This is a genomic window from Nocardia sp. NBC_00508, assembly GCF_036346875.1.
Classification (GTDB): Bacteria; Actinomycetota; Actinomycetes; order Mycobacteriales; family Mycobacteriaceae; genus Nocardia.
Genome location: NZ_CP107852.1, coordinates 5,044,629 through 5,102,299, shown reverse-complemented (window position 1 = coordinate 5,102,299; position 57,671 = coordinate 5,044,629). Strand labels below are relative to the sequence as shown.

Here is a 57,671-nt window from a genome sequence, read left to right as displayed (position 1 = left end):
GAGACTCTCCGACCGGAACTCTGTCGTGTACTGATGCCGCAATGGATAGGGCAGCACGTCCCGGCCGGTGGAATCCCACAGCGTCCGGAATTCGAGCGCGGTGAACCGCCAGCTCCGCACTTCAGGCATGGGAAAGGTCCTTACGGCGTTTGGTTGTCACCGATGACAGGCGGCACCGTCCTGGGCAGGTCGTCCAGCCCGGTGAGCTCGTTGCCGTGTTCCTGAGTGATCAGGTAGTCCGGAATGCCCTTGCTGGATTCGTCATCCGACTTGCCGCCGCGCGCACCGGGCGCCATCCCGCCCGGCATGCCACCCATGCCGGGGCGGCCGGACGGGCTTCCCGATCGGGCGGCCGGGTTCGCTCCGGGAGTGTTCGTGGTGCCCGGAGTCGGACGCCCCTGGGGCGGCACCGAGACTCCCGGCGACCCGGGACCGGTGGGACTTCCCGGATTTCCGGGGCTGCCGGGCGTGCTGACATTCGGGCTGCCGGGTGTGCCGGGCGTAGTGGTCGAGGCGGGTGTGGTCGAAGCCGGTGTCGTGGACGTCGGATCGGTGCTGGTCGACTGCGGTGTCCCGGCGGAATCGTCGGTGGACTGGGTGCTCGAGGGAGTGGCCGGATTGTCGGCGGGGTTGGTGCCGGGAGGATTGGAACCGGGAGATGGTGTGCCCGAAGGGTTTCCATTGCCGGTGTTCGTGATACCGGGGTTGGGACCGCTAGGGTTGGGGCCGCCGGGGTCCGTGACAGGCACCGGACGGGGGATCACCGGCACATTGGTATCGGACTCCATCACGACCGGCGCGTAGACGGTGCGCAGCACGCGCAACGCCTCGGCCTTCGCATTGTGCTCGGCGACATCGTCATTGCGCCAGCCACGCCCCGCCACCCAGGACCGGGCGTTGTCCACGCCGCTGCGATGTTCCGGCGCGTGCGGGACCAACTGCACGGTGGGCTCCAGCCCGGTCCGCAATTCGGCCAGCTTGCCGCTGGTCAGACGGGCCGCATTCGTGACCTGCGCACCCTGGGCGGTGTAGTCGCGGACCGCGATCGCCGCCGCGTCACGGGCCGCGCCCCGCCAGACGCTCTCGTCGGTTCCGCGCGCCATTTCGTTCGTGAAGTCGGTAAGAGAAGCGTTGTTGCGGTCAGCGATGTTGTTCCAGCTGGCAATCAGGTCATTGACTGCGGCCAAACCTATTTGATCGACCTTCTGGCGCAAGGTGGCTACGTCGTGCTTTTCGAACTCGTCCGCATCGAGCACTTCCCTGGGCCGGAACTCGCCTTGGAAGCCGAGGCCAGCGGCCTGACTGCGCACGCTGTCGCGCTGTCGGTTGTATCTGTCCTGCACAGCGGATGGATCGACATCGGGCCGCAACTCTTCACCGGAAATCCAATTGGTGACGTTGCGGAGCACCGTCGAACCCAGATCGGAGTTGAAGACCTGCAGGCTACTGAATGGGTGGCCCATCAGCGCACCTGCTCAGTGGCGTTCGCGATCGGGGCAGCGTTCTCGACATCCTGGCCCGTGATCCGCTCGAGGGAGATCGCCATGACCTCGCGCAGACTCTTCACTAAGCCGAGCAGCATCAACGTGATTCGACGGCCCATCCCCACCCTCTCGACCCGTAACGACTCAAGTTGCGCCAACAGTAGCAGACGACCATGAGGGTCTCACCGGCATCGCCCCACGCCCGGCCGAGTGGCCATGGCGGATAACTCGAATGGACGCAGAAAGCTTGTGACAATCACCAGTTTTGCACAATGCACAAGGCTATTCCCAAGTCAAGCCTGTATATTTCGGACTCCCGTCAGCGACGACGGCTGCGTAATTTCGATTCGCACCGACACCAGACAGCAGCCACGCGGCGTCACCACCTAGCAGACCGCATAATCGGCATGTTGCTCTGATGTCTTCCCGGCACACCTGGAGCTTTACGCCGATGAGCAATTCCCCCGCGCCGCCAGCCTTATCCGTCGTGATCCCCGCGTTGAACGAAGCGGCGAGCATCGTCCGCACCCTGGACCGCCTTGCCGCACAGGACGCGATCGACGAGATCATCGTGGTCGACAACGGCAGTACCGATGACACCCGCCGAATCGTCGCCGAATACGCGATCAATCAGCCAAAGGTCGTCCTCATCGAGGAGCCGCAGCGTGGTGTCGCCCGCGCACGCAGCACCGGATTCGACAGGGCCCGAGGCGATTTCATCGGAAGAACCGACGCGGACACCCTGGTCGCGCCGGATTGGGGCGATGTCATCGCGCGTCATCTGACCGAGCACCCCGACACCGCAGCGGTCACCGGCATCACGACCTTTCCGTTGCTCGCTTTCGTGAGCGAGAAGCTGCCGGTGCAAGCCGGATCACGTAGGCGCCGTTGATGTTCCGCAACCCAGGTCGAATTCCTTCTCTGATACGAGAATAGCGATCGAGTATGTGTATGGGCCGCGTAAGCTAGCGTCTCGGCAACCGCGTTGATCGTTGATCCGGGCTGATCGTCCTGAAGAGTGGACGCGACCCGGGCCGGGGAGGAAGTCGATGGATATGCGTTCTGTTGCTATCACGACAACTATGGCTGGCGTCCTTGCGGTGGGCTCGGCAGTGGCTGGCGCCGGTCCGGCATCGGCGGCACCGTTGCCGCCGGAATGCACCATGCAGGGGAATCACGTCACCTGCACCTACACCGCCAACCGGCCGCTGCCGGTCGGCTTCGGCAGCGGTACATTTCTGCCGCTGCCGAGATCTGTCGCCAATGTGCGCATCGATGCCGTCGGCGCATCGGGCCAGGACAGCTGCTGCCACACCATCGCGCCCGGCGGACGCGCCGCCCGCGTCGCGGGCGATGTCTGGGTCCCGCCCGGTGCGCGACTGATCATCCGGGTTGCCGAGCCCGCGGGCGGCAGCCGTGGTGGGCGCACACGCCCGTATCCTGGCGCGGATCCGGCCGCCTACCCGAATGTTCAGGGCGGCAATGGAGGTGGCGCGTCGTCGGTGCGGCTGGACCTCGGTGTCGCCCTCCCGCCCGCCACCGTCCCCAGCACCGTCGAACTCGGCACTGCCGCTGGTGGCGGCGGCGGCGCGGCGACCTGGGACGGGCGGCTGTCCCCGGGTGGTGACGCGGATATGCCAGGTGCCGGTGCCCGCGGTGGCGCGGCGGGCGGTCCGAATACTCCGCTGGCACCGGGCGGCGGCGAGGACGTGTTCGGTCCCGATTCGCATGCGGGCGGCGACGGTGGCCCCGGATACGGAGGCTCCGGCGGCGGCGGGGTGGCGGGCACCGGCAGCGGGATCGGTGGCGGCGGTGGGGGCGGCGCTGGTTGGCGCGGGGGCGGCGGGGGCGGAGTCGGCGGGCAGAGCGACGACGGTCGCGGCGACCCGGACACCCCACCCGGCGCAGGCGGTGGCGGCGCATCACTGATTCCGCCCGGCGGCGCGGTCACGCTCGCCGAGCACAACGAACAACCGCGGGTCGTGATCAGTTTCGACGTGCTGCCGATCCCGGGCAGCTAGCGGCTGGTCACTCTAGTCTGCGACTACACCACTGCCGACGGTAAGCAGATCCACACCGACACGGACGGCTTCCTGCACATTCGCCTCTTGACGTCGGCCCGTTTCCTCCAGTCACCGTCGCCAGAACAAGTGATGCGCTACCCCGATCGAACTCGGGATCCGCTCCAGATGAAAGCGGTCGACGAGTTCGTCGGGGCTTGCCCACAACCGTTCGCCACGGCCGAGTTCGAGCGGCGCGACGGCGACATGCATCGTGTCGATGAGGTCGGCATCCAGGCACCGCCGATCAGACCGTGCAGGCGGTCACCGAGGTGGCGCTTGCGGCCCTCGCCGGTGTGGGGTAGCCGCGCACCGGAGCGAAGGCTCTGTGCGAGCCGGAGTTGTACGCGCCCGAGTAGGGCTCGGGTCAACCAGGCTGGTCAATCCTCTGCGTCGCGGACCAAGAGTGCGATCTGCACTCGGTTCTCGACCGCCAGCTTGGTGAACAGGTTGCCGGTGTGCGCCTTGACGGTTGCGATGCTGATGCGCAGCCGCTCGGCGATCTCCGGGTTTCCCAGCCCGTCGGCGATGGCCCGAGCAGTTTCGAGTTCCCGTTCGGTCAGTGTCGACAGCTGTCTTCGCGCGGCATCGCGGGACGAGCGGCGAGCGGCGCGGGACTGTGGTCCGGTAGCGGCGGCGATCACTCGTGCCGTGGCTTCCGGAGACAGTATGGGGTTGCCATCGGCCACTGTCGGCCCGCGTCTACGATCCGCGCCGGCGAAGTGTCCTTGAGGATGAACCCGAGTGCTCCGGCGTGCAGCGCGCCGAGCACCAGATCGTCGGAGTCGAACGTGGTCAGCATGAGCACCCGCGGCGGCGCCGGTCGGCTGAGAATTTCCCGGGTCGCGCTGAGACCGTCACGGCCGGGCATCCGCACATCCATCAGCACGACGTCCGGCCGTTGCTCGTCCACGATTCCGATCGCGGCGTCCCCGGTGGCCGCCTCTGCGACGACGGTCAGGTCCGGTTCGCCGTCGATGATGAGCCGCAGCGCCATCCGCACCAGCTGATCGTCGTCGACGATAAGAACATGTATCGGCTCCCTCTCGCTATCCACTCACATTCCCCTGTGGCGATTATGGTTCGGCCAGGGTAGTTGTGCGGTGAGGATATATCCGTTGTCGGGTGTCGGATGGTGGTCGAGCTTTCCGCCGACGATGCCGATTCGTTCGGTGAGTCCGAGCAGGCCGAACCCGGACGTCGGTGTTCGAGCGGGTATTGCGCTGGTAGCCGGGGAATTTCGGACGCTGATGTGCAGTTCGTCGCCGGCTGTTCCGCTGAGCAGGATGTCTACCCGTGCGCCCGGGGCGTGCTTGGCGACATTGGTCAGCCCCTCTTGGACGATCCGGTAGCACGTTCGTCCGACCGCGTCGGACGGGGTTCCCGTCACGGTGGTGGCGAGTGTGACGTCCAGTCCCGATGTGCGGGCCTCGGCCACCAGTTCGGGGATTCGGTCGAGCGAGGGTTGCGGTGGCTCCGGCGGATTCGGGTCGGCACGGAGCACGCCGAGGACGTCTCGTAGTTCCTCCAGCGCCTGCCGGGAGCCATCGGCGATGCCGCGGATCAGCACGCGACTGTCCTCAGCCGGGAGGTCACCGCGGTGGTCCAGCACTCCAGCTTGCATTGCGACGAGGGAGATTCGGTGCGCGAGCACATCGTGCATCTCGCGAGCGATCCGATTTCGTTCCAGGGCGCGGGCCTGCGCCGCCCGCGCGGCCTGTTCCCGCTCCGCGCTTTCCGCCCGGTCCCGCAAGGACCGCACTTCGACGCGTCGTGCTCCGATTGCCATGCCCACGGCCACCGCGACGCCCGCGCTCAGTGCCGGAAGCGCGAATTGGAGCGACCTCGCGGTGGGGCTGCTCTCGACCGGGTAGAGCCCGAGCGCGAATTGCGACGCGGTCACATAGGCCAGCACGACGACCCCGATCTCCACCGGACGTCGACGAGTGGAAATCGAGCACAGCGCCAGCAGCGCGGCGCCGGTGGCGAGTATCGACGCCGTCGACGCGATCGTGACGGTCAGGGCGACCGCAAGCGGAAACCGGCGCCGCCACAGCAGCGCAATCAAGCAGCCCACAGCAATCAGCGGATCACCGGTGACAAACCAGGAATCCGGTTCGGCCGCGTGCCCCGGCGGCAGCAGCACACCGGCATTGACCCAGACGGCTATGCCCAGCGCCGCCGCAGCCGCCGACCGCCAGGTCTGCTGCCACCCTCCGAGCCGTGGCGCGACGTCAGTGTTCATCGTGGCCATTATCGCGAAGCCGTGCGGGACAGTGCATCGGTCCCGGGTCTACCGGATCCTCGACCAGGGTCGTATCACCGCCTCGACTTTGGTCGAGGACGGTTCGAACCCCGTGGCCGATGTGGCGGCCACAACGAATGCGCAGACTTGTCCAGATACTCGAGAGCAACCGCATCCGAGCGCCCTTCAGTCGGGAGAACGTTGTATGCGCAAAACCTTGTTACGCCTGCTCGCCGCCACCGCGGTCGCGGCGACCGCGATTCCGTTCGCATCGGTGGCGGCGCAGCCGTCCACCGTGAAGTGGGGGCGGTGCCCGGAGGATGTCGCCGGACCCGTACTGCAGTGCGCCACGGTCGAAGTCCCACTGGACTACCGGAATCCGGACGGACAGCACATCGAGATCATGATTTCCAAGCTGGAGAGCAAGAATCCCGCGAAGCGCCGCGGCGTGCTGATGACCAACGCGGGCGGCCCCGGCATCGCGGCACTCGGCTTCGGGGCCGTTCTCGCCGCCTCGGGGCTGCCGCCACAGCTGCTGGACTCCTACGACGTGATCAGCTTCGACCCGCGCGGTGTCGGCCACAGCACGCCGGTGACCTGCAACTTTACCCCGGAGCAGCAGAAACGCGGCATTATCCCGGCGTACGCGCACACCGCGGCCGATGTCGAGCGGGAGGCCGTGTTCGCGCGGACCGTCGCCGAACAGTGCGCCAACTCGCCGACGGCATGGATGCTGCCGCACACCACCACCGCGAACACCGCGCGCGATATGGACCGGATCCGCGCGGCGCTGGGCCAGGAGAAGGTCTCCTATCTCGCTCCGTCTTACGGCACCTACCTCGGTGCGGTGTACACGACGATGTTCCCGGAGCGCACCGATCGGGTGGTGCTCGACAGCAGCCTGCCCGCCGCCGGTTACGACGTCACGTTCATGCGGGGGTTCGGTCGTGGAACGCAGGACCGGTTCCCGGACTTCGCGGCGTTCGCGGCCGCGCATCCCGAGTACGGATTGGGCACCACGAGCGAGCAAGTCAGGGCGAAGTACTTCGACCTGGCGGCGCGGTTGGAGGCCGAACCGGTCCAGGGCATCGGCGCGACGGCGTTCCGCGACACCATGCTCCAACTTCTCTACGACGATTCGTCGTTGCCCCTGCTGGCCGAGTTCATGCAAGCGCTCGACACCGACCAGCCGCTACCACCCATCCCGGCGATTGCGGGCCTGGAAAACGCCATGTCCGCTCGTCTTGCGGTGATCTGCGATGATCGGAGCTGGCCGGAAACGGTCCAGGAGTATCAGCGGAATGCTGAAGTCGACCGAGTGCGGTACCCGCTGCTCGGCGGGGCAACGGCCAATATCGGACCGTGCGCGTTCTGGCCGACCGAGCCGATCGAGCCGCCGGTACAGATCGGTGACCAGGGTCCGTCGAACGTGCTCATCGTGCAGTACCAGCGCGATCCGGGGACGCCGCTGGTCGGCGCCGAGGACATGCGGCGGGCATTCGGCGGGCGGGCCACGATGATCGTGGTCGACCAGGGCGGGCACGTGGTCATTCCCTTCAGCCGCAACAAGTGCGCGATCGACACGACAACGGCATTCCTGACCACTGGGCAGCGCCCCGCCCAGGACCTCGCCTGCGCGGCGGAGCCGAGCAAGTAACGGGTGTCCCTCCACCGGAAGCGTCAGCATCGGTCTCGATCCGGAAACGTCCTGAGCTGCTCGTCGGCAGTACGGTGGTCACACCACGACCGGAGATAGCGATGGAATCCGAGGATGTCGTCGAAGTTGCTGACCGGGCCGAGTGAGACTCGCAATGCACCGCCGGTGGGTAAACCGATGGCCGCTCGGTAGTCCTCGATCGTATGTAGCCCAGCCGACATCGTGCCGACTCGAATCAGATCTGCGGGCTCGAGTTCGAATATCGTCTCGCCGACGCCCGGGTTGCAGAAACAGCCTGCGCGCAACGCGATCCCACACTCTACTGCGCGGTCTTCGGCCACCCGCTCATCGACGATGTTGCCGTCCATATCGAGCAGGTTGAACGCGATCGTCGGGCCTCTTCCTCGGGTGTCGGTGGGGCCGTACAGCGCGCAGACGGGCGCGCCATTCGAATGGCGGAGCTTCGACATCTCAACTAGCAGGAATTCCGTCAGACACCGTACTCGTGCTCTGACCGAATCGCGATCGAGAGTCTGTCGCACGTAGTCCAAGCCGATCGACACACCGAGTGCGCCCAGGAAGTCGGGTGTCCCGTCCTCGAAATTATCGGGAGGGCCTGCGCTGGCGTGCCAGCCGCCCAGCGCACTCGAGGCGACGACGGTGCCGCCGGAGAACCAGGGACGTCGCAGCTGCGCGAGCGCGTCGTTCCTGGCGATCAGACATCCCAGCCCGGTCGGCCAGCCGAAGATCTTGTAGTAGGACAGCGGTACGAAGTCGGGCTTGTACCTGCTGAGATCCACATCGGATATCGCCGCGTACGCGGCAGCGTCGAGGAGTACCCGCCAGCCGCGGGAGTGGGCTTCGTGTATCCATTCGAGCGGATGTTGCACACCGGAGAAGTTGCTTTGTGCTGGATACGCGAACAAGGACGGCGCTGTCTCGGCGCGGTCCAACGCGTCTACCACGGCGGAGAGATCGGTGCGGAGATCTGGCCGCAGAGCGATTGTTTCCGTTGTCGCTCCACGTGCGCGGGCGTATTCGCGGATGCCGAGCACGGAGTTGTGATTGTCGCGCAGCAGCGCCAGCCGGGCTCCCGGCTGGAACGGAAACGACTCGCCGACGAGCCGAAGAGCGCCCGTGGCATTCGCTGTGAAGATCACCGAGTACTCGTCGGGATCGGCGTTCACGAATCGCAGTGTCGCCTGGCGAGCGTGCCGGATCGCCTCGGTGGATCGACGGGACGGGACGCTCGCGGAATGCGGATTTCCCCAGATGTCGTCGCCGATGACGCGCTGATACGCGCGAAGCTGTGATCGGCTGGGGAGGCCACTTCCCGTGTAGTCCAGATAGATCAGGCCCTGCTCATCGAGTCGAGGGAAGTCGTCGGCGCGGACGCGATCGAGGTGTCGCGTCCCGTGATAGGCGGGGTATGAGCGCAAGAACGTTTCGAGGCTCATATCCCCAGGTTGTGCAGCGGTCATACTCGGTCCACATCGGGCATCGTCGAAATCGATTGCTTACGATCATGATCGAGCACTCGATGCCCGGCGGACAAGTCGGCCGGAGCAACCGCTGCATCCCATCCGGGCTCATCGGCGTGGTCGACACCATTGTCGCCGTCCTCCTGACCACATTCCGTGTGAAGGTGATTCCCGAGGAGACTCTAGGCCAGGCGGTCGGCATGCTCTTGCTGGTCACCGACGGATTGGCAGCCATCGGTACGCTACTCGGGGGCTACCTCCTGAGCTGGTTCGGCACCACCAGCACTGGCATGCTGCTGACGGGCGGCATGTTCATGCTCGCGGTCGCTGTGAGCCGCGTGACCACACCCGCGCAACGACAGCCCCACGATCGGGCCAACTAGCACGACTACTCATCAGCCTGGCTCTTCGGTGGTATTCGTCATCTGGGTCGCGTTCTCGATGTCTTGGCCGGTGATGCGCTTGAAGGAGATCGCCATGACCTCGCGCATGTTCTTCACTGTCTCGATGTGTTCAAGGATGACCTTGTCGATCGAATTATCTTCGCCGGTGGCCTGTTTCAGGAACTTCATTTCCAGGTCGCGGGCCATCTCGAAATCGCCGAAACCGGAGACGCGCTGAGTTCTGCGAGCATCGGTGAGTATTTCTTCCAGATCGGCGATGCGCTGGTCACATGCCTTCGCGCAGTGATATGCGGCGTTCTCGTCGTCCAGGTACAGTTCTCCGGCCCGAGCCTGGCTGGCGAGCCGACTCCACAACGATGCGTTGTCCTCGTTCACACGATCCTCCCCTGATCAACGCGGAAGCACAGGCACAATCGACTCGCCAGCGCGGTGTAGGACTGTGCACGGGTCTTCGAGATCGTCCTGGCCAGCCCGGTTCGTTACGCCCAACTGCAATACGCCTTGGGAGGCGGGGAACACGACATCGCACTCCAGATACTTCGCTGCGCCCTCGACTCTGAACTGCCGACCTTCACGGCCCGCGACCGCGACGTCCTTGAACTCGACATTGCCCGGCTTGCTCTCGACCTCCGAGACCGTGCGACCGGTTGAATACACCGTAATGAAATACTTAGATCCCTTCCAGCCACAGATCTCCCAGCCGGACTGGTGCACTCCGGCGATACCAGGCTCCTCGGTTGCCGGATTGACCCCCGCCGCCCGCAACGCGTCGTCAGGAATCCCGGTGCACGGGTCGAACAGGGCTTTCGCAGCTGTGGTGCTTATGGTCGGCGTGCCGCTAGTGGTGTCTCCACACGCAACGGCCCCTGAGGCCACTAGGGAAGTGAGCAGCACCAATGTGATTCGACGGCCCATCCCCACCCTCTCGACCCGTGACAACGCAGGTTGCGCCCACAGTAGCAGACGACGGGCCCCAGCCCATGGGACCGCGGCATCGGGCCCGCCCTGCTCATGACGCGTCTAACCGGTCAGGCAGGCCGGGCGAATTCGTTCTCCTTCAGATCAGCGGCGAAGGCATCCCACGCGCCGGGCGTGAAGACCAGCGCCGGGCCGGTCGGGTTCTTCGAATCACGAACACCGACGTGACCAGCGTCTAGCCATGCGACTTCGACACACGCATCGGCCTCGCCACTGCGGACAGACTTGAACCACTTCGCTCCGGATAGGTCGATGATCATTGTTCGTATCTCCTTGCCATGTTCCTGAGCAGGTCTCTCGATGGTTGTTCTTCCAGTGCAGCACCACTGATGGATTCGTGAATGTCCCGAAAGCGGTTTACGTCGTCGCTCTCCTCGAAAATGATTGTCCCTATTGCGCCTTCGGTGTAGACGACGGACGGCTCGTCATTCGGAAAATCGATGATGATGTACGGCGGTATCGCCAGCCCTCCGGGGAAACCAGCAATAAACGGAACTACTCGGATCGAGACGTTATCCCGCGTGCCCATGTCGGCGAGATGACGACATTGCGAAGACATGATTCGACCGGAACAGACCACGGTACGCAACGCCGACTCATGCAACAGGAACTCGGCTCGTATCGGCTTGTGCCTTCGGGTAAGGATTGCTGATCGTTGTATTCTCCGTTCCACGAGCCGATCAGCGTCTTCCGAGCTGCCCATCGACGCAGACGCTCCCACACTGCGGGCGTAGTCGGGGGTCTGCAATAGCCCCGGTATGACGAGTGATTGGAAGAAGTGTAGTTCGGTTGCCGCAGCTTCCAATTGGAGATACGTGTTGAATCCCGGTCGGATCAGGTTCTGGAAGTCTTCCCACCAGACCCTCGAGGCAGATTGTGTCACAAGCAGTTTCAGATACTCGATTCGGTCCTCCGGTAGGCCGTAGAACCGGCAGATGTAGTCGACATCCCGAACCTTGACCTTCTCGTTCTGGCCGAGTTCGAGTCGGCTGAGCGTGGACCGGCTGATCTCCAGGACTTCGGCTACCTGCTCGAGGGTGTAGCCGTTGGCCTGGCGCGCGTCGCGCAGTGCTCGGCCCAGCTGCCGATGCGGCAGCGTCGTCCTGCTGAGGTCTGGCTTGGTACCCACCATTCCGCTGTTCCTCCCCTGCTTCCCATGGTGTGGCCGGTGATTTCCCACGGCGAGAGTCATCGTGCGCCGAACTCAGGAAGCTCCCAGGGCATACACGCCGATTGCCGCGCACCGGCTGTTTCGAGCCTCGCTTCGTGAGTACGCCCCGCAGCATATGCGCATGCCCGAGCAACACGGAAGAAAACTCGACAGCATGACGAATTCCCGAGTGGCAGAACGGACTACGTCTGGCAACCGGGCCCGGCCGAAGGTGGTGGGGTTCGTGCGGGGTGAGGTGTCGGGGTTGGATGCGCCCCGGCACGCGGTCGCCGTGGCTCGGCATGCCCGCCTGATGGGCTATGAGTACGTGTACACCGTCCGGCCCCCGCGCGATAGTGCCGATCCGGTCGGCTTCGCGCTGGGTATCGCGGCCGGGTTGGATGTGGCGGCGATCGTGGTCTTCGACCTGGCGCATGTCGATGACCGGCCCGCGCTGGTGTGTGAGGACTTCGACCTGGAAACGGTGTGCCCGCCGGTCACGTGGGCACGCGTCGCCGCACGGAGCATACCGCTTCCGCCCCGCGACGCGTCCGATGTTGCCGACCCGAGACCGGCGGCGGGAACGCTGCGGGAGGTGCTGGACGGGTTGTCGGAGCCGACGACCTCACCGGAACCGTTGCAGGGGTGACAGGCGATTGCATCGAACCACTGTCGGCGATGCCCACGCCGGATGGCGGTTGGTGGGCCATCGCATCGAGATCCTGTTCCTGCGCGACGAGCGCGACGCCACACCGGCCTACCGGCTGCGCAACGACGGCGGGACGGTCCCGATTCCGCTGGGGCAGTGCGGGCTGATCGCGTTCGACGAGCGCGCACTACCGGATCTGGCACAAGTACGGGAATGGTTCCCGCGCCACTTCCGGCTGTGGGACGCCGTCCGCAAGCACTACTGGCACGTGGTGCTGCCCGCCAACGGCGCACGCACCACCGACCTACCCATCCCGCCCCAGCCGCCGTACGCAACGGGATGAATGCGCGCGCAGCACAGCGAGGCGTAGCCCTCAACCACAAACTTCCCGTTCCGCGCCGCCCGTCGCACACGCCGGGCGAATTGTCCTGACCCCACCCGGATTGATCGAGGAGGCGAAATGCCCAAACGACGAAAGAGGCTGCGGCACACGCCGAAAGCGCACCGGAAGCCACCAACGGCATCCACCATCCGATACCCGCCGAGCGCCACGGTCGACGCGATACTCGCCACCATGATGGCGGAACGGAGCGCCGACACTGCCGCCCCGGATGCCGACACCATTCATTTCTGGGGGTTCGCCTGCGCCGACCACCCCACCACCCAAGAAGCTGCCCACACCGCGATCGTCGTCGACCCGGACGCCGAACGCTCTCCCATCTTGGATGCGGCCGAATGGCTGATCCGGAGATTTCCCGGCCGCCTCTGGGGATTCGGACTCGCCTACCGGACGATCGGCGAGATGTTCACCGGTCCCGGCGGCGTTCCCCAGGACGCAATCCAGGCAGCGATGACCGGCAGACTGCACGAACGACCGGCCGCCGACGAGGTCTGTGCCGCAACGATTTTCGACGCCCGCGGATTCACCTATACGTCTCTCACCTACGCCCACCTGCCCGAACTCGGCCCGACTCCCACCTGGGTCGGCGACACACGCACAAACACCGAATCCTGGATCGAGTTGTTCGATCGACGTGTTGTCGCCGCACACGCCTGGGCGGCGGCGATAACACTCGACCCCGACGCCAACCACGCCGCCATAGCCCGGCTCCGGATGCCCTGAACCGCTGCCGACCATGAACCGATATCTGTTCGGCGAAATACAATGCCGCCGTGCGGAATACGACCGACCGGCAGCCATGCCGAGGTCGCCGGGTCAAGTGTGGTAGGTGTACGAGAGGCCGTTGCTGGTGCCGCCCGGGCCGGTGACCGTGACGGCGACGACGCCCGTCCCGGAAGGCACTGTGGCCCTGATCCGGGTGCTGGAGGTGATGGTGAACGATGTCGCCGCCTTCGTACCGAAGCGCACAGCAGTCGCGCCGGTGAAGTTCGTGCCGGTGAGGGTGATCGTGTTGCCGCCGGAGACGGACCCATTGTTCGGGCTGAGCTGGGTGAGCGTCGGCGGGGCAAGATGGGTGTAGAGGACGCCGTTGCTGGTGCCGCCCACCGTGGTGACGGTGACCGCGGCCGATCCGGCGGCCCGGGCCGGGACGACAGCGGAGATCTGGGTTCCGGAGATCACCGTGAAGGAGGTCGCCGGAGTGGTGCCGAAGTTCACGGCACTGGCACCCGTGAAGCCCGTGCCGGTAAGCGTGACGGTGTTGCCTCCCGCAGCCGGACCCGAATTCGAGACGACCGAGGTGAGTGTGGGCACGGGGACGTACGTATAGAGGACACCGTTGCTGGTGCCGCCCACCGTGGTGACGGTGACCGCGGCCGATCCGGCCGCCCGGGCCGGGACGACAGCGGAGATCTGGGTTCCGGAGATCACCGTAAAGGAAGTCGCCGGAGTCGCACCGAAGCTCACGGCACTGGCACCCGTGAAGCCCGTGCCGATGAGAGTGACGGTGTTCCCGCCCGCAAGGGGACCCGAGCTCGGGGCCACCGACGCGAGAGTCGGCGCGGCAACGTAGGTGTAGACCACACCATTGCTGGCGCCGCCCACGGTGGTAACCGTGACCGCGACCGGCCCCGCCGTCCCGGCCGGGACCACCGCACTGATCTGGGAATCCGAAACCACAGTGAAAGAAACAGCAGTATTCGCACCGAAGCGCACGGCCGTGGTTCCGGTGAGCTTGGCGCCACTGAGGGTGACGGTGTTGCCTCCCGCGGCCGGACCGGAGCTCGGGGACACCGACGTGAGAGTGGGTGCGGCAACGTAGGTGTAGACCACACCATTGCTGGTGCCACCCGCAGTAGTAGCCGTGACCGCGACCGGCCCCGCCGTCCCCGCGGGCACCACCGCATTGATCTGGGAATCCGAAACCACAGTGAAAGAAACAGCAGTATTCGCACCGAAGCGCACGACGGTGGTTCCGGTGAGCTTGGCGCCACTGAGGGTGACGGTGTTGCCACCCGCAACCGGACCCGAACCCGGAACAACCGACGTGAGAGTGGGTGCGGCAACGTAGGTGTAGACCACACCGTTGCTGACGCCGCCCACGGTGGTAACCGTGACCGCGACCGCCCCCGCCGTTCCCGCGGGCACCACGGCACTGATCTGGGTGTCGGAAACGACGGTATAGGAGATCGCCGGAGTCGCGCCGAAGCGGACGGAGCTCGCACCCGTGAATCCCGTGCCGTCGAGCACGACGCTGGTGCCGCCGGTTACGGGTCCCGAGTTCGGGACCACCGCGGTCAGTGTCGGCGCCGGGATGTAGGTGTAGAGGACGCCGTTGCTGGTGCCGCCCGTTGCGGTGACTTTGACGGTGACCGTCCCGGCGACCTCGGCGGGAATCACGGCACTGATCTGGGAATCCGAGACGACGGCGAAGGAAACCGCTGTGTTCGCACCGACGTTCACCGAGGTCGCACTGGTGAATCCGGTGCCCGTGAGGATGACGGTGTTGCCACCTGTGGTCGGACCTGAATCCGGGACCACCGACGCGAGTGTCGGTGCCGGGACGTAGGCATAGACGACCGGGGCGCTCGTGCCACCCGCGGTGGTGACGGTGACGCCGACGGCCCCGGCTCCCGGAGGGGCGGTGACGCTGATCTCGCTGTCGGAGACAACCGTGAACGCCGAGGACACCGCACCGAAATGCACCGCGGTCGAGTTGGTGAGGTTGGTGCCGGTCAGGGTCACCGTGTTGCCGCCCGTCTCGGGACCGGAAGTTGGCGCCACCGACGCGAGAGTCGGTGCTGGGACGTAGGCGTAGGCGACACCATTGCCGACACCACCCGGGGTCGTGACAGTGACCGCGACCGTGCCGGTCCCGGCGGGGGCGACCGCGGTGATCTCGGTGTCGGAGACCACCGTGAAGGAAATCGCCGCTGTCCCACCGAATCGCACGGCTGTCGCACCGGTGAGGTTGGTGCCGGTCAGGGTGACGGTGGTGCCGCCAGCCTGCGGTCCCGAATCCGGAGCCACCGCAACGAGGCTCGGTGCCCGGACGAACGTGTACAGGACAGCGTTACTAGTACCGCCGATAGCCGTCACGGTCACCGCCGCCGCGCCCGTCCGCGCGGGAGCGACCGCCGATATCTCGGTATCCGACACCACGGTAAACGACACCGCCGTAGTGAGACCGAAACTCACAACAGTCGCACCAGTGAATCCTGTACCGGTCAAGACAACAGCATTGCCACCGGTCTCCGGACCCGAATCCGGGATCACTGCAGCGAGAGTCGGCGCCGGAACATAGGTGTAGGAGGCGCCGATGCTCGTGCCCCCGGTGGTGGTGACGGTGACATTCGCCGAGCCCGTTCCGGCAGGAGCCACCGCAGTGATCTGCGAATCGGAGACCACGGCGAACGAGACCGCGGGTGTCCCGTCGAAATCCACCGCAGTCGCGCTGGTGAGGTCGGCACCGGTCAGGGTGACCGTATTACCGCCCGCCTCCGGGCCCGAATCGGGCACCACCGAGGCAAGTGCCGGCGCCGGGACGTAGACGTAGGCAACACCATTACTGGCACCACCCTGGGTCGTCACTGTGACCGCGACCGTGCCGCTCCCAGCAGGGGCGACCGCACCGAGCTCGGTATCCGACACCACCGTGAAGGACGTAGCCGGTATGACGCCGAAGTGCACCGCCGTCGCACCGGTGAAGTTGGTGCCGGTCAGGGTCACTGGGGTGCCACCGGCCTCCGGACCAGAGTCCGGGTTGATGGAGGCGAGAGTCGGCGCCGGGACGAAGGTGTACAGGACAGCGTTACTAGTACCGCCGATAGCCGTCACGGTCACCGCCGCTGTGCCCGTCCGCGCGGGAGCGACGGCGGATATCTCGGTATCCGACACCACCGTGAACGAGCTCGCCGGGATGGGACCAAAATTCACGACAGTCGAACCGGTGAATCCCGTACCGGTCAAAACAACAGTATTGCCACCGGTCTCGGGACCCGAGTCAGGAACGATCGAGGCCAGTGTGGGCGCCGGAACATAGGTGTAGGCCACCGAGTTGCTGGTGCCTCCGGCCGTGGTGACTGTGACATTCACCGAGCCCGTCCCCGCAGGCACGACCGCACTGATCTCGCTGTCCGACACCACAGCGAACGACACCGCCGGTGTCCCATCGAAGTGGAGGGCAGTCGTATCCGAAAGGCCAGTGCCGGTGATAGTAACGGTATTGCCACCCGTCTCCGGACCGGAATCGGGAACCACCGATGTGAGGGCCGGTGCCGGGACGTAGACGTAGGAGACACCATTGCTGGCACCACCCGGGGTCGTCACGGTCACCGCGACCGTGCCGGCCCCGGCAGGCACGACCGCGGTGATCTCGGTATCGGAGACCACCGTGAAGGAAATCGCCGCTGTCCCATCGAAATCAACCGCGCTCGCCCCGGCGAGATCGACACCGGCAAGAGTGACCGTGTTGCCACCGGTCTCCGGACCCGAATCCGGGATCACCGCGGCGAGAGTCGGTGCCGGAACGAACGTGTAGACGACAGCGTTACTCGTACCGCCGATAGCCGTCACGGTCACCGCTGCCGCGCCCGTCCGCGCGGGAGCGACCGCGGATATCTCGGTATCCGACACCACCGTGAACGACACCGCCGGAGTGAGACCGAAATTCACGACAGTCGCACCAGTGAATCCCGTACCGGTCAAAACAACAGCATTGCCACTGGCCTCCGGACCCGAATCCGGAACCACCGCAGCGAGAGTCGGCGCCGGAACATAGGTGTAGACCACCGCGTTGCTGACACCACCCGCGGTCGTGACAGTGACATTCTCCAAACCCGTCCCCGCAGGCACGACCGCACTGATCTCAGCGTCCGACACCACGGCGAACGACACCGCCGCGCTCGCACCGAAATCCACCGCGGTCGCGCCAGTGAACCCCGTACCACTCAGGGTTACCGCGTTACCTCCGGTCTCCGGCCCGGAATCCGGAACCACCGTGGTGAGTGTGGGTGCCGGGACGTAGACGTAGAAGACACCATTACTGGCGCCACCCGGGGTCGTGACAGTGACCGCGGCCGTGCCACTCCCAGCAGGGGCGACCGCACTGAGCTCGGTATCCGACACCACCGTGAAGGACGTAGCCGGTATGACGCCGAAACGCACGGCTGTCGCACCGGTGAATCCCGTACCCGTCAGGATGACGGTGTTGCCGCCAACCTGCGGTCCCGAATCCGGAGCCACCGCAACGAGGCTCGATGCCGGGACAAACGTGTACAGGACAGCATTACTGGTGCCGCCGATAGTCGCCACGGTCACCGCCGCCGCAGCGGTCCGCGCGGGAGCGACCGCGGATATCTCGGTATCCGACACCACCGTGAACGACACCGCCGGAGTGAGACCGAAATTCACAACAGTCGCACCAGTGAATCCGGTACCGGTCAAGACAACAGTATTGCCACCGGTCTCGGGACCCGAGTCAGGCACGATCGAGGCGAGTGTAGGTGCTGGGACATAGGCGTAGAGGACACCATTGCTGACACCACCCGCAGTCGTGACCGTGACATTCACCGAGCCCGTCCCCGCAGGCACGACCGCACTGATCTCGGTGTCCGACACCACGGCGAACGACACCGCCGCGCTCGCACCGAAATCCACCGCGGTCGCGGAGCCGAAGTCCGTGCCACTCAGGGTGACCGTATTGCCGCCGTTCTCCGGCCCCGAGGCGGGAGCCACCGTGGCGAGTGTGGGTGCCGCGACGTAGACATAGGTCGCGGCGTTGCTGGTGCCACCCGGGGTGGTGACGGTGACCTGGGCTGTGCCAGTGCCTGCCGGGGCGACCGCGGTGATCTCGGTGTCGGAGACCACCGTGAAGGAAATCGCCGCTGTCCCACCGAATTCGACCCCACTGGCCCCGGTGAATGCGGTGCCCGTCAGCGTGATCGTGTTGCCACCGGATGTTGGGCCCTGGTCCGGGTCGACCGAGGTGAGGGTAGGAACTCCGAGGTAGTGGTACGTGACACTGTTGCCGATGCCGAACTGATTCGTCACCGTCACCGGCACCGTTCCGGTCCCGGCGGGGACGACGGCCGTGATCTGGGCATCGGAGTCGACGGTAAAGGACGTCGCCGCGGTGACGCCGAAATCCACCGCGAGGGCCCCGGTGAAGTTGTCGCCTTGAAGTACGACCGTGTTGCCGCCGGCTTCGGGGCCCAGGTCGGGGATCACTGCCAGGAGGGCGGGGGATCCGCCGTAAATGTAGAGGACTCCGTTACTGGTGCCGGTCGGCGAGACGACGGTGACCAGCACTGTTCCGGCGCCTGCGGGGACTGCGACGCTGATCTGAGTATCGGACAGGACGGTGAATGAGCCTGCCGCGACCGCACCGAAAAGAACCGAAGTGACACCGGTGAGGTTGGTGCCGATGAGGGAGACGGTGTTGCCTCCCGTGAACGGACCCGAATTCGGGACGACCGAATCGAGGGCGGGGACGAGGACGTAGCTGTAGGAGATGCCGTTGCTGCTGCCGCCGGTGGTCGTCACGCTGACCGCGACCGTGCCGGTACCCGCGGGGGCGACAGCACTGATCTCGGTATCCGAAACAACGGTGAAGGATGTCGCTGCGGTGGCGCCGAAGGTGACCTCGGTCGCACCTGCAAGGTTGGCTCCGGTGATAGTGACGGTGTTGCCACCTGTTTCCGGACCGGAGTCCGGGGCCACCATGGTGAGTGTGGGTGCCGGGACGTAGACGTAGGCAACACCATTGCCGACACCACCCGGGGTCGTGACAGTGACCGCGACCGTGCCGGTCCCGGCGGGAGTGACCGCGCTGAGCTCGGTATCCGACACCACCGTGAAGGACGTAGCCGGTATGACGCCGAAGTGCACCGCCGTCGCACCGGTGAGGTTGGTGCCGGTCAGGGTGACGGTGGTGCCACCCGTCTCCGGCCCTGAGTCGGGAACGATCGCGGCCAGGGTCGGCGCCGGGACGAACGTGTACAGGACAGCATTACTAGTACCGCCGATAGCGGTCACCGTCACCGCCGCTGTACCCGTCCGCGCGGGAGCGACCGCAGCAATCTCGGTATCCGACACCACCGTGAACGACACCGCCGGAGTGAGACCGAAATTCACAACAGTCGCACCGGTGAATCCCGTACCACTCAGGATGACCGTGTTACCCCCGGTCTCCGGACCAGAATCCGGAACCACCGCAGCGAGAGTCGGCGCCGGAACATAGGCGTAGAGCACCGGATCACTGACACCACCGGCCGTGGTCACGGTGGTATTCACCGAGCCCGTCCCCGCAGGCACGACCGCACTGATCTCGGTGTCCGACACCACGGCGAACGACACCGCCGCGCTCGCACCGAAATCCACCGCGGTCGCGGAGCCGAAGTCCGTGCCACTCAGGGTGACCGTATTGCCGCCGTTCTCCGGCCCCGAGGCGGGAGCCACCGTGGCGAGTGTGGGTGCCGCGACATAGACGTAGGCAACACCGTTGCCGACACCACCCGGGGTCGTGACAGTGACCGCGACCGTGCCGGTCCCGGCGGGGGCGACCGCGGTTATCTCGGTGTCGGAGACCACCGTGAAGGACGTAGCCGGTATGACGCCGAAGTGCACCGCCGTCGCATCGGTGAGATTGGTGCCGGTCAGGGTGACGGTGGTGCCGCCAGCCTGCGGTCCCGAATCCGGAGTCACCGCAACGAGGCTCGGTGCCGGGACGAACGTGTACAGGACGGCGTTACTGGTACCGCCGATAGCGGTCACGGTCACCGCCGCTGTGCCGGTACGCGCGGGAGCGACCGCCGATATCTCGGTATCCGACAACACCGTGAACGAGCTCGCCGGAGTGAGACCGAAATTCACAACAGTCGCACTGGTGAATCCCGTACCGGTCAAAACAACAGCATTGCCACCGGCCTCCGGACCCGAATCCGGAACCACCGCAGCGAGAGTCGGCGCCGGAACATAAGCGTAGACCACCGAGTTGCTGATACCGCCGGCAGTCGTGACAGTGATATTCACCGCCCCTGTTCCGGCGGGAGCGACTGCGGTGATCTCGGTGTCCGACACGACGGTGAACGACACCGCCGGTGTCCCATCGAAATCGAGAGCCGTCACACCGGTGAGGTTCGCGCCGGTGAGGGTGACCGTGTTACCTCCGGTCTCCGGTCCGGAGCCGGGAACCACCGAGGCGAGTGCGGGCGCCGGGACGTAGACGTACGAAACAGCGCTGCTGGCTCGCCCCGGGAGGGTGGCAGCGACCGCGGCTGTGCGTGCGCCCGCAGGAGCGACCGCCGTGACCTCGGTGGAGCCACCCGGAGTAGTGACCGTGACCGTAGCTGCGCCGGTGCCCGCGGGGGCGACCGCGGTGATCTCGGTGTCGGAGACCACCGTGAAGGATATGGCCGGTGTCGCGCCGAAATGCACTGCCGTGGCACCGGTGAAGTTGGTGCCGTTCAGGGTGACGGTGGTGCCGCCGGTCTCCGGCCCGGAGTCGGGGACGATCGCGGCCAGCGTCGGCGCCGGGACGAACGTGTAGAAGACAGCATTGCTGGTGCCACCGATAGCGGTGACGGTCACCGCCGCCGTGCCGGTCCGCGCGGGAGCGACCGCCGATATCTCGGTGTCCGACACCACCGTGAACGAACTCGCCGGGATGGGGCCGAAATTCACCACAGTCGCACCGGTGAATCCGGTACCGGTCAAGACAACAGTATTGCCACCGGTCTCGGGGCCCGAGTCAGGAACGATCGAGGCCAGTGTGGGCGCCGGAACATAGGTGTAGGCCACCGGATCACTGACACCACCCGCCGTGGTCACAGTGACATTCGCCGTACCGGTGCCCGCAGGCACCACCGCACTGATCTGCGAATCGGAGACCACGACGAATGACACCGCCGTATTCGCACCGAAATCCACCGCAGTCGCACCAGTGAATCCCGTACCACTCAGGGTGACCGTGTTACCTCCGGTCTCCGGACCGGAATCCGGAACCACCGTGGTCAGTGTCGGCGCCGGAACATAGACGTAGGCCACACCATTGCCGGCACCACCCGCCGTCGTCACAGTGACCGCGACCATGCCGGTCCCGGCAGGCACGACCGCGGTGATCTCGGCATCGGAGACCACCGTGAAGGAAATCGCCGCTGTCCCATCGAAGTCCACCGCCGTGGTACCGGTGAAGTTGCTGCCAACAAGGCTGACAGTGTTGCCACCGGTCTCCGGACCCGAATCCGGGATCAGTGCGGCCAGGGACGGAGCGGGAACAAGCGTGTACAGGACAGCGTTACTCGTACCGCCGACAGCCGTCACGGTCACCGCCGCTGTACCCGTCCGCGCAGGAGCGACCGCGGATATCTCGGTATCCGACACCACCGTGAACGACACCGCCGGAGTGAGACCGAAATTCACGACAGTCGCACCAGTGAATCCCGTACCACTCAGGGTGACCGTGTTACCCCCGGTCTCCGGACCCGAATCCGGCACCACCGCAGCGAGAGTCGGCGCCGGAACATAGGTGTAGACCCCATCACTGACACCACCCGCCGTGGTCACAGTGACATTCGCCGACCCGGTCCCCGCAGGCACCACCGCACTGATCTGCGAATCGGAGACCACGACGAACGACACCGCTGGTGTTCCAGCGAATTCGAGAGCCGTCGCACCGGCCAGGTTCGTGCCGGTGAGGATCACCGTGTTGCCGCCCGTCTCCGGTCCGGAGCCGGGAACCACCGAGGCGAGTGCGGGCACCGGAACATACACGTAGGCAACACCATTGCCGACGCCACCCGGAGTGGTAACGGTGACCGCGTCCGTGCCGCTCCCGGCAGGCACGACCGCGGCGATCTCGGCATCCGACACCACCGTAAAGGATGTGGCCGGTGTCCCATCGAAGTGCACGGAGGTGGCGCCGGTGAGGTTTGCACCGGTCAGGATGACAGTGTTGCCACCCGCCTCGGGCCCGGAGCCGGGGACGACCGACACGAGAACCGGTGCCGGGATGTAGGTGTAGTTCACCGGGTTGCTGGTACCGCCGGCGGTGGTGACGGTGACGTCGACAAAGCCGGTACCTGTGGGGACAACGGCGGTGATCTGGGTGTCGGAGACAGCGGTGAATGAGATCGCCGGTGTCCCATTGAAATGCACGCCGATAGCACCGGCAAGATTGGTGCCGGTGACGGTGACGGTATTACCGCCGGTCTCGGGGCCGGAGTCGGGGACGATCGAGGTGAGGCCGGGTACCGGGGCATGGGTGTAGGTCACGGGGTTACTGACGCCGCCCGCAGTGGTGACGGTGACATCGACGATGCCCGTTCCCGCGGGCACCTCGGCGGCGATCTGGGTGCCGGAGACGACGGTGAAAGCGATCGCGGTATTCGCGTCGAAATGGACGGCAGTGGCTCCGGTGAGGTTGGTGCCGGTGAGGATGACCGTGTTGCCGCCGGTTTCCGGACCGGAGGCCGGCACCACTGAGCCGAGTACCGGTGCGGAAACGTAGCTGTAGGTCGCCGGGTTGCTGGTGCCGCCTGTCGCGGTGACGGCGACGTTCACTGTGCCGGTGCCTGCGGGGGCGATGGCGCTGATCTCGGTGCCGGAGACCACCGTGAAGGAAGTCGCAGGGGTGGCGCCGAAGCGGACAGCGGTGACGCCGGTGAATCCGGTGCCCCTGAGCACGACCGTGTCACCGCCGGTGACCGGCCCGGAATCGGGGACCACCGACGCGAGTGTCGGTGCGGCGACATAGGTGTAGAGGACCCCGTTGCTGGTGCCACCCGCGGTGGTGTCCGTGACGACGACGGCTCCCGCGGTCCCTGCGGCCACCACGGCGGTGATCTGGGTGTCGGAGACGACGGTGAACGAGATCGCCGGTGTCCCATTGAAATACACGGCGGTGGTACCGGTGAGGTTGGTGCCGGTCAGGGTGACGGTGTTGCCGCCGGACTCGGGCCCCGAGTCGGGGAGGATCGAGGCGAGCGTGGGCGCCGGGACGTAGGTGTAGGTCACCGGGCCGCTCGAGCCGCCCGCGGTGGCAACGGTGACATCGACGACCCCGGTGCCCGCAGGCGCCACGGCGCTGATCTGCGTGTCCGACACCACCACGAACTCGACCGCCGGGGTGGCGCCGAAAAGGACGGTGGTCGTGCCGGTCAGGTCGGCGCCGGTCAGGATGACGGGGTTGCCGCCCGTCGAAGGGCCGGAACTCGGGACCACCGAGGTGAGTGTCGGTGCTGGGATGTAGGTGTAGGAGACGGGATTACTGGTGCCGACGATGGTCGTGACGGTGACGTCGGCTGTGCCGGTGCCGCCCGGCACTGTGGCGGTGATCTGGGTATCGGAATCGATGCTGAAGGAAAGTGCTGCCGTCGCACCGAAATTCACCGCGGTAGCTCCGGTGAATCCGGTGCCGGTGAGGATGACGGTGTTGCCGCCTGCCGCCGCGCCGGAGTTCGGGCTGACCGAGATCAGTGTCGGCGTGGTGATGTAGGTGTAGTCCAGCGCGTTACTGGTACTGGCTGACGTGGTGACGGTGACCTGCACCGTACCCGTCCCGGGCGGAGCGATCGCGGTGATCCGCGTCGGGGAATCGATGGTGAAGGTCGTCGCGGTCGAACCGAACCGCACCGTGGTGGGACCAGTGAAGCCGGTGCCGGTGATCACCACATGATTGCCCCCGGACGGTGGCCCTGAGGTCGGTGATAGCGAAGTGAGCGTGGGAAATACGACATAGATGTACGGCAGTGCGTTGCTCGTCCCGACCGGAGAGGTGACGGTCACCGGAACTATGCCGGTCCCCAGCGGAACCACCGCGGTGATCTCGGTCTCCGACACGACGGTGAACGACGTCGCCGGAGTGCTACCGAAATTCACCCCGGTCGCGCCGGACAGACCTGAACCATTGACAGTAACCGTGGTCTCGGCAGGCCCTTGGGCAGGACTGATCGAGGTCAGAAAAGGAACCGCGACATAGGTGTAGGGCAATGCGTTGCTCGTGCCACCCAGCAGCGCGGTGACGGTAACCGGCACCGTGCCGGTTCCGGCGGGAGCAGTGGCCGTGATTCGAGTATCGGAGTCTATGGTGAACGTGGTCGCGACCGAGCCGAAACGCACCGTCAAAGGACCAACACCACTGAACCCTGAGCCGGTTATCACCACGCTATTGCCACCGGGCTGCGGCCCCGAAGTCGGTGCGAGCGAAGCAATAGTAGGCATAGGACTGCCCTCCGACGGTGACGCGAGATGAACAGGCTTGCAAGCTTCGGTGGCGACGTAGCCTGCGACACTTCAGCGCTTTCCAGTAACCCTCTCCCAGCGACATTTTGGCAACAAATCCCCGATCCGGTTTCGTCCGTTTTCAGATGTAGCTGATCCGGACCGAGCGTCGAGTCGACGGATTACCGGCCGCCCGCCCACCGCGGATAGCGACGCGATCACCGTCGTTGCCCCCGAGGCTGTTTCACCTGGCACATCAGGGCGCCCGCTCACATGCCAGATCAAATGAATTCCTGTCGCCGGGTACGGTTTTCGGCTGTCTCCTCCCGGGAAGCATGGCCAGCGCTCTACTCTGGAAGCTGGACTCACGGCGGAGGACAGGGGGCGCGGGTGAATATCGCGAAAGGCGCTGGGGCGCCGGTATTCCGGACCGCCATGCTGAGCGACCTCGCGGATATCGCCGCGCTGGAGCAGACCGAGTTCGGCGAGCTGGCCTATCCGTACTTTGCGCTGCGCCAACTCTTCGATCTGCACGGAAGCCATTGGGTCGTAGCTGATCTCGACGGCACGATCGGCGGATACGCGATGGTGGCGCTCGGCTCACCGCAGTGCGCCTGGGTGATCGGGCTCGCGGTCGCGCCGCAGGGCCGTGGCCGCGGCTACGGACGGGCGCTGCTGGACGGCGCGCTGGCCCGCTGCCGGGCAGCTCTAGTCGACGACGTATTCCTCACCGTCCGGCCGAACGATCAACCGGCCTCGAACCTGTACAAGACGGCCGGATTCGTCTGGGCCGGACACGAGGAGCGCTACTTCGGCACGGGAGAGCCCCGCGACGTCCTGGTTCGCCGAATCCGGCACCGCGCGGGCGCATCGGAGATCGCCCATCCTGCCTCGAGCATCTGGCGCAAGCGCGGTCATAGCCCGGATTAGACCGCGAGACGGTTCGCCCGGTCTCCCGTGGGCGGCCCCTTTGCGACACCGAACAGTTTCGGGTCTCCCATGCGGTAGAGGTTCTGCTGTACCGCCGCGCCGAAGTTGCCGCCGATAGTGGCTATCGAATTGCCGTCCACGATCCCGATGTGCTCCGATGTGCCGTCGCCATTCGTGCCGGGCACCGTCACCCCCTCCGAGCACCGCTCGCCAGTGAATTCCGTTGCTATGGTGGATATCACGTCGCTACGACGCGCAGGCTCCGGGGGAGGAATGCCCATGACCGAATACGACAACCCGGTCACCCACGTGCAGTTCGGGAATACACCCGAAATCTGGATCGATCAGCACGCCACCGGCTACGCCCAGGAAGTCGCGGACTACCTGGACGAGTTGAGCGCCGGGACCAGACAGCCGGACGAGAAGCCGCTGCTGGATTCGTTCAACAATCACGTCGAAAAGGTGGTCACCGCTTTCGATCACACGAAGGTCAAGCATCGTGGGGACAGCCTGCTCTTCTCCGACATCTACGCCGCCGCCGACGACAACACCGCGATGGACGAGGTGCTCCAGCGTGCGCACGTCGAACTGCTGATGGCGCTGCTGGCCGCGGAGGTCGAGCTACGCGGGCCGCTGAGCCTGAGCCGGACCCAGAACATCCGGCTGGCCGAGATCTACGAGGAGCTCGGCGACCGCCTCCTCGCCGCCGCGGTGCCCGGCAAGCGGACCAAGACCTTTCTCCCCGGGCACGCGGCCATGGCGTTTCTGCGCGCCTCGGGTTTGCACGCGCTCAACGAGGACGTCGACGCGCAGGACCGGTGCGGCCTCGCGCTGGCCAGAGCGCGCAGGTCGGCGACCTATCCAGCCTGGCGCCGCAGCGTCGGCTGGGCCTCGGATCTGTTGTGCGGCTATGGCTATCGACCGTTCCGGCTGCTCGGCTGGATCGCCGTGCAACTACTCGTGTTCACCGTCGCGCTGCGGCTGAGCACATCCCTTCCGATCACCACATCGCTGCATATGTGCCTGATCAATTTCCTCAACCCGGTGGGCCTCGGCGACCTGCAAGAGGTCGGCCGGATCGGACGCGCCGTGCTGATGATCGAGACGTACGCCGGGATCGTGTCCACCTCGGTGTTCTTCGCGCTGCTGGTCCGCAAGTGGTTCCGGCTGTGACCCGAGTTCAATCCGGGGCGTTGATCGTGGAGGCGCGCATGGCCGCCAGCGTCGCCACCGACATCCGGTCGCGCAGCTGGCCCACCCGCGCCGACCATTCCCGGGTGAAGCCGGGGTCGCGATCCAGTTGCTCCCAGAGGCCACGTAGCGCCCCCGGCGCATGGGCACCGGGCATCCACAGGTGCGCCAGGTTGGTGAGCAGCGGCGCGATGATCGCGGCCGACTCCGCGCTGGCCGGCGGGTAGAGGTCGGCCTCCTCGACCACCGTGTCCGCGACAGTGAGCAGCCAGTCGTGCAGCGCGAGGTCCTCGCAGAAGCGATGCGCCACCTCGAGTTCCGACTCGTCACGCACGGTCACCAGTACCGTGCGCACCAGCTCGTCCTGCAACTGGAATGTCAGCATCGGGCGGGGCACCTCGGCGATCCGCGCGGCCCAGCGCAGCCGCGCCGTGCGTGTCTGCATCGGCGCGTGCTGATCCAGGCGCATGTCCATCCGAATCTTGGCGAGCAGCCGCTGACTGATCGAGGCCAGATCCAGGACGCCGTCGGGCTGCTCACCGGCGGCGAGGAAGCCGTCGGCCAACTCACCGCTGGTCGCCTCGGTGACCTTTGAGACCACCTCCGTCACCCCGACCCGAGTGAGGTAGTGCGACCACGTCTGCCGCTGCCGCACCTCGGCGGGGACGACCGTGGTGTGCGCCGAACTCTGCAGCACCCGTCCGCCGACGACCACCGCGTTGGTCGCCACCGTCCCGATCGCGCGCACACTGCCACGCGGCTTGACGGCCAGCTGGCAATCGACCCCGACCGCGGTGGTCGGCGACGTGGCCAGCGTCGTCGGACGCTCACGCCACAGCACCCGGCGTCCGGGTATCAGCGCGAGCAGTTCCTCCAGCAAGTCGCGTCCGAGCGCCGTCGAATCCGGCACCAGGCAGGTGCGGACCTCACCGAGCAGAATCAGCGGCATGCCAGTGGAAGGCGCTGGTGCCGAGAGGGTTTCGGGCACCGCCCGCTGGGACCTCCCGGCCAGCGTTGGCCTCCGAACCGACCGCGGGCCGCGCCTCGCACGGGCCACGCCCGCCAACCGGCGCAGCCGCTCGCCGTGCGAGGGCTGGTCGCGGCCGGAGCAGGAGTGCGACGCTCCGCTCATATCAGGACCCATCCAGCAAATAGTGGCTCATCCGCTCGGTCACCTTGCGCGGCACGGTAACCGGGACGCCCTCGTCGCCGCCCCGCGCGATGATCTGCTCGACCACTTCCTCCTCGAGATCGATGTGATCCAGGATTACCCGCACCGCGTGTTCGATACCCAGATACCGCTGCGGGAGCAGCGACAGCGACCGATAGGCGGCGAACGGTTTGGCCTGCGGGTTGAGTTTCACGACGGCGGGCATCTCCCACCACTGCGGCGGCCAGCCGTCCTCGGGCCGCCACAACTGCGGGTCGACGATGGGTTCGCCGTCGTAGCGCAGCATCCCGAGCCGCAGCAGCTGCCAGATCGACGCGAGGAAGGGGCACGACCATTTCGTGTGCACCTCGGCCCGGCCGTTCACTTTCTTGGTCTGCTTGCTCCACATCTGCACGTCGAGGAAGATCGAATGCTCGCGCCTGCCGAACTCCTCCGGCGGCTCGTACGGCAGGCGGTGCATGGCCTGACCGGGCTCGTCGTCGGATGCCCTGCGCCCGTTGCACAGCCAGCCGGACTCCGCGGTGGGCGGGCGCCGTCCGTTCGAGCCCTCTTGCGGCTCGGCCACGATGCGCGCGGCCACCATCTCCGCCAACGGGATGCGGCGGTCACCGGACGAGCCGGATGGCGCCTCGAAGCATCCCGCCTCGCGTGCCAGATAGTCGATGGTCATACCGCACTCGGCTGCGGCACCGAGCAGCTTGCCGAGGATCTCGCCCGGATCGGTGTCGTGCCGGAAGTAGTCGTCGATCAGGAAGCAGGTGCTCACCCGCGCACGCGGCCCGAACTCGGCCTGCGCCGCCGCGGTGAACGCCGGGATCAGCGGTGCGATCTTACGGAACTGCGCACGGATACGATCCGCACCGTTGCTGAGATCGTTCATGTAGAAGTGACCCACCTCGATGGACAGGTGGGACAACGGGACCTGAGCGACCCGCGGACGCTCGGTCGCCTCGCTATAGCCTGCTACGTGATCCACTGCTGATCGACAACCCTTCCGGGATCGTGCTTTCGCGAAAGCGTAGGCGAGTTCGGATCTATTCCCAGGTGGCGGCGTGCAGGAGCCGACCGGCAAGCTGGTTGAAGGCGGCGGAGGTCTCCTCGTTGGCGATGCTGTTGGCCACGTCGGCGTCCAAGATGATCTGCTCACGCCATTGCAGCACCGGCTCCACCGGAGTCTTGCCGAGCAGGGATGTCGCGCCGAGCCGGTTCTTGCCCGCCAACGTGACCAAGGCCCCGTTCTGTTCCTGCAACCACTTGACCTGCGCCGCGCCTGGGCCGCCGGTCATCTCGTTCACTTGTGGCACCGCGGTGCGCACGTAGCGAATGTTCGCGAGCAGCTTCTGCGGGTCGTGCTTGCACTGGCTGCCGGTCTCCAGTAACCCGTGCGGACCGTGGACCAGTCCGCTGGCCGCCAGGATGTGCTGGCGCGTCCAGCGGTGGAAGACCAGCCACCGCACCGTCTTCGAGGCCAGCTGCGGTGCCGCCGTCGCGCGCAGCGCCAGCTCCATCGCCAGCGAGCGGCCCGCGCTCAGGTCCACGAAACAGACCTTGAACTCCTGTTCGAGGCCGACGAACAGTTCCGTGCAACGGCGGACCACGTCGTCGTTGATGCTGTCGAACTCCGCGCCGCCTTCATCACCGGGGAACAGGACCAGCCGTCCGGTCCTGGTCCGCATCTTGCGCAATCCGACCCGATCGGTCTTGGCCCGCACGTCGATCTGCCGGGCGATGCCGTTCTTCCCGAGCAGATACTCGTGCAGCCCGTCCCCATCCGGGGTTCCCCGCTCCACCGAACCGATTTCGAACAGGGCGCCCGCGGTCGGCGAACCGAAGTCGAAATCGAGATAGGCCACGCTCATCCCGCTCAGGCACAGCCGGTAGGCGAGATTGCAGCTGGTCACCGAACGTCCGGTACCGCCCTTGTCGGAGGTCGCGAACACGATCATGGTTACGTGGCCCTTGTCGCGTCCATGCGGGCATAGGCCAGTTTGTGCAGTTCGCGCAGCGCGTCGGCGGCGAGCACGAACGCCGTGCCCGCCTGCCTGCGGGCGACCAGTTGCCTGGCTTGCTCGAGGTTCTCCTCCACCCGGTCCAGGGTGATCCGGTTCTCCGAGACATCGTCGATGCTGACGCTCAGCATCTCCTGGTTGAGCAGGTGCTCGGCCTCGTTGAGCAGTTCGACCGCGCGCACCACCATCGCCGGGGAGGTCAACGGTGGCTCGCGGAACGTGCGGTCCGCGCTGACCAGGCATTCGATCACGCGCTCGGTCATGTACCAGGACGGCTGCGTCTCCCGCGCCGTGCCGTTGCCGAAGACTCCGGCGGGATCGTCCCAGAGCCCGGCCGCGCGACCGGAGGTGATGATGCGCGCTTCCAGATGATCCATCGTCGATTTGGCCAGATCCATCAGCCGGTCGCGGGCGGTGATATTGCTGGAGAGCCGGGCGGCTTGCAGTAGCCGCTTCAACAGCACGGCGGCGAAATCCGAGACCTCCCACTGCAACAGCGGCCCGCTGTCGACAGTTTCGGTGCCGCGCAAGGACAATCGCACGCCGGGCGCGTGCATACGCACCGCCGGGTCGTCGCGCGTGGTCCGGCGGATGATCCGGCCGCGCCTGGCCAGTTCGTCGAAAATCGACACGGCTCTGGTCAAGTCGTCATCGGAGGCGGTGCGGTTGATCAGATCCTGGATCAGCACGGCGGACACGATGAGACTGAAGTAGTCCGATTCCTCGCCGTCGGAGGTGCGCCACGGAATGTCCTCCAGCGGCCAGGAATCGGAACCGAACCGGGCGACCGTCGACCAGTAACGCTGGGTCAGGTCCCAGCGAATCCGCAGCGCCTCGGCAAGCCGGTACTGCTGTTCGTCGAGCAGGTCCAGTTCCCTTGTGCGCTGGGAGATCAGGTCGTTGATGCCGTCCAGCGCGATGACGGTGAAGTACAGGTACGGGCGCGGATCGGCGATACCGGGCTGCATGGCGATGGCGCAGTCGACGAAGCCGACCGGAGCCGCGTCGCGAACCAGGCCCCAGCTCCAGCCGCATTCGAACAGCAATTCCTCATCGTCCAGCTCGGTGTCCGGCGTCTGCCCGAGCGTGATGTCGTTGCGCAGCCGGGCGCGGACTCGCTCCAGGCTGCGCGTGATGCCTTCGGCGACCGCCTTGGGCGGCAGGTCGCTCTGATTCAGCATGCCGAGCATCACTTGTCCCGCATCGGATTTCGGCTCCACCGTATTGACCACGAAACTGCGGACCAAGCCGGTCATCGCGGCGGTGAGGCGGGCACTGAGCCTTCCGTTGAGCTTCTCGATCCGATCGATGAGATTGGCGCGCCCCTCCGCGCGCACCCAGCCCTCGTAGACCCGCAGGAAGCGCAGCCCGGCCAGGCACAGCGTCAATGACATGGAGTACGAGTCGACGACCTCGATATCACGCTGCACCGCAGTGGGTTCGCGCTCGTCGGCCGAACGCAGGTAGCTGCCCGAGGCGAAGATGGGCTCGCCGTCCGGTTCGCCGTCACCGTCCGGTTCGCCGTCCGGTCCCACCCGGTGGGTATTGCGGAGGATGTAGTCCTCCAGCAAGGTGATCACGACGGTTCCGATCTTCGTCTGACCGCCGAACGGCGACAGGACCGAACTGACGTCGTCGGCCATGCTGTCGGGGCGATCCAGCGCGAGGCTTTCGATCTCGGTCGCCGGATACAGCAGGCACAACAATTGCTCGGAATCGCTGATCGAATTGGCGGCCATGCGACCACCCCAGTGCCACTCGGCGCCGTCCCAGGACACCGATAGCGCGGAGCGCCACAGATCCAGAATCTGTTGCCGCGGTTGAATTCTCACCCTGCCCCGTCCTCGAAACCCCTCGTCGCGGACCGCGCTGATCTCCAACCCGACGGAGACTCACGGCGGCGATACTGCGGAAAACTTATCACGGGGGCACCCACGGCGTCCGGCTCCGCGCGATTCTGTCCAGCACGGCACGGAAAGCATTCCGAACAGCGGATATTCCGCACTCAGAGAGTCAGGCGAACCATGTCGGCGGTGCGGGCCAGACCGGGGAACGCCTGCGGCGTGGAGCGCGGGTGCAGCGCGTGCACCGCGAGCCGGAACATGACCGCCCGCAACAACATCTGCGGCCACTCCGGAAGATCGGACCAGCGATCCAGCAACCCGTCGTCCGCGCCGCCCCAAGCCAGTGCGTCGATCACGACGACCGCCGCCGCCCACGGCACGGGCCGCCAGTACGGGGTGATATCGGTGAGGCCGGGAGTGTACGAACCGGCGAACAACACGGTGCCGAAGAGGTCGCCGTGCACCAGTTGCGCCGGCGTCTGCACCGGCTTGCGCAGGGTGGCCAGCTGACCGATGAGTTCCAGGCTGCGCTGGCCGTCCGGCGAGGTCGTCAGCAGCGCGCCGCCCGCGCGCAAGGTGCGCAGCGGCACCGCCTCCCACGCAGCGCGGTCCGCGGCGGCGAACACGTCCACATCCACCCAGGGCACGACCGGCGGCTGCGATAGGAAGCGGGGCCGCTCCAACTTCGCCGTAGCCTGATGCAGCCGCAGCGACACCGAGACCACCTCGTCGTGCCGTGGTTCCGGGGCGCCCTCCAGATAGGTGTCCGCGCGCCAGCCGGACACGACATAGCGTCCGTCGGTGGCGCGCACCGGGCGGGCCAGCCGCAACCCGTCCGCCCGCAACGTCTCGCGCACCTTCGCCGACCACGCCGCGCGCGCGTGATCGGCGACCGGACTGAGCACCACATCCCCGCAGCGCCAGCCACCCTCCCAGTCGCCGAGCGAAACCGGGGTCACTTCGCGCAGACCGAACGTGGCGCGCACGTGCTCGGGAGGTTCCACAGAAGTCACGGCCGTACGGTAACTGTGTTTATTTTGGCGCGCCTGCGGCGCGCCGTGGCTGTGCTGGTTTTGCAGCTCAGTACACCGGCAGCGATTTATCGATCTGGTTGGCCCAGGCGATCACGCCGCCTTGCAGGTGGGTGGCGTCGGCGAAGCCCGCCCGCTTCAGGGCGGCCAAGGCCTCGGCGGAGCGCACGCCGGTCTTGCAGTGCAGCACGATCGGGCGGTTCTGCGGCAGCTCGGCCAGGGCCTCGCCGGACAGGATGCGGTCCTTCGGGATGAGCTTGGCGCCCTCGATGTGCACGATGTCCCATTCGACCGGCTCGCGCACGTCGATCAGCTCGATCTCCTTGCCCGCGTCGAACAAGTCCTTGAGCTCGCGTGCGGTGATGGTGGACCCGGCCGCGGCCGCCTGCCCCTCCTCGGACACCACGCCGCAGAACGCCTCGTAGTCGATCAGCTCGGTGATCGGCTGGCGCTCCGGGTCGCGGCGCAGCTTGATCGTCCGGTAGTTCATGTCCAGTGCGTCGTACACCATCAGCCTGCCAAGCAGGGGCTCGCCGATGCCGGTGAGCAGCTTGATCGCCTCGGTCACCATCACCGACCCGATCGACGCGCACAGCACGCCGAGCACACCGCCCTCGGCGCAGGACGGCACCATGCCGGGCGGCGGGGCCTCGGGGTACAGGTCGCGATAGTTGATGCCGCGTCCGTCCGGCGCGTCCTCCCAGAACACCGAGACCTGGCCCTCGAACCGGTAGATCGAGCCCCACACGTACGGCTTGCCCGCCAGCACCGCGGCGTCGTTGACCAGGTAGCGGGTGGCGAAGTTGTCGGTGCCGTCGACGATCAGGTCGTATGCACCGAACAGCTCGACCGCGTTCTCGGGTTCCAGCCGGATCTTGTGCAGCCGCACATCGATACCGGAGTTGATCTCCAGGATCGAGTCGCGCGCGCTGTCGGCCTTGGGGCGGCCGATGTCGGATTCACCGTGGATGATCTGGCGCTGCAGGTTGGAGGAGTCCACCTCGTCGAACTCGACGATGCCCAGCGTGCCGACGCCCGCGGCGGCCAGATACAGCAGGGCGGGCGAGCCGAGACCGCCCGCGCCGATCACCAGCACTTTGGCGTTCTTCAGACGCTTCTGCCCGTCCACGCCGAGATCCGGGATGATCAGGTGTCGGCTGTACCGGGCTACCTCATCCCTGGTCAGCTCCGCGGCCGGCTCGACAAGTGGCGGCAGGGACTTGGGTGATGACACGTCCAGGACTCCTCGAATCGCTTGGCCGATCGGACGGCGGTATGGCGCGCCCTTCGCGGGCGCCCAACTATGCAACACCGACGACCGGCCCCTTCTTCCCGACCCATCGTCGCGCATCACCGGCCTGCGGCGACAACCCACCCTGTCCGTCGCGGCTGGATCGTCGACATTCCACACCCCTACCCGCGCGGGTAGGGCCAGGAGTTGAACCGGCAGCGCTTGCCGTCCTTGGGGACGAGGCCGTGCGGGTCCAACACGGCGATGTCGTCGTTTCTGGTGCCGAAGGTCTGCTGCATCATCACCGGCGCGAGCCCCCCGTCGGTCTCGCACGGCTGGTGCTGGTGATAGCCGATGGCGTGGCCGACCTCATGGTTGATCAGGTACTGCCGATACGACCCGATATCGCCCTCGAACGCCAGCGCGCCACGCACCCAGCGGACCTCGGACAGCACCACGCGACGGCCGCTGGCGTTGTAGCAGGAGGTGTCGATCGGAATGTCGAACCCACATTCCTTGCGGCTGGATCCTCGCGAGGTGAGCGAGATGCGAAAGTCCACCCCGCCCTGGTCGACCCGGCGGAACGCGAACTTGCTGTCGTGTGCCCAGCCCTTCGGGTTGGCGAGGGTGGAGTCGACCATCGTGGCCATAGCCTCGTCGCCGCCGAAGGCGGAGGTGTCCACGCCGTCCTCGATCTCCACGGTGTAGCGGAAGACCGTCTGAGTTCCGGTGCCGACCTGTGCGGTGGCACCGGCCACGACGCGCCAGGTGCCCGCGCCGGTCTCGGTGAACGGCCCGCCCTCGGGCAGCGCCCCGGTGGGCAGATCGGTGGGAAAGTGCCCGTCCCCGGGCGGGGCGCCGATGATGCCCACGGTCGCGGTGCCCGAGCTCAGGCGCCCGAGTCCGGCGTCCGCCCCGGTGGCGTCGGGGGTGCCGGTGACGGCGGTGGTGTTCGTGTCATCGGTGCTGCCGTTGCCGGTGGCGCGGATCGCGTCCACGACCACCAATACGGTGATCACGATCAGCACCGGGAGGGCGTACGCCCGCCAACCGTAGGTCGAGACGAATCTGCCGAGGGCGCTTTGCTTCTTGGCGTCCCGGTCGGGACGTGCCCTGGCTCTGCCCTCGTCGGGGGCGGTGGGATCCCAGCGGGCGCGCAGCGGTTGGTGGGAACGCTCGCCCTTCTGGCGATAGAGGCCCAGCGGATCGTAGATCTCGACGCCGTCCTGATCCCGCTGCGGCGGAGTCGAATCAGACTGCGGCACAGACGGTTCGGGAGTCTCAGTGGAACGCTTCCGGTTCCTCGCCGTTCGGCCGGGTGACCCACCGCCCGCACCGGACCGCTTCGCCCCGGTTCGAGCCGCTCGGTTCGATCGCGCCTCTGGCCAGGTTCTCGCCATGGGGTCCGACCCTACGGACCTGGACGCGCCGGAGCCAGCCGGGTCGCGTGCACCGCGCCTCCCGGCGGACTTTCGCTCCGGTGGGTCGGTCACGCCAACCAGCGTCTCACAGGCTCGCTCCCCACTCACGACTGCGCCTCGCTGGCGCTCGGCTCCGTCGCGCGTGGCCGCACACTGTGTCCTCGGTTCTCTCGCTGACGCTCGCTCACGACTGCGCCTCGCCGGCGCTCGGCTCCGTCGCGCGTGGCCGCACACTGTGTCCTCGGTTCTCTCGCTGACGCTCGCTCACGACTGCGCCTCGCCGGCGCTCGGCTCCGTCGCGCGTGGCCGCACACTGTGTCCTCGGTTCACTCGCAGACGCTCGCTCACGGGCACACCGCGGGCCCGGTCGATGCGACAATTCTCACCGGGTGGCATCAGTTCTCCGGCCCCGATCCGCGGGCTGGCGACAACCGGGTATCGTTCATGGGATAACCCGGTGCACACCCCTTCTGCCGGGGAATCGACTGGGAGAGCCGAAATGACTGACCTCGTGGACCGGATGACGTCCCGCAGATCGTCGTCCGAGGCCATGGCACCCGCCAAACGCGGTACCCGGCTTCCGCGCGACGAGAGACGTCAACAGCTACTCGCCGCGGCAAGCGAAGTCTTCGTCCAGCGCGGCTACCACGCCGCGGGCATGGACGAGATCTCGCAGTGCGCCGGAGTGAGCAAGCCGGTGCTGTATCAGCACTTCACCAGCAAACTCGAGCTCTACCTCGCGGTGCTGCAGAACTATGTGGACATGCTCGTGTCGAGCGTGCGCCAGGCGCTGCGGTCCACCACCGACAACAAGCAGCGCGTGCGCGCGGCGGTGCAGGCGTACTTCGACTTCGTCGACAACGAGATGCAGGGCTTCCGCCTGGTCTTCGAGTCCGATCTGACCAGCGAGCCGCAGGTGCAGCGCCGGGTCGAGCAGGCCACCGAAGCGTGCGTGGACGCGGTCTTCGACCTGGTGGCGCACGACTCGGGCTTGGACCCCTACCGCGCGCGCATCCTGGCCGTCGGGCTGGTCGGCGCGAGCCAGTTCACAGCGCGCTACTGGCTGGAGGCGGATCGGCCGATCCCGAAGGAGGAGGCGGTCGACACCACCGTCTCGCTCGCCTGGGGCGGCCTGAAGCACGTGCCGCTGCACCCGATCGGCTGAACGGGCACAAAGACGAACGAGCCCCTGTCCCCGAGCGATCGAGGACAGGGGCTCGTTGCGTGCGGGCCGGAGGCCGGGATCAGACCGCGGCGAAACCGACGCGGCCGCCGGCGGGCGAGCCGATCTCCACATAGGCGACCTTCGAAGCCTGAATCAGGAACTTGCGGCCCTTCTCGTCGACGAGCGACAAGACCCCGCCGTCCTCGCCCAGCGCACCGGACACCAGCTTCTCGACCTCGTCCTGGGTCTGCGCGCTGTTGATCACCAGCTCGCGCGGGCTATCCGAAATACCGATCTTGACCTCCACGGCCAACCTCCGAACCTGAGAGTCCTGTGCTGTCGATCCCCAGGTTAGTGCTCCCCCACCTCTCCGGATCTTCTGGCCGTACCGGTCGGGTGACACTGGAATTGCGTTCAGGTCCTGCGTCGGGTGCCGCTCGAGTTCTGGGCGTACCCGGTGAGTTACCCGTGTACCTGCGAGATCAGTGGTCACGTCGGCAGTCGGAGATCGGGGCCTGCGATCCACCGGACGCTGTTCGCCCTTCGCGAACACCGTCCCCGCAGCTCCTATTTCGGCTCGATGAGCTGGATCTCCAGTTCGATCTTCACCGTGTCGCTGAGCATGCCGGGCAACGAGCCGCCGACGCCGAAATCGGTGCGCTTGATGGTGCCGGTGGCGGAGAAGCCCGCGTGCCGGTCGTTGGTCGGGCCGAAGTCCTGCACGCCGCCCCACTCGACCTCCAAGCTGACCGGCTTGGTGATCGTGCCGATCGTGGCCTGGCCCTCGACCTCGAACGTCTCCGCGACGACCACCGGGCTGGTGGCGCGGAAGGTCAGCGTCGGACGGTTGGCGACATCGAGGAAGTCGGCGGCGCGGACGTGCGCGTCCCGGTCGGGGTTCCCGGTGTCGAACGAATCGAGGTGGATCGTCGCGCCGATGGTGGCCGCGCCGGACTCGTCGACCACGAATTCGGTCTCGAATCGGGTGAATCCGCCACGCACCTTGGAGATGCCGAGATGGCGAATGGTGAAGGCGACCGAGGAGTGCGCGGCGTCCAGCGCCCAGGAACCGGCTTTCAGCTGAGTGGAGGTGGTGGATTCCGAGGTAGATGTCATAGCTCCGACAATGACCGGACCACGGTCCGTTAGCCACACCGCCGTTATCCTGGACCTGACAGGGCGCGGATAACCGTCCCTGGACCGGGCACGATGGGACGCATGGCTCGTAACGGATTCGCGGAGTTCCTCATCGCACGGCGCGCCGAGCTGCGACCGCCGGACGTCGGGCTGCCCGAGGGCGGACGGCGCAGGACGCCGGGTCTGCGTCGTGAAGAAGTCGCCGTCCGCGCGGGGGTCAGCGCCGACTACCTCGCCCGGCTGGAGCAGGGCCGCGACACCAACCCTTCGGCCGCGGTGCTCGATGCCCTGGCCAACGCGCTGCTGCTGCGCGGCGAGGACCGCCAGTACTTCAACATGCTCGCGCTCGCCTCGGGCAACGAATCGCGCTGCTCGCAATTCGCGGGTAGCGAGTCCGCCGAAGATCAGGTGCCCGCGACGATCGAGGCGATTCTGCGGGCCCTGCAGCCGACTCCCGCCTTCGTGGTCGGCCGGAAGCTGGACGTGCTGGGCTGGAACCAGGCGTGGGCCGATTTCGTCGCACCGCTCGGCCTGCTGGACGGTCCGGATCAGCCCAATCTGGCCTGGTACACCTTCATGCACCCCGCCGCGCGGCGCGTCCTGCACAATTGGGAACACGCCGCCGACACCTTCAGCGCCGCGCTCTGCCGCGCCAAACTCCATCGCCCGGGCGATGATTCACTCCTCGAGATGATCGAGGCACTGCGCGGAATCCCCGATTTCACCGACCGCTGGAAACCGCACCGGGTCGGCGCCTCGAGCTCCGGCACACTCCAGCTCGACCATCCGGTGCACGGGCCGGTCGAGGTCCCGTTCGAGACCCTGGAGGCCGACCGCGACCAGAGCGTCGTGGTCTGGCTGGCCGACCGGGCCAGCACGCACGCACCCGGCCTCCGGCTGGTCCCCAACCGCGCGGTGAACGAGTAGCCCCGCGCGTCAGATGCCCAGGACCGCCATGCGTTCGGCGTGGCTGGCCTGCATCCGCTCGAAGAGGGCGGCGATGCCGTTGAGATCGCCGGTGGCCGTGAGGACCAGGTCGGTGAGTTCGTCACGCTGCGCCATGACGTACTGGGCCTGGGTGATCGCCTCGCCGAGCAGCCGCCTGCCCCACAGCGTGAGCCGGTCGCGCTCGGAGCGGCTCTCGGTGACCGCCCGGCGCACCTCCTCGATGACGAATTCGGAGTGGCTGGTCTCGGCGAGCACGTCGCGCACCACCGCGGCGACGTCGGGAGCCAACGCGCCCGCGATCTCGGTGTAGAAGTCCGCGGCGATGCCGTCACCGACGTAGAACTTCACCATCGACTCGAGCCAGGTGGAGGGATCGGTGGAGGCGTGATAGGCATCCAGCGCCCGCACGAACGGCGCCATGGCGTCGAAGATATCGGCGCCGCGTGCGGCCAGCGCGGACTCGAGCGTCTTGAAGTGCTCCATCTCGGCCGCGGCCATCGTCGCCACCGCCACCTTGCCCCGCAGGGTCGGCGACAGTTTCGCCTCCTCGGCCAGCCGGTAGAACGCGGAGATCTCACCGTAGGCGAGCACCGCGAACAGATCGGTGACGCCCGGATGACTCGGGGGGATGGAGAGGGTTGCTGGGTCGGTCGACGAAACACCTGACGCGGCAGGTGACTGTGCTCCCATGCGCCCCAGCGTAATACTCGGCGCGGGTTACGCGGGGTCTGCCAAGAACTTCTCCAGATAACTCCATGTGGTATCGCGCGCGGTCGGTCCGGCCAGGATGCCCAAGTGGCTGCCGGGCGCGGTTTCGTACCGGACCAGTGCCGCGCCGGTGAGGGTGCGGGTGCCCGCCTGGACGGCGGCGGCCGGGGTGATCACGTCGGCGGGCCCGCCGATCAGCAGGACCGGCGCGGTCACCTTCGCCAGCTCGATGCGGCGCTCCCCCAGCCGGACGACACCGCGTCCGATGTCGTTGCCGAGAATCAACCTGCGCCACAGCTGGCCGTAGAAGCGGCCGGGATAACCGGGCATCTCGGCCATGAAGCGATCGATGGTCTCCATCCTGGCCAGCGCCTCGGTGCGCGCGATATTGTTCGCGACGAACCACGGCCGAGTCAGCTCGCGGTCCCAGGCGGTGACCTTGTAGCCGATCCGGGTCAGCGCCGCGGGCACGCCACCGGTCGCACGGATGACGGTGGAGGTGACCCGGCCGCCGGTGAGTTTCGCGACCGCGCGCAGCTGGGGGATGCCGGTCATGCGGTCGTAGTCCAGGGGCGAGCCGACGGCCGTGATGGACCGGATCGGGAGCTCGGGGTGCGCCGCCGCGGTCAGCAGGGCCAGCGTGCCGCCGATCGACCATCCGACCAGGTCGACGGGGCGTCCGTCGCGGTCGGCGCTGGTGCGCAGCATCGCCTCCGGGAGGATGCCGTCGATCCAGTCCTCGAACCCCATGCGCCGGTCCGCGAAGGAGATCTCGCCGTAGTCGATGACGTACGGATCGTGGCCGGTCTCCAGCAGGAACCGCGCCAGGCTCTGGTCGGGCCGCAGGTCGAAACAGGTGGCGGGCGCGGCCAGCGGAGGAACCAGCAGGACGGCCGAATCTCGTTCCGCCGCAACGCTGTCCGCGCGCTCGAACCGTCGCAGTTGCCGGTGCGGCCGATCCCACAGCACCGTCGAGGGAGTCGGGTCCGGCGTCTCGATGCCGGAGCCGAAGGTGAGGGCCCACGCGTTGCGCGCGGCGAGGGAGACAGTGTCGGCAAGGCTCACGGCAACGAATGTCCCACATGACGGTACCGACGGTAACAGGCAAGTCCCGGTTTCACGCCTACCGCTGCCCCATGCCGACCGGGTTGAGCGGCGGAACCACCGCTCTCTGCACGGTACGTACCAGCGGCTCGAGCGACGCGGTCAACTCGGCCATCGCGTCGGACGACAGCACGGCGAGGGCTCCCGTCCACGCGGCCTCGTCGGTGTCGGCCTCCACTCGGGCCAGCAGTTCGGCTCCGCTGCTGGTGAGCGTCGGGGTGATCGGTTCTCCGTCCACCACTCCCCTGGCCCGCAACTCGTCGAAGGCCTCCGCCCATTCCGCTTCCGACACCCCGCGCGCGGGCCGCATCACCGATTCCGGCGCCTTGCCCGCCGCGACTTGCGCGACCAGTGCCTGGCGTCCGGTCAGGCCGTGGGTGAGCAACGCGGCGACATGACCGTCACCGCGATGCTCACGCAGCGACGTGGCCAGCTGCCAGAGACCGGCCACCGGGTCGGCGGGCAGCGGCAAGGCCGCGTTCGCGGCGAACAGGGCCCGGCCGGTCGGGTCGGCCGCGCGCTGCACCGGGGCGAGCAATTCGACCGCGCGAGCGCACACCGCCTCATCCGCGCCGATACCGCGCAGCAGGCCGGTGACCAGGTCGAGCCTGGCCGCCGAGCAGCGCTGCGGCGTGGCCCGCTCCCATGCCTCCGGCAGCGCCCGATGCACCATGTCGGGATGGAATCCGGCGAAGAGCGCCTGCACCGTCGCCGGCGTCACCGCCCCGAGCGGAGCGGCGCGAAACGCGAAGTACGTCTGCCAGTAGCCACGCAGCCCGATACCGACGCCCGCCTCCTTGACGCCGGTTCCGAAATAGACGACATCGTGTAGCGGTTCGAGTGTGGCCCAGATTTGCCGGGCCGGATGAATTGCCATGTGGCGCAGCGTACGTCGACGCCCGGCGCCGCGAAAGCGCGCTGCGGGTTTCCACCTATTTCGATAGCGCGCCGCAGTGGCAATTCGAGCGGCGCACAATATCACGCTACAATCACCGTGGACAACGAAAAGTTTCGCTCGACGGAGTTGCCGGACGCCGCGCTCACGCGAACCCGCGGGACACCGCTGGGACCGCTGACAGGTTTCGGGTGCGAGGTTTTCGTTGGACAGGAAAATGTGCGCGCACCAGATCCGCGTCACCACTGCGCCGCGCCGATGTCTTGCGAGGTAGCCGCCGTTTTTCGGCCGGCGCCCGACATCCGGAGCGTGGCCGGGTGAGTATCGCTTGCGGAGTCGTGGTCGTCGCGGACCGCCCGGTCCGCCCCACCTCGTGCGCGCGGGACGTGATTACGAGGAAGGCACGAACCTGAGCAAGATCACAGTCGATCAGGAACCGGGACTGGCGGACACCCTGTTGACGGCCGAACTGGACGCAACGCATACCGCCCCGACTTTCACCGAATTGGGCGTGCGCGCGGAAATCGTCCGCGCACTCGGCGAGATCGGCATCGAACGTACTTTCGCCATTCAAGAACTGACCCTCCCGCTGGCGCTCGCCGGCGAGGATCTCATCGGTCAGGCCCGCACCGGTATGGGTAAAACCTTCGGATTCGGCGTGCCGCTGTTGCACCGCATCGCGACCGCCGAATCCGGTACGACGCCGTTGGACGGCACGCCGCGAGCGCTGGTCATCGTGCCGACGCGGGAGCTGTGCCTCCAGGTCACCAAGGACCTGGAGAACGCGGGCAAATACCTGACCAACCACCAGGGACCACTGCGCGTCGCGTCGATCTACGGCGGGCGCCCCTACGAGGCGCAGATCGAGGCGCTGCGCACGGGGGTGGACGTGGTGGTCGGCACGCCGGGCCGACTACTCGACCTCGCCGACCAGCAGCACCTGATCCTCGGCAAGATCGGCGTGCTCGTGCTCGACGAAGCCGACGAGATGCTCGACCTGGGCTTCCTTCCGGACATCGAGCGCATTCTCGGCATGGTCCCGGACAAGCGCCAGACCATGCTGTTCTCGGCGACCATGCCCGGCCCGATCATCACGCTGGCGCGCACCTTCCTCACCCGCCCGACGCACATTCGGGCCGAGGAGCCGCACGACTCCGCCGTGCACGACCGCACAGCGCAGTTCGTCTACCGCGCCCACGCCCTGGACAAGGGCGAGCTGATCGCCCGCATTCTGCAGGCCGACAGCCGCGGCGCCACGATGATCTTCACGCGCACCAAGCGCACCGCGCAGAAGGTGGCCGACGAGCTGGCCGAGCGCGGGTTCGCGGTCGGTGCGGTCCACGGCGACCTCGGGCAGATCGCACGCGAGAAGGCGCTGACCAAGTTCCGCAAGGGCACCATCGACGTGCTCGTCGCGACCGACGTCGCGGCGCGTGGCATCGACATCGACGACGTCACGCACGTCGTCAACTACCAGTGCCCGGAGGACGAGAAGACCTACGTGCACCGGATCGGCCGCACCGGCCGGGCCGGACGCACCGGCGTCGCGGTGACCCTGATCGACTGGGACGAGCTCACCCGCTGGTCGGCGATAAACAGCGCGCTCGGACTCGGTATCCCCGATCCGGTCGAGACGTACTCGCGCTCGCCGCACCTCTACTCGGAGCTCGGCATTCCCGAGGGCGTGACCGGCCTGGTGCGCAAGCCGAAGCCGGAGCGCGACCCGGACGAGGTCGTGGCCGAGCGCCCGGCCCGCGCCCCACGCAAGCGCAACCGCAAGCGCACCCGTGGCGGTCAGCCGATCGACGGCACGCCCGACGTCGCCGAGAGCGGCGACGACAGCGACGCCGACGATGCCGTACCGGCTACCGCCGACACGGATACCGCGGACCGGCCCGCGCGACGCAGGCGCAGGCGGCGCAAGCCAGCCGGTGACGCGACAGAACAGCCCGCGACCGACGAAGGCGCCGACGCTTCGACCGAGGGCGGTGCCGACGAGGCCGAGTCCGCCGACCGGCCTGCGCGTCGTCGGCGCAGGCGGCGCAGGTCCGCGGAGGGCGAAGCGGCGGCCGACGGCGCCGAGAGCACGGCCCAGGCCGCCGCTGCCGCGTCGGCCTGACCGTTCTGATCCGCTAGTCTCGCACTCGTGCTCGCACCCGAGCGGCGGACACGCGCCGACATCATCGCTGCCGTGGCGATCGCGGTTCTCGTGGTGGTCGCGGGGGTCGTGGTCTGGGTGCGCGGAGACGCGCACGGCACCGAATCGGTGACCGCGGCGACCACCGTGACCACCCCGGTCGCGGCCGAGCGGCTGCCCACTTCGCTGCGCGAACTGTGGCACGCGCCGGACAGCGCGAGCGCGCGAGCGCTCGTGTCCGGCGGCGTCGCGGTCACCGGCGCCGACGACACCGTCATCGGCCGCGATCCACGCACCGGCGATCAGCTCTGGAAGTACCGGCGCGACCTGCCGCTGTGCGGGATCGAGGGACAGTACGGCATGGTCGTGGCGGTGTACCGCGACGACCGCGGCTGCAGCCAGACCACGTTGCTGTCCGGGGACAGCGGCGACCGTCGCACCGCGCGCAGCAGCTACATGGATTCGAGCGTGCGGCTGTCGGTCGACGGTACCTACGTCCTCGCGCAGGGACCGCGGCGGCTGGAGATGTGGCGGTCGGATCTGGTGCGCACCGTGGAGTACGGCTTCGTCGACGCGCCGGTGAACGTGAAGACCCAACCGCGTAGAGGCTGCACGCTGCTCTCGTCGAGTTCCAGTCCGTCCCGGCTCGCCGTGCTGGAACGCTGCCCCGCCGACCCGGCCAACCGGCTCACCGTGCTCAACCCGGCGCCGAAGGACAACACGGTGCCCGAGGAGTACGGCTCGCACGTATTGACCGGCACCGGAATGGATTCCGCGGACGCCACGGTGGTCGCGGTATCCGACAGCCGAATCGTGCTGTACGTCCCGGGCATCTCCGCGGGCGCGGAGTCGCTGCCACCGCGCCTGGCGGTCTACGACGGAAACGGAAACCCCATCGTGGTGCATCAGCTTTCGGCGCCGCTGAGCCAGGACGCCACGACCACCCGGATCGGATCGGCCTACCTGGTCTTCACCGGCAACAGCGTGATCGCCTTGAACGGCAGCACATTCGACCCGCTGTGGACCTCCGGTACCGCCCTCGGCGCGCCCGCGCTCATGGCGGGCAAACTGCTGCTGCCCACCACCGGCGCGCTCGCCATCCTCGACCCGGCCACGGGTGCCGAGGTCGGGCGCATCCCGGTGGAGCGTCCGGGCTACACCGGCAGGCCCATCTCCCTTGCGGTACTGGGTAACACCGTGCTCGAACTGCGCGACGGCGAGCTGCACGCCCTCGGCTGAACGGTGTTTGTCGGGAGCCGGTTCGGCGCTACATCGGTTTTCCAGGTTCGGTGCAGCTTGCGGGCACACAGATGCCGCACGGCAGACCGCCCGAACTTGTCGGTGACCTGCGGCACACTGTGTGCATGAGCGAAACCGAGTCCACCGCATCGGAATCCAACCCCACGTCCTACGACGACCCGGACGCGCCGTGGAATCAGGAATACTCCGATGCGGAGATCGCCCACTGGAACAACGGCGTGATCCAGGAGTTCCGCGACAACAGCGGCAAGGTCGGCGGAGCCTACGAAGGCGGTGAACTGTTGCTGCTCACCACCACCGGGGCCAAAAGCGGTAAACCGCACGTGGTCCCGCTCGGCCTGCTGCGGCGTGGCGAAATCTTGTACGTGAGTTCGTTCATCGAGGGCAAGTACCCGGCCTGGTACTACAACGTGAAAGCCGATTCCCGCGTCACCATCGAGTTGGGTTCGACCACCTACCACGCCAGTGCGCGTGCGCTCGAGGGCGCCGAGTACGACGAGTTCGTGGGCTGGGTGGTGGCGAACAATCCGTTGCTCGCGGAGTACCAGGCCAAGGTCACCCGTTCGTTGCCGCTGGTTGTCCTCGAACTCGGGAAGCCGATCCGGCCGTGAGCGAGCGCCAGCGAGTGAACCGGAAACACAGCGCGCCTTCGCGCACGACGGAGGCGAGCGCCAGCGAGGCGGAGTCGTGAGCGAGCGCCAGCGAGTGAACCGGAAACACAGCGCGCCTTCGCGCACGACGGAGGCGAGCGCCAGCGAGGCGGAGTCGTGAGCGAGCGCCGGCGAGGCGGAGTCGTCAGCGGACCCGGCGCGGGAGGCGCTGCGCGGCCGCGGCCATGATGGGAGGCATGTCCGTACACGATGGCGTCCGCTTGGTCCTGCTCCGGCACGGCGAAACAGCCTGGTCCCGCGAGCGGCGCCATACCGGTCGCACCGATCTGCCGCTCACCGAGCACGGCGAGCGGCAGGCCGAGGCCGCCGGGCGCCTGCTGGACGCGCTGAAGCTGCGAAATCCGCTGGTGCACACCAGCCCTCGGCAACGCGCGGTGCGCACCGCCGAGCTGGCCGGGCTCACCGGCGCCGTGATCGACACCGACCTCGCCGAATGGGACTACGGCGCCTACGAGGGCTTGACCACCCCGCAGATCCGCGAGTCCGCGCCCGGCTGGACCATCTGGACCGGCGATGTGCCCGACGGCGAGTCCGCGGATCAGGTCAGCGCGCGAGCCGACCGGGCGCTGGCCACCGTTGCGCCGGTGCTTTCCGAGCGGGATATCGTGCTGGTGGGGCACGGCCACTTCTCCCGCGCGCTGATCGCCCGATGGGCCGAATTCGACGTCAGGGAGGGCTGCCGTTTCGCCATGTCGACCGGTGCGCTGACCGTACTCGGCTACGAGCACGACGCGCGCACCATCCACGCGCACAACCTGGTACCCAACGGAGCATCACTGTGACCGAAACCGTCCGCACCGCCACCGATCCCGGCGAGACCGATCCTCGCGCCGTCGACCGCGGCGCAACCGACCCCGGCGCGACCCAGTTCAGCGATCCCAGCGCAAACGACGCCGACGCCATCAACGCGAGCGCGACCCAGCCCGGCGATTCCAGCGCACACAATCCCGACGCCGGCAATGCGAGCGCGGCCGAGCCCGGTGATCCCAGCGCGAGTGAGCCGGACACCGTCGATCTCGGCGACGCGGTTCTGCGGCGCGCCGTCCCGTCCGACGTGCCCGCGCTGGTCGACCTCGTCTACGACCTGGCCGAGTACGAGAAGGCCCGACACGAGTGCTCGGTCACCGCCGAGCAACTGCGCACCGCGCTGTTCGGGCCGGAGCCGAAGGTCTTCGCGCACGTGGTGGCGGGCGCGACGGGTCTGCTCGGCTGCGCCATCTGGTTTCTCAACTTCTCCACCTGGGACGGCATGCACGGCATCTACCTGGAAGACCTGTACGTCAAGCCGGAGACCAGGGGCAAGGGCTACGGCAAGGCGCTGCTCACCGCCCTGGCGAAGGAGGCGGTGGACAAGGGCTACAGCCGCGTCGCCTGGTCGGTGCTGACCTGGAACAAGCCGTCGATCGACTTCTACGAGTCGATCGGTGCCGTGGTCCAGGACGAATGGGTCGGCTACCGGCTGGCGGGCGACGCGCTCAGCGAGCTGGCCGCCGAGGCGCGGTAACGCCGATGTCCTGGCTCGCGCGGGTCGATCGCGCGCCCTGGCCCACCACCGCCGAGGCGGCCATGGCCATGCAGGACGAACTGCGGCCGCTGGTCGATCCGGTCACACCGCCGGGAACCCGGTTCCGCACGGTGGCCGGACTCGACTCCGCCTACCACGACACCGGCACCGTCGCCGCCGCGGCCGTCGTCTTGGACGCCGCCACACTGCGCCCGGTATCGTCCGCCGTCGCGCACGGCGTCGCCGCCTTCCCGTACGTACCAGGCCTGCTCGCCTTCCGCGAGATCCCGACCACCCTGGCCGCGCTCGAAAAGCTCGACACCGCACCGGATCTGCTGATCTGCGACGGACAGGGACTGGCACACCCACGACGCTTCGGCCTGGCCTGCCACCTCGGACTGCTCACCGGGGTGCCGACGATCGGCGTCGCGAAAACCGTGTGGGGCGACTACGCCGAACCGGGTCCACAACGCGGCGCCGCCAGCGACATCACCATCGACCGCGAGGTGGTCGGACGCGCGCTACGCACCAGAACCGGCGTCAAACCGGTCTTCGTCTCCGTCGGGCACCGCATCGACCTCGACACCGCCTGCGCTCGAGTGCTCGCCGTGACCCCGCGCCACCGGCTACCGGAAACCACCAGGCACGCCGACCACCTCTGCCGGGCCGCGCTGCGCGACGTGGCCGAGAACTACTCCGGTTCCACTCCGTAGTCCTGCGCCATCCACCGCGTGGACGGCGGAGCGAACAGCAGCGCCAGCGCGGTGACCGCGACCAGCCCGAGCAGCGCGCCGTAGACCGGCTGGTGCGAGTCGGTGAGCAGCGACCAGGTGACCGGGAGCAGCAGCAGCTGGGCGATGACGGCGATGGCGCGGCCCCAGCGTTTGCCGAGCAGCAGGCCGACGCCTGCGGCCAGTACCGCACCGCCGAGGATGCCGAACCAGGCGGCCGTGCCGTAGCCGCTGGTCGCGGTCTGGTCGTGACCGAGCAGCCCGCGCACGACCAGCACGACCGCGACCACCACGGCGACCACCCCTTCGAGCGTCACCAAGCCACCGGCCGCCCGCACCGTCGTCGGCACCCGCGCCGAACCCTCGGCGCTCACGACTGCGCCTCGCTGACGCTCGCCTCCACCGTGCCCGCCGACGCACCGTGTTCCCGGTTCACTCGCTGACGCTCCCTCACGACTGCGCCTCGCAGACGCTCGCCTCCACCGTGCGCGCCGACGCACCGTGTTCCCGGTTCACTCGCTGACGCTCCCTCACGACTCCGCCTCGCAGACGCTCGCCTCCACCGTGCCCGCCGACGCACCGTGTTCCCGGTTCACTCGCTGACGCTCCCTCACGACTCCGCCTCGCAGACGCTCGCCTCCACCGTGCCCGCCGACGCACCGTGTTCCCGGTTCACTCGCTGACGCTCCCTCACGACTCCGCCTCGCAGATACTCGCCTCCGTCGTGCGCGACCGCGCGCTGTGTCCTCGATTCACTCGCTGACGCTCACTCACGCGGCAAGCCTACGACCCGGACAACCACGCCACCGGCCGGTGTAGATCGGCAGCGCATTCCACCGGGCGTCGCTCGCCGCTTTCCGGCCCGACGCAGCCGCCAACTAGGCTTCGAACGTGCGGACGTTGCTGATCGTCAACCCGAATGCCACCTCGACTACACCGGCGACCCGAGACCTGCTGGCGCACGCGCTGGAGAGCCGCACTCAGCTGACCGTTGCGCACACCCAGCACCGTGGTCACGCGGCGGAACTGGCGCAGTGGGCTGCTACCAACGAGATGGACCTGATCGTCGTGCACGGCGGCGATGGAACGGTCAACGAGACCATCAACGGCTTCCTGCCGCTGCCCGAGCTGGACGACGGCCAAGCGTGGCTGCCGCGCTTGGGCGTGATCCCCGGCGGCTCGGCGAACGTGTTCGCCAGAGCGCTCGGCATCTCACCGGACCCTGTCACCGCCACCAACCAGCTCATCGATCTGCTCACGGTGGCGTCCGATCGCCGCATCGGCCTCGGCACCGCCGACGATCGCTGGTTCTGTTTCAGCGCCGGCGTCGGATTGGACGCCGACGTTTGTGAGGCGATCGACGCGAGCCGCGCCCGGGGCCGCACCGCCACCCCGGCTCGTTATCTTCGAACAACTGTGCGACAATTTTTCCGCGCAAAACGCGCAGAACCGAGCGTTCGGGTCGAAATTCCAGGCCATGAGCCCGTAGCTGGCGTGCATTACGCCTTCGTTACCAACACCACACCCTGGACCTACTTGAACGCCACACCGGTCCACACCAACCCCGGAACCCGGTTCGAAACGGGGCTCGGCGTGTTCGCCATGCGCTCCATGGCGGTGGTTCCGACGCTCCTGCTCGCGCGTCAACTTCTCACGCCGAATGGAAACCCTAAGTCCCGCAATTTATTTCGCGAAGACAACGTTCGCACCGTACGAATCGAGTCCAAAGAACCCATCGGCCTGCAAATCGATGGCGACTTCATCGGGAAGCGCAACGTGGTGGACTTCACGGCGGTGCCCGACATCCTCGCCGTGGTAGCGCCACAGCCACACTGAGCACGAAACGCCGGGAAAAACATCGCGGTTGTGCTGCGAAAAGCAGGTAGAGCGAGTACAAAGGACCGGGCAGGCTCCCCCTGCGGGGGCCTTCAGAGCGTGAGCTTCCCCACGGTGCACCGCATACCTATTGACATCTACGGTGTTCGTGAAAGCATTCACAAGCAACCGTGCGGAAACATTCGAGTCGCACAAGTGAACGATCCACAAACCATAGGCGCCCTGCGCGGCGCCCAGCAAAGGAGCAGAGGAATGGACTGGCGCCACAAGGCCATCTGTCGCGATGAGGACCCTGAGCTGTTCTTCCCGGTGGGTAACAGTGGTCCGGCGCTCGCGCAGATTGCCGATGCCAAGCTGGTCTGCGCTCGCTGCCCCGTAACCGCCGACTGCCTGTCCTGGGCCCTGAAGTCCGGACAAGACGCCGGCGTGTGGGGTGGTATGAGCGAGGACGAGCGCCGGGCGCTGAAGCGCCGGAACGCGCGCACCCGCACCCGCACCGTCGTTTAAAAGACGATTCCGCCTTCCGGGCCATTCAGCAGCCCGGCCCGGTAGGCATTTTCAGCCCGGCACCTAAGGTGCCGGGCTGTGTTGTTCGGGTAGCTGTTCGATTGGCAATGCCTGTCCGCACTCCACTCGAAAGCGGTTGATTGCCAAGGTGATCGGGTCCGCCGCGGGCGACCCCGGGTGGCCGCCGACGCGTGCCGGTATTCCGCTCTCAGCGGCCCGAGCGGCGCCCCAGGGGAACGCGGAGGACGGCATCGGTGCCGATGTCGGCGCCGGGGTGCAGGCCGATGGAACCGCCGAGTTCGGCGGTGACCAGGGTGCGGACGATTTGGAGGCCGAGGCGATCGGAGGATTCCAGGCTGAAACCTGGGGGCAGGCCGCGGCCGTCGTCGCTGATGATCACGTCGAGCCAGCGGGCCGAACGCTCGGAACGGATTGTCACCGTGCCGTTTTCGCCGGAATCGAAGGCGTGCTCGATGGCGTTCTGCACCAGTTCGGTCAGCACCATCACCAGCGGGGTCGCGCGTTCGGCGGAAAAGACGCCGAGCGAGCCGGCGCGACGCACTTTGATGCGCGCGGTGTGCACGGTGGCGACATCGGCCATGATCGGCAGCAGCCGGTCGACGACCTCGTCGAGATCGACCTCCTCGTCCACCGACATGGACAGCATCTCGTGCACCGACGCGATCGAGGTGACCCTGCGCACCGACTCGGTGAGCGCGACCTGCGCCTCCTCGTTCTCGGTGCGCCGGGCTTGCAGGCGAAGCAGGGCGGCGACGGTTTGCAGGTTGTTCTTCACCCGGTGATGGATCTCCCGGATGGTGGCGTCCTTGCTGAGCAGCGCGCGATCGCGCCGCTTGACCTCGGTGACATCGCGAACGAGCACGGCGGCGCCGGCCAGTTCACCGTGCGGGCGCAACACGAGCGTGCGCAGCAGCACGGTGGCGCCGCGCGCCTCGACCTCCATGCGCCGCCCGGTCCGCCCGGCCAGCGCCGCCTGGATGTCGCCGACCACTTCTTGCGCGTCGAACGGGTCGGTGATCAGCGAACGGGTGGTGACGGCGAGATCCTGTCCGGCCAGATCGGACTGTAAGCCCATCCGGTGATAAGCCGACAGCGCGTTCGGGCTGGCGTAGCCGACGATGCCCTCGGTGTCGAGCCGGATGAAACCGTCTCCCGCGCGCGGGCTGGAATGGGTGGCCGCGCGGTCCTCTGTGGTCGGGAAGGTGCCGTCGGCGATCATCTGGCACAGGTCGTCCGCGCACGCCACGTAGGCACTCTCGAGTTGGCTGCGCACCCGGGAACGTTGCATATCGGTATCCCGGCTGAGCACCGCGATCACGTCGTCGCCGCAGCGCACCGGGATCGCCTCGCGGATCGCGTGCACCGGATGCGGGTGGTAGACGCCGGATGCTTCGACCTCGCTGTCGGCGCGCGCGATCTCTCCGGTCGTCAGCGCGGCGAACACCTGCGGATGCTCGGCCCGCCGGGCAACCATGCCGACCAGGTCCTCCAGGTGCACGGTGGGCGCGGTGGTCGGGCGGCACTGTGCGACGCACACGATATCCGCTCCCTCGACCACCGGACCCGCACCGACCCACAGCAACAGGTCGGCGAAGGACAGATCGGCCAGCAGCTGCCAATCGCCCACCACCCGCTGCAGATGGTCGACGGCGACGCCGGGTAGGTCGGTGTGCTCGGCAAGTAGCTCGCTCAGTGTTGCCATGAAGGTCTACCGCTGGGATCGCTCAGGAAATGACCGCGATGAGATGCCCGGCTTTGATCGCGTCGCCTTCCTTGACGCCGATCGAGGTCACCGTGCCGCCGGATTCCGCGACCACCGGGATCTCCATCTTCATCGACTCGAGGATCACCAGCGTATCGCCCTCCACGACCTGGTCGCCCTCTTCGACGACCACCTGGTAGACGACCGACACCAGTTCGGCGAGCACTTCCTCCGCCATGGCACCCCATTCCTCGTTGGCCTGTATCCGCTGACGGTACAGCCAACCACACATGAAACAATGGCCTTCAACCAGAAGGGAGACTACTCATGGGTAAGCGCGGACGTAAGAAGCGCAGCCGCAAGGGAAACGCGGCCAACCACGGCAAGCGGCCCAACGCCTGAGCACGCTCGGCCCGCACAACGCGAAGCGGCACGCACTTCCAGCAGGAAGGCGTGCCGCTCGGCATGTGCGAACCGGTCAATCGGAGGTCTCGACCGAACTCTCGGTGGCGATGACCGCGCGGCGCAATTCGATGGTCAGACGCTCACGCAGCGCCTCGGGCGCGCGGTCACCACCGCACTTACGGCTGAGCAGGCCCTTGATCTTCTCCTCGATGCCATAGGCCTCGATACACGGACTGCAGTGCTCCATGTGGTGCTGCAACCGGGCACGGGTCGCATCGTCGCACTCCCCGTCCAGCATCAACCACACGTCGGCGATTACCGCCGTGCAGTCGAGCTCCATGTCGGGGTCCCGCTCGCTGCGCTCGCTCACTGGTTGACCTCCTGGCGTTCCCCCGAACGGTTGAATCCACGCTCGCGCGCCACGTCGGCGAGCAAACCCTTCAGTTGTTTCCGGCCGCGGTGCAACCGGGACATCACCGTACCGATGGGGGTGCCCATGATGTCGGCGATCTCCTTATACGGGAAGCCCTCGACATCGGCGTAGTACACCGCCATACGGAATTCCTCCGGCAACTCCTGCAGCGCGGATTTGATGTCGTCGTCCGGCAACGCGTCCAGCGCCTCGACCTCGGCGGAGCGCAGGCCTTGCGAGGTGTGCTCGGCGGTCGCGGCCAACTGCCAATCGGTGATCTCGTCCGTCGGGTACTGCGCAGGCTGCCGCTGCTTCTTGCGATAGGAATTGATGTAGGTGTTGGTCAGGATCCGGTACAGCCAGGCACGCAGGTTGGTGCCCTCCCGGAACGATTTGAACCCCTGGTACGCCTTGACATAGGTCTCCTGGACCAGGTCCTCGGCATCCGCCGGGTTCCTGGTCATGCGCAGCGCGGCGCCGTAGAGCTGGTCGAGCAGCGGGAGCGCGTCCCGCTCGAACCGCTGTGTCAGCTCGGCATCGTCGACGGCTGCGACATTGTCGGCCACCACGTCATCGTCGCTCGTCACACCTGTCCCTTCGGTCGCCGTACCTGCCAAATCTACCGGCAACGGCACATCGACCGAGAACCCGCCTTCCGTCGGCGATACTTCGGTCCATACTGGGCGATCGTCGAGCAGCACGGGCACCGGCATCTCCTTCACGTCTCCATAGGGCCTGCTCACGCGATGGAAATCCATCCGAGCGCTGTGTATCGCCTACAACATGCGCCGCCCCCGCGGTGTTCCCGCGGCCACGGGATCGCGGCGTAAGCCCAGGAAAACCCGGAAAATCCGTTGCGGCCGCGGCTTGCCCCGCCGCTAAGGTTTCGGCCATGGCAGCAGGCTCGACACCGGCGATCCGCACGTTGACCCAGGCCGAGGTGGCCCACCGGGTGCACACCTACACACACGATCCGCGCGCCGACTCCTACGGCACCGAGGCGGTCGAGGCCCTGGCCGCCGGACTCGGGGTCGCGGCCGAGCAGATCTTCAAGACGCTGGTCATCGAGCTGGCCACCGGTTCGCTCGCGGTCGCGGTGCTTCCGGTGCCGAACACGTTGTCGCTCAAGGCCGCCGCCGCGGCGCTCGGCGCGTCGAAGGCGAGCATGGCCGACAAGACGCGAGCGGAGAAGACCACCGGATACGTGCTCGGCGGTATCTCTCCGCTCGGCCAGCGCAAACCGCTGCCCACCGTGATCGACGACTCGGCGTTGTCCTGGGACCGCGTGCTGTGCAGCGCGGGCCGACGCGGGCTGGAAATCGAGCTGGCGCCCGCCGATCTGATCCGGCTGACCGCCGCGGTGACCGCGCCGGTGATATCCGCGTAATCCAGCCGTATCCGCCGCGATCTGTGCGTTACTTGAACCGGCCAGATGGAACCGACTCGAGGATGTGATGCGAATGTCCGCGCATGAGCGTTTGCGCACCATGATCGTCGTGTTGTTCGGAACTCTCGTCGTGGCTCTCGGTTCGGTGACGGTCCTCGCCCCGGAGGCCGCCGCCGCGCCGAGCAGCCCGGCGGTCACGCAGGTCAGCGGTTACCCCTTCGACTTCGGCGGTCGCGGCACCGATAACGACTACGGCTTCGACTTCGACGGGCAGGGCAACGATGACGCCCCAACCGGTCAGGGCATGTTCGAGAAGGGCGAACAATCCGAGAAGGCCGAGAAGCTCGGCGGGAACCTCACCACCAAGCTCATCGACCTGGTCGCCGGGGTGATCAAATGCGGGCTGAATATCGCCACGCCTAGCGTGAAGTGCAATCTGTAATACCTCGTGGCGCCGCGTGTTCGCGGCCCATCATGGCTCGTGTCCGAGCGACCGCCGCCGCGACTTCCGCGGACCTGTCGTCCGCTCGGACACGAGGCCGGGCCGGGAATGGGCAACGCTCGTCAGAGCAGGCTGATCTGCCCGGTAGGCTCCTGATCCTCCACTCGGGCAAGTAGTTCCGGACCGTTGTTGCGCACGCTGTTGACCAGCGCCGGGACCGGACGCGGCACGATTGCGGCGACGGCCTCCTCGCTCGGGGTCTCCAGCAGCGTCGCCGGGGCCGGATGATCCGGGTCCAGCCACGCGTCCCAGTGTTCCCGCGGCATGGGCAGCGGCATGCGGTCGTGAATGCGGGTCAGGTCGCCGACCGCGTCGGTGGTCAGGATGGTGCACGACAACAACGGCTCGCTCTCCGGCTGGGAACGATCGCGCCACACCGACCACAGACCCGCCATGTAGAGCCGGGAACCGTCGGCGTTGGCCATGTAGTACGGATGTTTGGCGACTTTGCCTTTCGCGCCCGGCTCGGCGTTCGGTTCGACGACCCACTCGTACCAACCGTCCATGGGCACCAGGCAGCGGCGGTACTTCACGGCGTCGCGGAAAGAGGGCGTGGTTGCGGCCTTGTCGGCGCGGGCGTTGAACAGCGGCTTGCCCTTGACCGGCACACCGGGCTCGGCGGCCTTGGTCCACACCGGGATCAGTCCCCAGCGCATGCGCCGGATACGACGCTTCGGATCGTCCTCCTCATGTCCCTGGTCGTGCCGTTCGACCACGGTGAGCACCGGGGTGGTCGGGGCGACGTTGTAGTTGGTGAAAGCGCCACGATCCTCGGTCTCGGTTTCGTCGATGGCGTCCAATTCGGCCGCGAGCCTGCCCGGGTTGGTCGTGGTCGCATAACGTCCGCACATATCCCGATACTCCCACCCGGCACCGACAGAGTCGGGAAGAATTGATACATAGCTGATGACCTGGTGAGAGTTTTGACATAACATCCTCTCATCGGAAGGGCGGTCTGCCCGTCCACTCAGGCGTGCGCATCGACCGGCCACCGCAGACGGCAAAAGGAGAGACCCACTGTGACAGCAACCGACACCAAACCGGCCGACCACGCCACGGCCCTCACGTCGGTCAATCCGGCGACAGGCGAGGTGATCGGCACACACGTCATCGCTGACGACGCCGCGGTGGCCGCCGCGGTCGCGAAGGCCCGCGCGGCGGCGGCCACGTGGGGGGCACTGAGTTTCGACGAGCGGCGCGCGCATCTGCTGCGCTGGTCGAGCAAGCTGGTGCAGAAGTCGGAGGAGTTCTGCGAGCTGATCCACGCCGAGAACGGCAAGCCGCGCGACGACGCCTTCCTCGAACTGATGCTCGCGCTCGAGCACATCTCCTGGGCGGCCAAGCACGCCAAGAAGGTTCTCGGCCCCAAGCGGATCTTCCCCGGCGCGCTGATGTCGAACTTCAGCGCCCGGATCGAACTGCGCCCGCTCGGCGTCGTCGGCGTGATCGGCCCGTGGAACTACCCGGTCTACACGCCGAACGGCTCGATCGCCTACGCGCTGGCCGCGGGCAACACCGTCGTGTTCAAACCGAGCGAATACTCCACCAGCATCGGCAATCTCCTTGCCGACGCCTTCGCCGAGGCCAACCCCGAACTGCCCGAGGGCGTCTTCGGCACGATCAACGGTTACGGCGCCACAGGTGCGGCGCTGGTCCGCTCGGACGTCGACAAGATCGCCTTCACCGGCTCGACCGCCACCGGCAAGCGGATCATGGCCGCGGCCGCGGAGAAGCTCACCCCGGTGCTGCTGGAGTGCGGCGGTAAGGACGCGGTGATCGTCGCCGCCGACGCCGACGTCAAGGCCGCCGCCGACGCGGTCGCCTGGGGCGCCACCGCCAACAGCGGCCAGACCTGCGCGGGCGTCGAGCGGGTGTACGTGGACCGCGCGGTGCGCGACGAGTTCGTCGCCGAGGTCAAGCGGATCCTCGGCGACATCGAGCCCGGTTCGGACGACAAGGCCGCCTACGGCCCGATGACCATGCCGAGTCAGGTCGACGTCGTGCGCCGCCACATCGAGGATGCGCTGAAGAACGGCGGCACCGCCGTGCTGGGTGGCCCCGAGTCGGTCAAGGCGCCGTTCATCGAGCCGGTCGTGCTCGTCGACGTGGACGAGACCTCCGAGGCGGTGTGCGAGGAAACCTTCGGCCCGACCATCACCATCCGCACCGTCGACGGCGTGGACGAGGCGGTCGAGCTGGCCAACAAGTCCAAGTACGGCCTGTCGTCCGCGGTGTACTCGAAGAAGAGCGGCCTGGACATCGCACGCAGGCTGCGTGTCGGCGCCACCTCGGTGAACTCCGTGCTCGCCTTCGCCGCCATCCCCGGTCTGCCCTTCGGCGGCGTCGGCGACTCCGGCATCGGTCGTATCCACGGCGAACCCGGCCTGCGCGAGTTCGTCCGTCCGCACTCGATCGCCGTGCAACGCTTCGCCGTTCCCGGCATGGCCCTGCTGAGCTACACCCGCACCGCCTCCACGATGAAGCTGCTGCGCAAGGTCGTCCCCATCCTCCACGGCCGCCATAAGTAAGAAACCCGCATCATGGGCCGGGTACTCGACGCCATCGAGTGCCCGGCCCCTGGTGCCACCCACTACCGCTGCACCAACCCGCATGGGGCTTCGCGCCGTGGGCACGACCGACGCAGCCGCCGCAAAACAAGCACGTGTGATGATGGACGAGTGAACTTCTGGCCAGCGCCCCATGTCGATGTCCCCGTGCACGCGACCGTGACCCTGCCTGGATCGAAATCGATCACGAACCGAGCACTCATCATGGCTGCCCTGGCCGATGGGCCCTCGACGATCACCGGTGCGCTGCGCAGCCGGGACACGAACCTGATGATCGGCGCGCTGCGCGCACTGGGTGCACGCATCGAGGGCGACGTCGACACGTTGACCGTCACCCCGGCGCCGCTCGGCGGCGGCACGGTCGACTGTGGGCTGGCCGGCACGGTGATGCGGTTTCTGCCGCCGGTCGCGGCGCTGGCGTCGGGCGACGTCGCGTTCGACGGTGACGAGCAGGCCAGGATTCGACCGCTGCGCACCATCCTGGACGCGCTGCGCGCACTCGGCGCCGATATCGACG

54 protein-coding genes and 1 pseudogene (2 of these 55 cut by a window edge) are annotated in these 57,671 nt (G+C 67.2%); 24 read left to right on the top strand and 31 right to left on the bottom strand.

Translation table 11 applies throughout. The annotated features are described in order from the left end of the window. On the bottom strand, window positions 1-129 hold the 5' end (the start) of the coding sequence (locus OHA40_RS22695; protein ID WP_330228897.1) for an ESX secretion-associated protein EspG. 645 nt of this gene lie to the left of the window's left edge; 129 of the gene's 774 nt are visible here — the first part of the coding sequence; it begins with the start codon at window positions 127-129; its stop codon lies beyond the left edge, outside the window. A gap of 11 nt (window positions 130-140) precedes the next feature. After that, window positions 141-1,463, bottom strand: a complete 1,323-nt coding sequence (locus OHA40_RS22690; RefSeq protein ID WP_330228896.1) for a hypothetical protein — start codon at window positions 1,461-1,463, stop codon at window positions 141-143. Window positions 1,464-1,935: 472 nt separating this feature from the next. Between OHA40_RS22690 and OHA40_RS22685 the strand changes: the two genes are divergently transcribed. Beyond that, the gene (locus tag OHA40_RS22685) at window positions 1,936-2,376 is read left to right on the top strand and encodes a glycosyltransferase family 2 protein (RefSeq protein ID WP_330228895.1); all 441 of its coding nucleotides are present in this window, start codon (window positions 1,936-1,938) and stop codon (window positions 2,374-2,376) included. A gap of 190 nt (window positions 2,377-2,566) precedes the next feature. After that, window positions 2,567-3,505, top strand: coding sequence for a hypothetical protein (locus OHA40_RS22680; protein WP_330228894.1), 939 nt, complete (start codon window positions 2,567-2,569; stop codon window positions 3,503-3,505). 111 nt (window positions 3,506-3,616) lie between these two features. Here OHA40_RS22680 and OHA40_RS22675 read toward each other — a convergent pair. The 4 genes and pseudogenes from OHA40_RS22675 to OHA40_RS22660 all read right to left on the bottom strand — a co-directional run. Then, a pseudogene (locus OHA40_RS22675) lies at window positions 3,617-3,790 on the bottom strand (dihydrofolate reductase family protein); the annotation flags it as partial. A gap of 134 nt (window positions 3,791-3,924) precedes the next feature. Further along, complete coding sequence (locus OHA40_RS22670) at window positions 3,925-4,188, bottom strand: response regulator transcription factor (RefSeq protein ID WP_330228893.1); 264 nt, start codon at window positions 4,186-4,188, stop codon at window positions 3,925-3,927. Then, on the bottom strand, window positions 4,185-4,601 hold the full coding sequence (locus OHA40_RS22665; protein WP_330228892.1) for a response regulator: 417 nt from the start codon (window positions 4,599-4,601) through the stop codon (window positions 4,185-4,187). Before OHA40_RS22665 ends, OHA40_RS22670 begins: the two co-directional genes overlap by 4 nt. Further along, window positions 4,602-5,789: a sensor histidine kinase gene (locus OHA40_RS22660; RefSeq protein ID WP_330228891.1), complete on the bottom strand. Its 1,188-nt coding sequence runs from the start codon at window positions 5,787-5,789 to the stop codon at window positions 4,602-4,604. A gap of 205 nt (window positions 5,790-5,994) precedes the next feature. Here OHA40_RS22660 and OHA40_RS22655 point away from each other — a divergent pair, with 205 nt between their 5' ends. After that, window positions 5,995-7,446, top strand: coding sequence for an alpha/beta hydrolase (locus tag OHA40_RS22655; RefSeq protein ID WP_330228890.1), 1,452 nt, complete (start codon window positions 5,995-5,997; stop codon window positions 7,444-7,446). Window positions 7,447-7,469: 23 nt separating this feature from the next. Here OHA40_RS22655 and OHA40_RS22650 read toward each other — a convergent pair whose 3' ends face one another. Next, complete coding sequence (locus tag OHA40_RS22650) at window positions 7,470-8,903, bottom strand: aminotransferase class V-fold PLP-dependent enzyme (RefSeq protein WP_330228889.1); 1,434 nt, start codon at window positions 8,901-8,903, stop codon at window positions 7,470-7,472. A 68-nt stretch (window positions 8,904-8,971) separates the two neighbouring features. On the opposite strand from OHA40_RS22650, the gene OHA40_RS22645 reads away from it, so the two are divergent. Then, a complete protein-coding gene (locus tag OHA40_RS22645) occupies window positions 8,972-9,310 on the top strand; it encodes a hypothetical protein (protein ID WP_330228888.1) in 339 nt (112 codons plus the stop codon). Between the two features lie 12 nt (window positions 9,311-9,322). Here the strand turns inward: OHA40_RS22645 and OHA40_RS22640 are convergent, their stop codons facing one another. The 4 genes from OHA40_RS22640 to OHA40_RS22625 form a co-directional block, all read right to left on the bottom strand. Beyond that, window positions 9,323-9,706, bottom strand: a complete 384-nt coding sequence (locus OHA40_RS22640; protein ID WP_330228887.1) for a hypothetical protein — start codon at window positions 9,704-9,706, stop codon at window positions 9,323-9,325. A gap of 15 nt (window positions 9,707-9,721) precedes the next feature. Next, window positions 9,722-10,225: a DUF3558 domain-containing protein gene (locus OHA40_RS22635; protein WP_330228886.1), complete on the bottom strand. Its 504-nt coding sequence runs from the start codon at window positions 10,223-10,225 to the stop codon at window positions 9,722-9,724. Between the two features lie 134 nt (window positions 10,226-10,359). Continuing rightward, window positions 10,360-10,569, bottom strand: coding sequence for a DUF397 domain-containing protein (locus OHA40_RS22630; protein WP_330228885.1), 210 nt, complete (start codon window positions 10,567-10,569; stop codon window positions 10,360-10,362). Then, window positions 10,566-11,441, bottom strand: coding sequence for a helix-turn-helix domain-containing protein (locus OHA40_RS22625; RefSeq protein WP_330228884.1), 876 nt, complete (start codon window positions 11,439-11,441; stop codon window positions 10,566-10,568). Before OHA40_RS22625 ends, OHA40_RS22630 begins: the two co-directional genes overlap by 4 nt. Window positions 11,442-11,634: 193 nt before the next feature. On the opposite strand from OHA40_RS22625, the gene OHA40_RS22620 reads away from it, so the two are divergent. The 3 genes from OHA40_RS22620 (at window position 11,635) to OHA40_RS22610 (ending at window position 13,231) form a co-directional block, all read left to right on the top strand. After that, window positions 11,635-12,108 carry a hypothetical protein gene (locus OHA40_RS22620; RefSeq protein WP_330228883.1) on the top strand — a complete coding sequence of 158 codons (474 nt, stop codon included), beginning with the start codon at window positions 11,635-11,637 and terminating at the stop codon, window positions 12,106-12,108. Window positions 12,109-12,115: 7 nt separating this feature from the next. Then, a complete protein-coding gene (locus tag OHA40_RS22615; protein ID WP_330228882.1) occupies window positions 12,116-12,451 on the top strand; it encodes a hypothetical protein in 336 nt (111 codons plus the stop codon). Between the two features lie 117 nt (window positions 12,452-12,568). Beyond that, window positions 12,569-13,231: a hypothetical protein gene (locus OHA40_RS22610; RefSeq protein ID WP_330228881.1), complete on the top strand. Its 663-nt coding sequence runs from the start codon at window positions 12,569-12,571 to the stop codon at window positions 13,229-13,231. 93 nt (window positions 13,232-13,324) lie between these two features. Here OHA40_RS22610 and OHA40_RS22605 read toward each other — a convergent pair whose 3' ends face one another. Then, on the bottom strand, window positions 13,325-24,727 hold the full coding sequence (locus OHA40_RS22605; protein ID WP_330228880.1) for an IPT/TIG domain-containing protein: 11,403 nt from the start codon (window positions 24,725-24,727) through the stop codon (window positions 13,325-13,327). Between the two features lie 390 nt (window positions 24,728-25,117). On the opposite strand from OHA40_RS22605, the gene OHA40_RS22600 reads away from it, so the two are divergent. Next, window positions 25,118-25,657 (top strand): GNAT family N-acetyltransferase, encoded by a 540-nt coding sequence (locus tag OHA40_RS22600; RefSeq protein WP_330228879.1) that lies wholly within the window; start codon window positions 25,118-25,120, stop codon window positions 25,655-25,657. Here OHA40_RS22600 and OHA40_RS22595 read toward each other — a convergent pair. Further along, a complete protein-coding gene (locus OHA40_RS22595; protein ID WP_330228878.1) occupies window positions 25,654-25,842 on the bottom strand; it encodes a hypothetical protein in 189 nt (62 codons plus the stop codon). The genes OHA40_RS22600 and OHA40_RS22595 overlap by 4 nt on opposite strands. 94 nt (window positions 25,843-25,936) lie before the next feature. Between OHA40_RS22595 and OHA40_RS22590 the strand changes: the two genes are divergently transcribed. Further along, the gene (locus OHA40_RS22590) at window positions 25,937-26,830 is read left to right on the top strand and encodes a hypothetical protein (protein WP_330228877.1); all 894 of its coding nucleotides are present in this window, start codon (window positions 25,937-25,939) and stop codon (window positions 26,828-26,830) included. Window positions 26,831-26,837: 7 nt separating this feature from the next. On the opposite strand, the gene OHA40_RS22585 is transcribed toward OHA40_RS22590, so the two are convergent. From OHA40_RS22585 to OHA40_RS22555, 7 genes are all read right to left on the bottom strand, one after another. Beyond that, window positions 26,838-27,797, bottom strand: a complete 960-nt coding sequence (locus tag OHA40_RS22585; RefSeq protein WP_330228876.1) for an SCO2521 family protein — start codon at window positions 27,795-27,797, stop codon at window positions 26,838-26,840. Between the two features lie 184 nt (window positions 27,798-27,981). Beyond that, window positions 27,982-28,995 (bottom strand): SCO2522 family protein, encoded by a 1,014-nt coding sequence (locus OHA40_RS22580; RefSeq protein WP_330228875.1) that lies wholly within the window; start codon window positions 28,993-28,995, stop codon window positions 27,982-27,984. A 58-nt stretch (window positions 28,996-29,053) separates the two neighbouring features. Then, window positions 29,054-29,965 carry an SCO2523 family variant P-loop protein gene (locus tag OHA40_RS22575; RefSeq protein WP_330228874.1) on the bottom strand — a complete coding sequence of 304 codons (912 nt, stop codon included), beginning with the start codon at window positions 29,963-29,965 and terminating at the stop codon, window positions 29,054-29,056. Between the two features lie 2 nt (window positions 29,966-29,967). Beyond that, window positions 29,968-31,860 (bottom strand): SCO2524 family protein, encoded by a 1,893-nt coding sequence (locus OHA40_RS22570; RefSeq protein ID WP_330228873.1) that lies wholly within the window; start codon window positions 31,858-31,860, stop codon window positions 29,968-29,970. Between the two features lie 173 nt (window positions 31,861-32,033). After that, window positions 32,034-32,885 carry a TIGR02569 family protein gene (locus OHA40_RS22565; protein WP_330228872.1) on the bottom strand — a complete coding sequence of 284 codons (852 nt, stop codon included), beginning with the start codon at window positions 32,883-32,885 and terminating at the stop codon, window positions 32,034-32,036. Window positions 32,886-32,952: 67 nt separating this feature from the next. Then, the gene (gene moeZ, locus OHA40_RS22560; RefSeq protein ID WP_330228871.1) at window positions 32,953-34,137 is read right to left on the bottom strand and encodes an adenylyltransferase/sulfurtransferase MoeZ; all 1,185 of its coding nucleotides are present in this window, start codon (window positions 34,135-34,137) and stop codon (window positions 32,953-32,955) included. Between the two features lie 179 nt (window positions 34,138-34,316). Beyond that, window positions 34,317-35,399 (bottom strand): DUF3152 domain-containing protein, encoded by a 1,083-nt coding sequence (locus OHA40_RS22555; protein WP_330228870.1) that lies wholly within the window; start codon window positions 35,397-35,399, stop codon window positions 34,317-34,319. 655 nt (window positions 35,400-36,054) lie between these two features. Between OHA40_RS22555 and OHA40_RS22550 the strand changes: the two genes are divergently transcribed. After that, a complete protein-coding gene (locus tag OHA40_RS22550) occupies window positions 36,055-36,720 on the top strand; it encodes a TetR/AcrR family transcriptional regulator (protein WP_330228869.1) in 666 nt (221 codons plus the stop codon). Window positions 36,721-36,799: 79 nt separating this feature from the next. On the opposite strand, the gene OHA40_RS22545 is transcribed toward OHA40_RS22550, so the two are convergent. Continuing rightward, window positions 36,800-37,027, bottom strand: a complete 228-nt coding sequence (locus OHA40_RS22545) for a DUF3107 domain-containing protein (protein ID WP_330228868.1) — start codon at window positions 37,025-37,027, stop codon at window positions 36,800-36,802. A gap of 260 nt (window positions 37,028-37,287) precedes the next feature. Then, complete coding sequence (locus tag OHA40_RS22540) at window positions 37,288-37,836, bottom strand: YceI family protein (RefSeq protein ID WP_330228867.1); 549 nt, start codon at window positions 37,834-37,836, stop codon at window positions 37,288-37,290. 102 nt (window positions 37,837-37,938) lie between these two features. On the opposite strand from OHA40_RS22540, the gene OHA40_RS22535 reads away from it, so the two are divergent. Then, window positions 37,939-38,784, top strand: a complete 846-nt coding sequence (locus OHA40_RS22535) for a helix-turn-helix transcriptional regulator (protein ID WP_330228866.1) — start codon at window positions 37,939-37,941, stop codon at window positions 38,782-38,784. A 9-nt stretch (window positions 38,785-38,793) separates the two neighbouring features. On the opposite strand, the gene OHA40_RS22530 is transcribed toward OHA40_RS22535, so the two are convergent. Genes OHA40_RS22530 through OHA40_RS22520 form a run of 3 tightly spaced genes read right to left on the bottom strand, consistent with a single transcriptional unit; the run spans window position 38,794 to window position 41,494 of the window. Further along, window positions 38,794-39,495, bottom strand: a complete 702-nt coding sequence (locus OHA40_RS22530; RefSeq protein ID WP_330228865.1) for a ferritin-like fold-containing protein — start codon at window positions 39,493-39,495, stop codon at window positions 38,794-38,796. Between the two features lie 27 nt (window positions 39,496-39,522). Continuing rightward, window positions 39,523-40,578 carry an alpha/beta hydrolase gene (locus OHA40_RS22525; protein WP_330228864.1) on the bottom strand — a complete coding sequence of 352 codons (1,056 nt, stop codon included), beginning with the start codon at window positions 40,576-40,578 and terminating at the stop codon, window positions 39,523-39,525. Window positions 40,579-40,636: 58 nt separating this feature from the next. Further along, window positions 40,637-41,494, bottom strand: a complete 858-nt coding sequence (locus OHA40_RS22520; RefSeq protein ID WP_330228863.1) for an SCO6745 family protein — start codon at window positions 41,492-41,494, stop codon at window positions 40,637-40,639. A 460-nt stretch (window positions 41,495-41,954) separates the two neighbouring features. On the opposite strand from OHA40_RS22520, the gene OHA40_RS22515 reads away from it, so the two are divergent. The 6 genes from OHA40_RS22515 (at window position 41,955) to OHA40_RS22490 (ending at window position 47,797) form a co-directional block, all read left to right on the top strand. Then, window positions 41,955-43,631 (top strand): DEAD/DEAH box helicase, encoded by a 1,677-nt coding sequence (locus OHA40_RS22515; RefSeq protein WP_330234330.1) that lies wholly within the window; start codon window positions 41,955-41,957, stop codon window positions 43,629-43,631. Between the two features lie 27 nt (window positions 43,632-43,658). Next, window positions 43,659-44,888, top strand: a complete 1,230-nt coding sequence (locus OHA40_RS22510; RefSeq protein ID WP_330228862.1) for an Rv3212 family protein — start codon at window positions 43,659-43,661, stop codon at window positions 44,886-44,888. Window positions 44,889-45,013: 125 nt separating this feature from the next. Continuing rightward, the gene (locus tag OHA40_RS22505; protein WP_330228861.1) at window positions 45,014-45,520 is read left to right on the top strand and encodes a nitroreductase/quinone reductase family protein; all 507 of its coding nucleotides are present in this window, start codon (window positions 45,014-45,016) and stop codon (window positions 45,518-45,520) included. Window positions 45,521-45,756: 236 nt separating this feature from the next. Next, window positions 45,757-46,362: an acid phosphatase gene (locus OHA40_RS22500; protein WP_330228860.1), complete on the top strand. Its 606-nt coding sequence runs from the start codon at window positions 45,757-45,759 to the stop codon at window positions 46,360-46,362. A gap of 248 nt (window positions 46,363-46,610) precedes the next feature. Next, window positions 46,611-47,084 carry a GNAT family N-acetyltransferase gene (locus OHA40_RS22495; RefSeq protein WP_330234329.1) on the top strand — a complete coding sequence of 158 codons (474 nt, stop codon included), beginning with the start codon at window positions 46,611-46,613 and terminating at the stop codon, window positions 47,082-47,084. A gap of 5 nt (window positions 47,085-47,089) precedes the next feature. After that, a complete protein-coding gene (locus OHA40_RS22490; protein WP_330228859.1) occupies window positions 47,090-47,797 on the top strand; it encodes an endonuclease V in 708 nt (235 codons plus the stop codon). On the opposite strand, the gene OHA40_RS22485 is transcribed toward OHA40_RS22490, so the two are convergent. Then, window positions 47,776-48,189, bottom strand: coding sequence for a hypothetical protein (locus OHA40_RS22485; protein WP_330228858.1), 414 nt, complete (start codon window positions 48,187-48,189; stop codon window positions 47,776-47,778). The two genes, OHA40_RS22490 and OHA40_RS22485, sit on opposite strands and share 22 nt — an antisense overlap. Before the next feature lie 517 nt (window positions 48,190-48,706). Here OHA40_RS22485 and OHA40_RS22480 point away from each other — a divergent pair. Continuing rightward, complete coding sequence (locus OHA40_RS22480) at window positions 48,707-49,651, top strand: diacylglycerol/lipid kinase family protein (RefSeq protein WP_330228857.1); 945 nt, start codon at window positions 48,707-48,709, stop codon at window positions 49,649-49,651. Window positions 49,652-49,903: 252 nt separating this feature from the next. Then, entirely contained in the window at window positions 49,904-50,158 is a 255-nt protein-coding gene (locus OHA40_RS22475; protein ID WP_011211115.1) for a WhiB family transcriptional regulator, read from the top strand. 208 nt (window positions 50,159-50,366) lie between these two features. Here OHA40_RS22475 and OHA40_RS22470 read toward each other — a convergent pair whose 3' ends face one another. Together OHA40_RS22470 and OHA40_RS22465 are read right to left on the bottom strand one after the other, a co-directional pair. Beyond that, the gene (locus OHA40_RS22470) at window positions 50,367-51,881 is read right to left on the bottom strand and encodes a sensor histidine kinase (RefSeq protein WP_330228856.1); all 1,515 of its coding nucleotides are present in this window, start codon (window positions 51,879-51,881) and stop codon (window positions 50,367-50,369) included. Between the two features lie 22 nt (window positions 51,882-51,903). Continuing rightward, a complete protein-coding gene (locus OHA40_RS22465) occupies window positions 51,904-52,119 on the bottom strand; it encodes a biotin/lipoyl-binding carrier protein (RefSeq protein ID WP_330234328.1) in 216 nt (71 codons plus the stop codon). Window positions 52,120-52,208: 89 nt separating this feature from the next. Here OHA40_RS22465 and OHA40_RS34765 point away from each other — a divergent pair, with 89 nt between their 5' ends. Continuing rightward, a complete protein-coding gene (locus tag OHA40_RS34765) occupies window positions 52,209-52,283 on the top strand; it encodes a 50S ribosomal protein bL37 (protein ID WP_022597109.1) in 75 nt (24 codons plus the stop codon). A gap of 76 nt (window positions 52,284-52,359) precedes the next feature. Here OHA40_RS34765 and rsrA read toward each other — a convergent pair whose 3' ends face one another. Beyond that, window positions 52,360-52,626: a mycothiol system anti-sigma-R factor gene (rsrA, locus tag OHA40_RS22460; RefSeq protein WP_330234327.1), complete on the bottom strand. Its 267-nt coding sequence runs from the start codon at window positions 52,624-52,626 to the stop codon at window positions 52,360-52,362. Window positions 52,627-52,652: 26 nt separating this feature from the next. After that, window positions 52,653-53,285, bottom strand: a complete 633-nt coding sequence (locus OHA40_RS22455; RefSeq protein ID WP_330234326.1) for a sigma-70 family RNA polymerase sigma factor — start codon at window positions 53,283-53,285, stop codon at window positions 52,653-52,655. Between the two features lie 305 nt (window positions 53,286-53,590). On the opposite strand from OHA40_RS22455, the gene ybaK reads away from it, so the two are divergent. Both ybaK and OHA40_RS22445 read left to right on the top strand, forming a co-directional pair. Beyond that, window positions 53,591-54,085, top strand: coding sequence for a Cys-tRNA(Pro) deacylase (gene ybaK / locus OHA40_RS22450; RefSeq protein ID WP_330228855.1), 495 nt, complete (start codon window positions 53,591-53,593; stop codon window positions 54,083-54,085). A gap of 73 nt (window positions 54,086-54,158) precedes the next feature. Then, a complete protein-coding gene (locus tag OHA40_RS22445) occupies window positions 54,159-54,527 on the top strand; it encodes a hypothetical protein (protein WP_330228854.1) in 369 nt (122 codons plus the stop codon). A 122-nt stretch (window positions 54,528-54,649) separates the two neighbouring features. Here the strand turns inward: OHA40_RS22445 and OHA40_RS22440 are convergent, their stop codons facing one another. Then, entirely contained in the window at window positions 54,650-55,438 is a 789-nt protein-coding gene (locus tag OHA40_RS22440) for an SOS response-associated peptidase (protein WP_330228853.1), read from the bottom strand. Window positions 55,439-55,606: 168 nt separating this feature from the next. Between OHA40_RS22440 and OHA40_RS22435 the strand changes: the two genes are divergently transcribed. Next, window positions 55,607-57,115: an aldehyde dehydrogenase family protein gene (locus OHA40_RS22435; protein WP_330228852.1), complete on the top strand. Its 1,509-nt coding sequence runs from the start codon at window positions 55,607-55,609 to the stop codon at window positions 57,113-57,115. Window positions 57,116-57,265: 150 nt separating this feature from the next. Further along, window positions 57,266-57,671, top strand: the 5' portion of a protein-coding gene (aroA, locus tag OHA40_RS22430; RefSeq protein WP_330228851.1) for a 3-phosphoshikimate 1-carboxyvinyltransferase. 881 nt of this gene lie beyond the right edge of the window; the window shows 406 of its 1,287 coding nt (coding positions 1-406); it begins with the start codon at window positions 57,266-57,268; its stop codon lies beyond the right edge, outside the window.

Bases quoted from the DNA above. Each gene is read 5' to 3' on its own strand.
- OHA40_RS22690 (WP_330228896.1), bottom strand. From the start codon at position 1,463: ATGGGCCACCCATTCAGTAGCCTGCAGGTCTTCAACTCCGATCTGGGT.
- OHA40_RS22685 (WP_330228895.1), top strand. From the start codon at position 1,936: ATGAGCAATTCCCCCGCGCCGCCAGCCTTATCCGTCGTGATCCCCGCG.
- OHA40_RS22680 (WP_330228894.1), top strand. From the start codon at position 2,567: ATGGCTGGCGTCCTTGCGGTGGGCTCGGCAGTGGCTGGCGCCGGTCCG.
- OHA40_RS22660 (WP_330228891.1), bottom strand. From the start codon at position 5,789: ATGAACACTGACGTCGCGCCACGGCTCGGAGGGTGGCAGCAGACCTGG.
- OHA40_RS22655 (WP_330228890.1), top strand. From the start codon at position 5,995: ATGCGCAAAACCTTGTTACGCCTGCTCGCCGCCACCGCGGTCGCGGCG.
- OHA40_RS22650 (WP_330228889.1), bottom strand. From the start codon at position 8,903: ATGAGCCTCGAAACGTTCTTGCGCTCATACCCCGCCTATCACGGGACG.
- OHA40_RS22645 (WP_330228888.1), top strand. From the start codon at position 8,972: ATGATCGAGCACTCGATGCCCGGCGGACAAGTCGGCCGGAGCAACCGC.
- OHA40_RS22630 (WP_330228885.1), bottom strand. From the start codon at position 10,569: ATGATCATCGACCTATCCGGAGCGAAGTGGTTCAAGTCTGTCCGCAGT.
- OHA40_RS22625 (WP_330228884.1), bottom strand. From the start codon at position 11,441: ATGGTGGGTACCAAGCCAGACCTCAGCAGGACGACGCTGCCGCATCGG.
- OHA40_RS22620 (WP_330228883.1), top strand. From the start codon at position 11,635: ATGACGAATTCCCGAGTGGCAGAACGGACTACGTCTGGCAACCGGGCC.
- OHA40_RS22610 (WP_330228881.1), top strand. From the start codon at position 12,569: ATGCCCAAACGACGAAAGAGGCTGCGGCACACGCCGAAAGCGCACCGG.
- OHA40_RS22605 (WP_330228880.1), bottom strand. From the start codon at position 24,727: ATGCCTACTATTGCTTCGCTCGCACCGACTTCGGGGCCGCAGCCCGGT.
- OHA40_RS22590 (WP_330228877.1), top strand. From the start codon at position 25,937: ATGACCGAATACGACAACCCGGTCACCCACGTGCAGTTCGGGAATACA.
- OHA40_RS22585 (WP_330228876.1), bottom strand. From the start codon at position 27,797: ATGCCGCTGATTCTGCTCGGTGAGGTCCGCACCTGCCTGGTGCCGGAT.
- OHA40_RS22575 (WP_330228874.1), bottom strand. From the start codon at position 29,965: ATGATCGTGTTCGCGACCTCCGACAAGGGCGGTACCGGACGTTCGGTG.
- OHA40_RS22550 (WP_330228869.1), top strand. From the start codon at position 36,055: ATGACTGACCTCGTGGACCGGATGACGTCCCGCAGATCGTCGTCCGAG.
- OHA40_RS22540 (WP_330228867.1), bottom strand. From the start codon at position 37,836: ATGACATCTACCTCGGAATCCACCACCTCCACTCAGCTGAAAGCCGGT.
- OHA40_RS22535 (WP_330228866.1), top strand. From the start codon at position 37,939: ATGGCTCGTAACGGATTCGCGGAGTTCCTCATCGCACGGCGCGCCGAG.
- OHA40_RS22530 (WP_330228865.1), bottom strand. From the start codon at position 39,495: ATGGGAGCACAGTCACCTGCCGCGTCAGGTGTTTCGTCGACCGACCCA.
- OHA40_RS22520 (WP_330228863.1), bottom strand. From the start codon at position 41,494: ATGGCAATTCATCCGGCCCGGCAAATCTGGGCCACACTCGAACCGCTA.
- OHA40_RS22505 (WP_330228861.1), top strand. From the start codon at position 45,014: ATGAGCGAAACCGAGTCCACCGCATCGGAATCCAACCCCACGTCCTAC.
- OHA40_RS22500 (WP_330228860.1), top strand. From the start codon at position 45,757: ATGTCCGTACACGATGGCGTCCGCTTGGTCCTGCTCCGGCACGGCGAA.
- OHA40_RS22490 (WP_330228859.1), top strand. From the start codon at position 47,090: ATGTCCTGGCTCGCGCGGGTCGATCGCGCGCCCTGGCCCACCACCGCC.
- OHA40_RS22475 (WP_011211115.1), top strand. From the start codon at position 49,904: ATGGACTGGCGCCACAAGGCCATCTGTCGCGATGAGGACCCTGAGCTG.
- OHA40_RS22470 (WP_330228856.1), bottom strand. From the start codon at position 51,881: ATGGCAACACTGAGCGAGCTACTTGCCGAGCACACCGACCTACCCGGC.
- OHA40_RS22465 (WP_330234328.1), bottom strand. From the start codon at position 52,119: ATGGCGGAGGAAGTGCTCGCCGAACTGGTGTCGGTCGTCTACCAGGTG.
- rsrA (WP_330234327.1), bottom strand. From the start codon at position 52,626: ATGGAGCTCGACTGCACGGCGGTAATCGCCGACGTGTGGTTGATGCTG.
- ybaK (WP_330228855.1), top strand. From the start codon at position 53,591: ATGGCAGCAGGCTCGACACCGGCGATCCGCACGTTGACCCAGGCCGAG.
- OHA40_RS22445 (WP_330228854.1), top strand. From the start codon at position 54,159: ATGTCCGCGCATGAGCGTTTGCGCACCATGATCGTCGTGTTGTTCGGA.
- OHA40_RS22440 (WP_330228853.1), bottom strand. From the start codon at position 55,438: ATGTGCGGACGTTATGCGACCACGACCAACCCGGGCAGGCTCGCGGCC.